The organism is Maritimibacter dapengensis, from assembly GCF_019218265.1.
Classification (GTDB): Bacteria; Pseudomonadota; Alphaproteobacteria; order Rhodobacterales; family Rhodobacteraceae; genus Maritimibacter; species Maritimibacter dapengensis.
Genome location: NZ_JAHUZE010000004.1, coordinates 40,001 through 96,301 on the forward strand (window position 1 = coordinate 40,001; position 56,301 = coordinate 96,301).

General features: G+C 61.6%; 51 protein-coding genes, 1 tRNA gene and 2 rRNA genes (2 of these 54 only partly in view). 26 read left to right on the forward strand and 28 right to left on the reverse strand.

What is annotated here, in order from left to right:
- Positions 1 to 1,895, forward strand: a 23S ribosomal RNA gene (locus KJP28_RS15365); it begins 937 nt to the left of the window's first position.
- A gap of 87 nt (positions 1,896 to 1,982) precedes the next feature.
- Positions 1,983 to 2,097, forward strand: a 5S ribosomal RNA gene (gene rrf, locus KJP28_RS15370).
- A 151-nt stretch (positions 2,098 to 2,248) separates the two neighbouring features.
- Here the strand turns inward: rrf and KJP28_RS15375 are convergent.
- On the reverse strand, positions 2,249 to 3,475 hold the full coding sequence (locus KJP28_RS15375; RefSeq protein WP_218393517.1) for a glycosyltransferase family 2 protein: 1,227 nt from the start codon (positions 3,473 to 3,475) through the stop codon (positions 2,249 to 2,251).
- A 42-nt stretch (positions 3,476 to 3,517) separates the two neighbouring features.
- Between KJP28_RS15375 and KJP28_RS15380 the strand changes: the two genes are divergently transcribed.
- Complete coding sequence (locus KJP28_RS15380; RefSeq protein WP_218393518.1) at positions 3,518 to 4,087, forward strand: dTDP-4-dehydrorhamnose 3,5-epimerase family protein; 570 nt, start codon at positions 3,518 to 3,520, stop codon at positions 4,085 to 4,087.
- A gap of 96 nt (positions 4,088 to 4,183) precedes the next feature.
- On the opposite strand, the gene KJP28_RS15385 is transcribed toward KJP28_RS15380, so the two are convergent.
- On the reverse strand, positions 4,184 to 5,347 hold the full coding sequence (locus tag KJP28_RS15385) for a WD40/YVTN/BNR-like repeat-containing protein (protein WP_218393519.1): 1,164 nt from the start codon (positions 5,345 to 5,347) through the stop codon (positions 4,184 to 4,186).
- Between the two features lie 163 nt (positions 5,348 to 5,510).
- Between KJP28_RS15385 and KJP28_RS15390 the strand changes: the two genes are divergently transcribed.
- Positions 5,511 to 5,587, forward strand: a tRNA-Met gene (locus KJP28_RS15390).
- Positions 5,588 to 5,666: 79 nt separating this feature from the next.
- On the opposite strand, the gene KJP28_RS15395 is transcribed toward KJP28_RS15390, so the two are convergent.
- From KJP28_RS15395 to KJP28_RS15415, 5 genes are all read right to left on the reverse strand, one after another.
- A complete protein-coding gene (locus KJP28_RS15395) occupies positions 5,667 to 6,281 on the reverse strand; it encodes a TetR/AcrR family transcriptional regulator (protein WP_218393520.1) in 615 nt (204 codons plus the stop codon).
- An 18-nt stretch (positions 6,282 to 6,299) separates the two neighbouring features.
- Entirely contained in the window at positions 6,300 to 8,033 is a 1,734-nt protein-coding gene (locus KJP28_RS15400) for an aldehyde dehydrogenase family protein (protein ID WP_218393521.1), read from the reverse strand.
- 3 nt (positions 8,034 to 8,036) lie between these two features.
- On the reverse strand, positions 8,037 to 9,662 hold the full coding sequence (locus tag KJP28_RS15405) for a long-chain fatty acid--CoA ligase (protein ID WP_218393522.1): 1,626 nt from the start codon (positions 9,660 to 9,662) through the stop codon (positions 8,037 to 8,039).
- An 11-nt stretch (positions 9,663 to 9,673) separates the two neighbouring features.
- Positions 9,674 to 11,320, reverse strand: coding sequence for a GMC family oxidoreductase (locus KJP28_RS15410; protein ID WP_218393523.1), 1,647 nt, complete (start codon positions 11,318 to 11,320; stop codon positions 9,674 to 9,676).
- A 276-nt stretch (positions 11,321 to 11,596) separates the two neighbouring features.
- Positions 11,597 to 12,013: a MarR family winged helix-turn-helix transcriptional regulator gene (locus KJP28_RS15415; protein ID WP_218393524.1), complete on the reverse strand. Its 417-nt coding sequence runs from the start codon at positions 12,011 to 12,013 to the stop codon at positions 11,597 to 11,599.
- Between the two features lie 464 nt (positions 12,014 to 12,477).
- Between KJP28_RS15415 and KJP28_RS15420 the strand changes: the two genes are divergently transcribed.
- The 7 genes from KJP28_RS15420 (at position 12,478) to KJP28_RS15450 (ending at position 20,446) form a co-directional block, all read left to right on the forward strand.
- A complete protein-coding gene (locus tag KJP28_RS15420) occupies positions 12,478 to 13,047 on the forward strand; it encodes a methylenetetrahydrofolate reductase C-terminal domain-containing protein (RefSeq protein ID WP_218393525.1) in 570 nt (189 codons plus the stop codon).
- Complete coding sequence (locus tag KJP28_RS15425; RefSeq protein ID WP_218393526.1) at positions 13,044 to 14,027, forward strand: methylenetetrahydrofolate reductase; 984 nt, start codon at positions 13,044 to 13,046, stop codon at positions 14,025 to 14,027. Before KJP28_RS15420 ends, KJP28_RS15425 begins: the two co-directional genes overlap by 4 nt.
- A gap of 1 nt (position 14,028) precedes the next feature.
- A complete protein-coding gene (locus KJP28_RS15430; protein ID WP_218393527.1) occupies positions 14,029 to 14,964 on the forward strand; it encodes a LysR family transcriptional regulator in 936 nt (311 codons plus the stop codon).
- An 86-nt stretch (positions 14,965 to 15,050) separates the two neighbouring features.
- Positions 15,051 to 16,715, forward strand: coding sequence for a sulfatase-like hydrolase/transferase (locus KJP28_RS15435; RefSeq protein ID WP_218393528.1), 1,665 nt, complete (start codon positions 15,051 to 15,053; stop codon positions 16,713 to 16,715).
- Positions 16,708 to 18,789, forward strand: coding sequence for a TRAP transporter permease (locus tag KJP28_RS15440; protein WP_218393529.1), 2,082 nt, complete (start codon positions 16,708 to 16,710; stop codon positions 18,787 to 18,789). The genes KJP28_RS15435 and KJP28_RS15440 overlap by 8 nt, the downstream gene beginning before the upstream one ends.
- 25 nt (positions 18,790 to 18,814) lie before the next feature.
- Positions 18,815 to 19,792: a TAXI family TRAP transporter solute-binding subunit gene (locus KJP28_RS15445; protein ID WP_218393530.1), complete on the forward strand. Its 978-nt coding sequence runs from the start codon at positions 18,815 to 18,817 to the stop codon at positions 19,790 to 19,792.
- 201 nt (positions 19,793 to 19,993) lie between these two features.
- A complete protein-coding gene (locus tag KJP28_RS15450) occupies positions 19,994 to 20,446 on the forward strand; it encodes a MarR family winged helix-turn-helix transcriptional regulator (RefSeq protein WP_218393531.1) in 453 nt (150 codons plus the stop codon).
- 58 nt (positions 20,447 to 20,504) lie between these two features.
- Here the strand turns inward: KJP28_RS15450 and KJP28_RS15455 are convergent, their stop codons facing one another.
- Positions 20,505 to 22,700 carry an NADP-dependent isocitrate dehydrogenase gene (locus KJP28_RS15455; RefSeq protein WP_218393532.1) on the reverse strand — a complete coding sequence of 732 codons (2,196 nt, stop codon included), beginning with the start codon at positions 22,698 to 22,700 and terminating at the stop codon, positions 20,505 to 20,507.
- Positions 22,701 to 23,024: 324 nt separating this feature from the next.
- Between KJP28_RS15455 and KJP28_RS15460 the strand changes: the two genes are divergently transcribed.
- The 6 genes from KJP28_RS15460 (at position 23,025) to KJP28_RS15485 (ending at position 29,249) form a co-directional block, all read left to right on the forward strand.
- A complete protein-coding gene (locus KJP28_RS15460) occupies positions 23,025 to 24,650 on the forward strand; it encodes a peptide ABC transporter substrate-binding protein (RefSeq protein ID WP_218393533.1) in 1,626 nt (541 codons plus the stop codon).
- Between the two features lie 69 nt (positions 24,651 to 24,719).
- A complete protein-coding gene (gene oppB, locus KJP28_RS15465) occupies positions 24,720 to 25,643 on the forward strand; it encodes an oligopeptide ABC transporter permease OppB (RefSeq protein WP_218393534.1) in 924 nt (307 codons plus the stop codon).
- A gap of 12 nt (positions 25,644 to 25,655) precedes the next feature.
- The gene (locus KJP28_RS15470) at positions 25,656 to 26,588 is read left to right on the forward strand and encodes an ABC transporter permease subunit (RefSeq protein ID WP_218393535.1); all 933 of its coding nucleotides are present in this window, start codon (positions 25,656 to 25,658) and stop codon (positions 26,586 to 26,588) included.
- 1 nt (position 26,589) lies between these two features.
- Complete coding sequence (locus KJP28_RS15475) at positions 26,590 to 28,428, forward strand: ABC transporter ATP-binding protein (protein ID WP_218393536.1); 1,839 nt, start codon at positions 26,590 to 26,592, stop codon at positions 28,426 to 28,428.
- A 60-nt stretch (positions 28,429 to 28,488) separates the two neighbouring features.
- Entirely contained in the window at positions 28,489 to 28,809 is a 321-nt protein-coding gene (locus KJP28_RS15480; RefSeq protein ID WP_218393537.1) for an ArsR/SmtB family transcription factor, read from the forward strand.
- Positions 28,806 to 29,249: an SRPBCC family protein gene (locus KJP28_RS15485; protein WP_218393538.1), complete on the forward strand. Its 444-nt coding sequence runs from the start codon at positions 28,806 to 28,808 to the stop codon at positions 29,247 to 29,249. Before KJP28_RS15480 ends, KJP28_RS15485 begins: the two co-directional genes overlap by 4 nt.
- 109 nt (positions 29,250 to 29,358) lie before the next feature.
- Here the strand turns inward: KJP28_RS15485 and KJP28_RS15490 are convergent, their stop codons facing one another.
- The 4 genes from KJP28_RS15490 to ectA are packed head-to-tail and all read right to left on the reverse strand — an operon-like array spanning position 29,359 to position 33,073.
- Positions 29,359 to 30,789 carry an aspartate kinase gene (locus tag KJP28_RS15490; RefSeq protein ID WP_218393539.1) on the reverse strand — a complete coding sequence of 477 codons (1,431 nt, stop codon included), beginning with the start codon at positions 30,787 to 30,789 and terminating at the stop codon, positions 29,359 to 29,361.
- Positions 30,790 to 30,791: 2 nt separating this feature from the next.
- Positions 30,792 to 31,184 carry an ectoine synthase gene (locus KJP28_RS15495; RefSeq protein ID WP_218393540.1) on the reverse strand — a complete coding sequence of 131 codons (393 nt, stop codon included), beginning with the start codon at positions 31,182 to 31,184 and terminating at the stop codon, positions 30,792 to 30,794.
- A 4-nt stretch (positions 31,185 to 31,188) separates the two neighbouring features.
- The gene (gene ectB, locus KJP28_RS15500; protein WP_218393542.1) at positions 31,189 to 32,490 is read right to left on the reverse strand and encodes a diaminobutyrate--2-oxoglutarate transaminase; all 1,302 of its coding nucleotides are present in this window, start codon (positions 32,488 to 32,490) and stop codon (positions 31,189 to 31,191) included.
- A 49-nt stretch (positions 32,491 to 32,539) separates the two neighbouring features.
- Positions 32,540 to 33,073, reverse strand: coding sequence for a diaminobutyrate acetyltransferase (gene ectA, locus KJP28_RS15505; RefSeq protein ID WP_418887938.1), 534 nt, complete (start codon positions 33,071 to 33,073; stop codon positions 32,540 to 32,542).
- Positions 33,074 to 33,323: 250 nt separating this feature from the next.
- Between ectA and KJP28_RS15510 the strand changes: the two genes are divergently transcribed.
- Entirely contained in the window at positions 33,324 to 33,797 is a 474-nt protein-coding gene (locus KJP28_RS15510) for a MarR family winged helix-turn-helix transcriptional regulator (protein WP_218393544.1), read from the forward strand.
- Positions 33,798 to 33,861: 64 nt separating this feature from the next.
- On the opposite strand, the gene KJP28_RS15515 is transcribed toward KJP28_RS15510, so the two are convergent.
- Together KJP28_RS15515 and KJP28_RS15520 are read right to left on the reverse strand one after the other, a co-directional pair.
- Positions 33,862 to 34,260 carry a phage holin family protein gene (locus tag KJP28_RS15515; RefSeq protein ID WP_218393545.1) on the reverse strand — a complete coding sequence of 133 codons (399 nt, stop codon included), beginning with the start codon at positions 34,258 to 34,260 and terminating at the stop codon, positions 33,862 to 33,864.
- 6 nt (positions 34,261 to 34,266) lie between these two features.
- The gene (locus tag KJP28_RS15520) at positions 34,267 to 34,623 is read right to left on the reverse strand and encodes an ElaB/YgaM/YqjD family protein (protein WP_218393546.1); all 357 of its coding nucleotides are present in this window, start codon (positions 34,621 to 34,623) and stop codon (positions 34,267 to 34,269) included.
- Between the two features lie 174 nt (positions 34,624 to 34,797).
- Here KJP28_RS15520 and KJP28_RS15525 point away from each other — a divergent pair, with 174 nt between their 5' ends.
- A complete protein-coding gene (locus tag KJP28_RS15525) occupies positions 34,798 to 34,968 on the forward strand; it encodes a DUF1328 domain-containing protein (protein ID WP_218393547.1) in 171 nt (56 codons plus the stop codon).
- Between the two features lie 70 nt (positions 34,969 to 35,038).
- Here KJP28_RS15525 and KJP28_RS15530 read toward each other — a convergent pair whose 3' ends face one another.
- From KJP28_RS15530 to KJP28_RS15540, 3 genes are all read right to left on the reverse strand, one after another.
- Positions 35,039 to 37,135 (reverse strand): SGNH/GDSL hydrolase family protein, encoded by a 2,097-nt coding sequence (locus KJP28_RS15530; RefSeq protein WP_218393548.1) that lies wholly within the window; start codon positions 37,133 to 37,135, stop codon positions 35,039 to 35,041.
- Between the two features lie 115 nt (positions 37,136 to 37,250).
- Positions 37,251 to 39,395, reverse strand: a complete 2,145-nt coding sequence (locus tag KJP28_RS15535) for a hypothetical protein (RefSeq protein ID WP_218393549.1) — start codon at positions 39,393 to 39,395, stop codon at positions 37,251 to 37,253.
- Between the two features lie 114 nt (positions 39,396 to 39,509).
- The gene (locus KJP28_RS15540) at positions 39,510 to 40,322 is read right to left on the reverse strand and encodes a response regulator (protein WP_218393550.1); all 813 of its coding nucleotides are present in this window, start codon (positions 40,320 to 40,322) and stop codon (positions 39,510 to 39,512) included.
- Between the two features lie 127 nt (positions 40,323 to 40,449).
- Here KJP28_RS15540 and KJP28_RS15545 point away from each other — a divergent pair, with 127 nt between their 5' ends.
- From KJP28_RS15545 to KJP28_RS15560, 4 genes are read left to right on the forward strand one after another with little or no spacing between them, the layout of a single operon-like run.
- On the forward strand, positions 40,450 to 40,611 hold the full coding sequence (locus KJP28_RS15545) for a NepR family anti-sigma factor (RefSeq protein ID WP_218393551.1): 162 nt from the start codon (positions 40,450 to 40,452) through the stop codon (positions 40,609 to 40,611).
- A complete protein-coding gene (locus KJP28_RS15550; protein WP_218393552.1) occupies positions 40,601 to 41,179 on the forward strand; it encodes an RNA polymerase sigma factor in 579 nt (192 codons plus the stop codon). The genes KJP28_RS15545 and KJP28_RS15550 overlap by 11 nt, the downstream gene beginning before the upstream one ends.
- Positions 41,179 to 42,966: a sensor histidine kinase gene (locus KJP28_RS15555; RefSeq protein WP_218393553.1), complete on the forward strand. Its 1,788-nt coding sequence runs from the start codon at positions 41,179 to 41,181 to the stop codon at positions 42,964 to 42,966. The genes KJP28_RS15550 and KJP28_RS15555 overlap by 1 nt, the downstream gene beginning before the upstream one ends.
- Positions 42,967 to 42,987: 21 nt before the next feature.
- Entirely contained in the window at positions 42,988 to 43,185 is a 198-nt protein-coding gene (locus KJP28_RS15560) for a CsbD family protein (RefSeq protein ID WP_218393554.1), read from the forward strand.
- A 51-nt stretch (positions 43,186 to 43,236) separates the two neighbouring features.
- Here KJP28_RS15560 and KJP28_RS15565 read toward each other — a convergent pair whose 3' ends face one another.
- From KJP28_RS15565 to KJP28_RS15595, 7 genes are all read right to left on the reverse strand, one after another.
- Positions 43,237 to 44,397 carry an amidohydrolase gene (locus KJP28_RS15565; RefSeq protein ID WP_336245353.1) on the reverse strand — a complete coding sequence of 387 codons (1,161 nt, stop codon included), beginning with the start codon at positions 44,395 to 44,397 and terminating at the stop codon, positions 43,237 to 43,239.
- 106 nt (positions 44,398 to 44,503) lie between these two features.
- A complete protein-coding gene (locus tag KJP28_RS15570) occupies positions 44,504 to 44,770 on the reverse strand; it encodes a glycine zipper domain-containing protein (protein WP_218393555.1) in 267 nt (88 codons plus the stop codon).
- 111 nt (positions 44,771 to 44,881) lie between these two features.
- Positions 44,882 to 45,817, reverse strand: a complete 936-nt coding sequence (locus tag KJP28_RS15575) for a sulfotransferase family 2 domain-containing protein (RefSeq protein WP_218393556.1) — start codon at positions 45,815 to 45,817, stop codon at positions 44,882 to 44,884.
- Between the two features lie 3 nt (positions 45,818 to 45,820).
- Positions 45,821 to 46,264 (reverse strand): VOC family protein, encoded by a 444-nt coding sequence (locus KJP28_RS15580; RefSeq protein ID WP_218393557.1) that lies wholly within the window; start codon positions 46,262 to 46,264, stop codon positions 45,821 to 45,823.
- 56 nt (positions 46,265 to 46,320) lie between these two features.
- Positions 46,321 to 47,418: a polysaccharide biosynthesis/export family protein gene (locus tag KJP28_RS15585; RefSeq protein WP_218393558.1), complete on the reverse strand. Its 1,098-nt coding sequence runs from the start codon at positions 47,416 to 47,418 to the stop codon at positions 46,321 to 46,323.
- A gap of 73 nt (positions 47,419 to 47,491) precedes the next feature.
- Positions 47,492 to 48,439, reverse strand: coding sequence for an oxygen-dependent tRNA uridine(34) hydroxylase TrhO (trhO, locus tag KJP28_RS15590; protein ID WP_218394017.1), 948 nt, complete (start codon positions 48,437 to 48,439; stop codon positions 47,492 to 47,494).
- A 180-nt stretch (positions 48,440 to 48,619) separates the two neighbouring features.
- Positions 48,620 to 49,069 (reverse strand): hypothetical protein, encoded by a 450-nt coding sequence (locus KJP28_RS15595; protein WP_218393559.1) that lies wholly within the window; start codon positions 49,067 to 49,069, stop codon positions 48,620 to 48,622.
- A 145-nt stretch (positions 49,070 to 49,214) separates the two neighbouring features.
- Between KJP28_RS15595 and KJP28_RS15600 the strand changes: the two genes are divergently transcribed.
- Both KJP28_RS15600 and pncA read left to right on the forward strand, forming a co-directional pair.
- The gene (locus KJP28_RS15600; RefSeq protein ID WP_218393560.1) at positions 49,215 to 50,591 is read left to right on the forward strand and encodes a trypsin-like peptidase domain-containing protein; all 1,377 of its coding nucleotides are present in this window, start codon (positions 49,215 to 49,217) and stop codon (positions 50,589 to 50,591) included.
- Between the two features lie 9 nt (positions 50,592 to 50,600).
- Positions 50,601 to 51,200, forward strand: coding sequence for a bifunctional nicotinamidase/pyrazinamidase (pncA, locus tag KJP28_RS15605; RefSeq protein ID WP_218393562.1), 600 nt, complete (start codon positions 50,601 to 50,603; stop codon positions 51,198 to 51,200).
- A 20-nt stretch (positions 51,201 to 51,220) separates the two neighbouring features.
- On the opposite strand, the gene KJP28_RS15610 is transcribed toward pncA, so the two are convergent.
- Together KJP28_RS15610 and KJP28_RS15615 are read right to left on the reverse strand one after the other, a co-directional pair.
- A complete protein-coding gene (locus tag KJP28_RS15610; RefSeq protein WP_218393563.1) occupies positions 51,221 to 52,264 on the reverse strand; it encodes a patatin-like phospholipase family protein in 1,044 nt (347 codons plus the stop codon).
- Positions 52,265 to 52,442: 178 nt separating this feature from the next.
- Complete coding sequence (locus KJP28_RS15615) at positions 52,443 to 53,351, reverse strand: NAD(P)-dependent alcohol dehydrogenase (RefSeq protein WP_218393564.1); 909 nt, start codon at positions 53,349 to 53,351, stop codon at positions 52,443 to 52,445.
- A 45-nt stretch (positions 53,352 to 53,396) separates the two neighbouring features.
- Here KJP28_RS15615 and pncB point away from each other — a divergent pair, with 45 nt between their 5' ends.
- Positions 53,397 to 54,683: a nicotinate phosphoribosyltransferase gene (gene pncB / locus KJP28_RS15620; RefSeq protein WP_218393566.1), complete on the forward strand. Its 1,287-nt coding sequence runs from the start codon at positions 53,397 to 53,399 to the stop codon at positions 54,681 to 54,683.
- Here the strand turns inward: pncB and KJP28_RS15625 are convergent.
- Both KJP28_RS15625 and KJP28_RS15630 read right to left on the reverse strand, forming a co-directional pair.
- The gene (locus tag KJP28_RS15625; RefSeq protein ID WP_218393567.1) at positions 54,680 to 55,195 is read right to left on the reverse strand and encodes a hypothetical protein; all 516 of its coding nucleotides are present in this window, start codon (positions 55,193 to 55,195) and stop codon (positions 54,680 to 54,682) included. The two genes, pncB and KJP28_RS15625, sit on opposite strands and share 4 nt — an antisense overlap.
- Positions 55,188 to 56,301 carry the 3' portion of an AAA family ATPase gene (locus KJP28_RS15630; protein WP_218393568.1) on the reverse strand. 131 nt of this gene lie beyond the right edge of the window, so the window shows 1,114 of its 1,245 coding nt (coding positions 132–1,245); its start codon lies off the right edge, out of view — the gene reads right to left on this strand; the stop codon is at positions 55,188 to 55,190. Before KJP28_RS15630 ends, KJP28_RS15625 begins: the two co-directional genes overlap by 8 nt.

The window sequence follows — 56,301 nt, forward strand, 5'->3', positions numbered from 1 at the left end:
CGAATACCCGGGAGTACTAGATGGCAGACACACGGCGGGTGCTAACGTCCGTCGTGGAGAGGGAAACAACCCTGACCTCCAGCTAAGGCCCCTAATTCATGGCTAAGTGGGAAAGCAGGTGGGACGACCAAAACAACCAGGAGGTTGGCTTAGAAGCAGCCATCCTTTAAAGATAGCGTAACAGCTCACTGGTCTAATTTAAGTTGTCCTGCGGCGAAGATGTAACGGGGCTCAAGCCATGAGCCGAAGCTGAGGATGCACGTAAGTGCGTGGTAGCGGAGCGTAGTGTGACATAGTTCCATGTGTCCTTACCTTCTTCGGAAGGATTGGACACAAGGAGCTTTCTGTGAAGCCGGCCTGTGAGGGATCCGGTGGAGAGATCACTAGCGAGAATGATGACATGAGTAGCGACAAACAGGGTGAGAGACCCTGTCGCCGAAAGTCCAAGGGTTCCTGCTTAAAGCTAATCTGAGCAGGGTAAGCCGACCCCTAAGGCGAGGCCGAAAGGCGTAGTCGATGGGAACCAGGTTAATATTCCTGGGCCATGTGGTGGTGACGGATTGCGGGTGTTGTCAGACCTTATCGGATTGGTCTGGCAGCTGAGCAGTCCCTGGAAATAGCCCCACTATTAGATCGTACCCTAAACCGACACAGGTGGACTGGTAGAGAATACCAAGGCGCTTGAGAGAACGATGTTGAAGGAACTCGGCAAAATACCTCCGTAAGTTCGCGAGAAGGAGGCCCAGTTTCAACGCAAGTTTTGGCTGGGGGCACAAACCAGGGGGTGGCGACTGTTTACTAAAAACATAGGGCTCTGCGAAGTCGCAAGACGACGTATAGGGTCTGACGCCTGCCCGGTGCCTGAAGGTTAAATGGAGGGGTGCAAGCTCTGAAATGAAGCCCAGGTAAACGGCGGCCGTAACTATAACGGTCCTAAGGTAGCGAAATTCCTTGTCGGGTAAGTTCCGACCTGCACGAATGGCGTAACGACTTCCCCGCTGTCTCCAACATCGACTCAGCGAAATTGAATTGCCTGTCAAGATGCAGGCTTCCCGCGGTTAGACGGAAAGACCCCGTGCACCTTTACTACAGCTTCACACTGGCATCAGGCCAAGCATGTGCAGGATAGGTGGTGGGCTTTGAAACTGTGACGCCAGTCGCAGTGGAGCCTCCCTTGAGATACCACCCTTGCTTTGCTTGATGTCTAACCGCGGTCCGTTATCCGGATCCGGGACCCTGTGTGGTGGGTAGTTTGACTGGGGCGGTCGCCTCCCAAACAGTAACGGAGGCGCGCGAAGGTTGGCTCAGAGCGGTCGGAAATCGCTCGTTGAGTGCAATGGCAGAAGCCAGCCTGACTGCGAGACTGACAAGTCGAGCAGAGTCGAAAGACGGCCATAGTGATCCGGTGGTCCCGAGTGGAAGGGCCATCGCTCAACGGATAAAAGGTACGCCGGGGATAACAGGCTGATGGTGCCCAAGAGTCCATATCGACGGCACCGTTTGGCACCTCGATGTCGGCTCATCTCATCCTGGGGCTGGAGCAGGTCCCAAGGGTACGGCTGTTCGCCGTTTAAAGAGGTACGTGAGCTGGGTTTAGAACGTCGTGAGACAGTTCGGTCCCTATCTGCCGTGGGTGTAGGATACTTGAGAGGAGTTGCCCCTAGTACGAGAGGACCGGGGTGAACGATCCACTGGTGGACCAGTTGTCATGCCAATGGCAGTGCTGGGTAGCTATGATCGGAAAGGATAACCGCTGAAGGCATCTAAGCGGGAAGCCCCCCTCAAAACAAGGTATCCCTGAGAGCCGTGGAAGACCACCACGTCGATAGGCCGGAGATGTAAGTGCAGCAATGCATTCAGTTGACCGGTACTAATTGCTCGATAGGCTTGATTTGATCCAGTAGAAGCGAGGTTTCGCTTCGAACGACAAACAAAAGCATACACAACCCGTGTGGTTGACTTGGAATTTGGTTCTTTCTTGGTGTGGTGGTCATAGCGCGAGCAAAACACCTGGTCCCATCCCGAACCCAGCCGTTAAGTGCCGTAGCGCCGATGGTACTGCGTCTTAAGACGTGGGAGAGTAGGTCACTGCCTCACCTAGTAAGAACCAAATACGTCGGATGCGTCCGGCGGTTTCTCTCATACGATGACATCATCCCATCAGCTCTAAGCTCGAACGTAGGACACGCGCCTGCGTTTTTTTTTGCGTCTGGTCACGACCCTCCGCGACAGCTTTGACCCGCCGATGCTACCTCGCGAGGATCGCATTGATCCAGGCGCGAGCGCCCAGGTCCCGTCGGGCCTCCCGCGCCATGGCCCGCGCCTCTTCAGCCTCCCCTCGTTCGAACGCAGCCAGGATGACCGCGCGATGTCCGAGGTCGCGAAAGCCCAACTCCGAAGCCAGACGATTGCCTAGGTCCTTTGCCAATTCCGGCCGTTTGTGCGCCATCTGGCAGAAAACCCGTCTGACGATGCGCTTAGGCGGGTCCAACGCGTGCACGCGCGCGATTTGCTCGGATGGATCTTCGACGCCAAATAGCTGAATAAGCTGCACCGTGGTTTGAGCAGCCAGCTTCTGCGCATGCGACAGGCTGATCCCCATCACTTCCCCGTCCAATGCGACGTCCGGTGTGTCGGAGGACATGGAGAAACCAGCAGCCGACAGGGCGTCTTCCAACGAAGTGGTGAATTCGGCATCGGCCTGTACCAAAGCGCGGGTGAAATTCAGAGCGAACACGGCCCCCTGTTTCTGTTCCGCGATAAAGCCGGGTTCATCCAGCCGCTCGGCCCACGGCGCGATCTCCGCGACGCGTTCTGCCGGGGTCCATGTCTTCCGCGTCCCGGACCCCATGAATTTCAGGTGGCTTGGAGACGCTGATGACGCGACGCGAACGCGTGGATCGGCATAGAACTTGTGCCACATGTAAATGTCCGACCCCCGCCATTCCGGCGGTGCCGGCGCCCAACCCTCGACAAGACCGAGGTAGGCATCGCGACGATAGGATACGTTGTTGATCCCCCCCAAAAGCAGCGGCACCGGCGCCCACGGCGGGGTCGGGGGCCGAAGGTAGGCATGATTGGCGAAGTCCCACGCGACGCGTCCGCTTTCTTCGACATAGAGCGATCCCGCCATACCGAAATCCGCATCCCGAAGCAGCGACGTGACCTGCGCGAGATGGTCAGGCGCCCAGAGATCATCGTCACCAAGATGACAGACGAACTCCGCTTCACTCTCGCGGATGACCGGATCGCGGTGCGCTTCGCCAAGACGCGCCCCTTTGTCACGTTCGACATACGCGATACGCGGATCCTGCTGCGATATGGCCGCCACGAGTTCGCGGGTGCGCATGGGCGCACCGTCCCCGATGACGACCAGCTTCCAATTCCCGAGATTTTGCTTTCGCACACTATTAAGGGATGCAACGATAGTGTCCGCATGATCGTGCGTCGGACAGATGATGAGCGTGCGTGACATGTGCCGGTTGAAGGTCCGTAATTGGTTCGAAGGAATTTAATCGTGTCGTCTATTCTCGATCTACCCCGAACAGGGTTGAGCGTGCGGCCGGGCAAGCTTTCAGGAAGCTGGATCTTCGAGCCGAAGGCGATCGAGGATGAGCGCGGTTTTTTTGCGGAAACGCAACGCGCCGACATGATCGAAGAGGTGCTGGGGCGCCCCTACCGCTACGCTCAAACCAACCACGTGCATTCGAAGGCGGGAACCTTGCGGGGATTTCGGGCCGAACCCTGGGACAAGTTCCTGTATGTCGTGCGGGGCACCGCATTGATCGTCCTGGTGGATCCGCGCCGCGACAGCCCGACCTTCCGTCAACACGAAACGTTCCTGATGGGCGACGCTCCCGGCCAGCGATCCCGGCTGATCGTGGAGCGCGGCCTTGCCAACGCGGTCTATTTTTACACGGACGCAGATTACCTCAACGACGTGTCGGCACCCTACGACGGCAAGATGCGAAACGGGTTCCGCTGGAACGACCCCAGCCTTGGGATCGACTGGCCGATCGGCCAGCCGACCATTTCACCCAGCGACGCTCAACTGGATGATTTCGATACATTTCTTGAAACATACTGAGGCCATTGACCGTCCCGGCCAATGGACGACGCTTGCCTCTAAAAGCCTCGAAGGGCGCCAGGCCTCCCGCTGAATAATCAGCTCCTCGCACAGGCGTCAGCCTTGGGTTTCCAGCACTTCGACGCCGAGCACCGTGGGCAGATGACGCGCAATCTCGGTCCAGCTTTCCCCTTCATCGGTCGACGCAAATATCGACCCGGAGTTCGTGCCGAAATAAAGCCCTGCACGATCCTGCGTGTCCCCGGCCATCGCCTGCCGAAGCACGGTGAAGAAACACTTCTCCTGAGGCAGCCCCTCGCGCATCGCTTTCCAGCTTTCACCACCGTCGGTGGTTTTCCAGACCGCCGCTGACGCATCCGGAGGGAACCGACCTTCCATGTCACCGTTGAGAGGGATCGTCCAGGCGGTCATGGGGTCCCGAGGATGGACGCGGATTGGAAACCCGAAGGTCGACGGCAGGCCGCCGGTGATGTCGCGCCAACTGCGCCCCCCATCGTTCGACCGATAGACGCCGTGATGGTTCTGTTGATAAAGGATGTCGCCGTCGCCGCCGGGCGCGCGCACCATGTTGTGCACGCAATGGCCCGTCTCGTTGCCGTCGCCGGCAGCCGGGTGATCGGACTGACCATGCGAATGCGTATTGTCCCGCCGATTTAACCGCGACCAGGAGCTTCCGCCGTCTTCTGTCCCAAAGACACCGGCCGCAGAAATCGCGATCCACATATGATCCGGATTACCCGGATGAGGCACGATCGTGTGGAGGTTCAGCCCCGCCGCACCGGGACTCCAGCTCTCACGCTCGGGGAAATTGGCGAGTCCCTCGGTCATCTCCCAGGTCGCTCCACCGTCGCTCGAGACGAAAAGCTGCGCAGGCTTGGAGCCGGCATAAAGCTTGTCTTCGACCGGGCAAAGCGACCAGATCGCATCAATCTGGCCGGTAAAGGGCGCATCGGGCGGAACGCCTCCGATCATTTCCGCGAACCCCGGATCGTTCGCCGCCCATTCCGCCATCGAGCCGTTCGACATCTGCGACAGCTCCCAGTTCTCGCCGCCATCGGTCGAACGCCAGACCCCGGCACCAGACCATTCGCCCCCGCCCCCGGCCCACAGCGTTCCGGTCGCGGGATCACCGACGACATGGTTGATGGGCCATAGGTCGCAATGCGGCCCGGTCAACGCCCATTCCTGCCGCGACTCGTCCGATGTGAGGATGAACGCGCCTTTCGTAGTGCCCACCAGCACCCGCACCTGTTCGCTCATGTCTTTCTCCCAAAAAAGATAGATCGAGCGTATCACGATTCGTGGTGTCGGCCGTATTTTCTGTTTGGACTTAGCGTGTTGGGCGTATCGGCCGTTATGAAGATTTATGCGCCGACCCCCTTGCAGTCCTCCTGCCTTTGAAATACATCACCCGAACGATTGGCGCGGGGTGGAGCAGCCCGGTAGCTCGTCAGGCTCATAACCTGAAGGTCGTAGGTTCAAATCCTACCCCCGCAACCAATCTAGGCACCAAATGGCATGGCGCATTTCCCCAAAAATCAGAATTGACCAAGCGTCTAAAGACTCAGAGTCGATGTCGTCAGCCCAATCGTTTCAACAGCGCCGATACTTCGGCTTCGAACTGTGCCGGCGCATCCCTGTCACCCTTGAGAAACGCCTGAAGGTGGAAGCGGAAAAAGCTGTCCAGCATCAGGTAAGTCGGACGCGCCTGATCCTGTGATACGCCGGTTCTGGACAGAAACGTCGCGACAAGGTTGATAAGACCATCTTCGATGTCCGCCACGACCTCTTCGAATGCCGGGTCGAACATGGCTTGCGTCCGTATGTCATACCAGAGCCGATGAGTTTCGGCGTCACGTCGGATCGAGAGCGCGAGGCCCTTGATGAACCGGTCGGCCAGTTGTTCAGGTTCGACATCGGCTTCGAGGATCGACCCCATGTCCGCGACGAACCCCACCTTGTAGCGACGCACGCAATAGGTGATCAGATCGACCTTGTCTTCGAAATAATAGTGCAGCGTTCCGACCGCGACACCCGACATCTCGGCAATGTCACGCAGGCTGGTGCGCGCATAGCCAAGTTGTTTGAGCGCGGTGATCGCGTGATCGGCGAGCTCATCCTTCTTGCGAGCCCGCTTCGCGGATTTGGCTTCGGCCTTTTCCGCAAGGCGGGCGATTTTGTCGAGTTTGGTCACGAGCGACGGGCCTTTGTCTTATCCACGCAAGGCATTGGCGAATATGCGTGGCAATTTCAACCAGCTTGGCTTGTGCTGGAACGCAGTCAATAACCGCCCGACGACATGCTGTCGCCGGTTTGTTACGAACCACGGCGGGCGCGGCAGAAGCGTGAACTGTCCCGACAGAACACCACGCGGAAACGGCCGCCAGGGTGCGGTGACGACCACCCGCTCGGGCTTGTCGAACATGAAGGTGTTGTGCGCAAAGCCGATCCCGCTCCCCACATCGTCCAGAGTATGACCCGGGAATGCGCCCCAAGGACAGGCGGTGGCGAGAAAGGCAAGGCCCGTCCACGCGTTCACCGCGATGGTGCCATAACGAAGGTCCGCTATGATGTCCTCGAACCGCGCGCGCCCGATCTGGCGAATGGTGCGGGGGTGGATCACGATATTCGCGCCCAGCGTGCCGTGCAGCGTGTCGTTGGCATAACGGATCGCTTCGATCAGATAGGCCTCCGGGTCGGCCGCGTGAATCTCATAGGTCGAAAGCGCCGGTGCGAACACTTCGTTCTCCGTGAACCAGCTTGTCCCCTCACCGACGGAGGTCACGACCAAGTCGGGTGCTTCACCACGGTCGAAAGTGGTGGCCTTTGCAGAATGATCCGCAAACCCCGCCATGCGGTCGGCGGCGCCCGGATAATACGCCTGCCGCGCGTCCATCTCGCGCATGACCTTTTGCAGGGCCTGCATCAGATCGTCTTTCTGGTCCCAGCTCCGGGGCAGAACCAGCATCTGACAGGCAACGCAGTTGAAGCCGGAGTTATGCAGTTTCTGGGTCGCCAGATGTTCCGCCTGAAACCTGATGTCCGCTCGCGACCAGTTCCCCGGCACCACGATGGTCGGGCAGACCGCGCCAAGCTCGGACGTGATCGGTTTTGTCAGCTTGGGCGTGCCAGCGGCCTTGTTCTTGGCACCTTCCTCGCCCGGACCCCAAACGATCACGTCATGCGATGCGGCGGCGCCGGTGATGTGGATTTCATCCACGAGATCATGGGTGCACAGGTATCCGCCCACCTCGGCCCCGCCCCTCACGATCCGAAGCGCGTCGCGGTCGATGAGAGGCTTCAGTGCGGCTTCGAGGAAAGGCGTCAGGTAATCGTTCACCGGGTTCATTTTCAAAATGACCACCTTGTGCTCGCCAAACGCTTTCTGGAACACGTCCAGCGGCGCGATGGAGGCGATGTTGCCCGCGCCCAGCACCAGCGCAACGCCTCCCTCGCGCGCGTCTGGCGCGGTGTCATAGGCGGACGCGGTTTGCGCGGGCAACGCGGCCTCGTCCACCCCCGGCTCCATCCAGACATCGGCGCTGACCCCGGACAACAACAGGCGGTCCCAGATCGAATGGGGCAGGACGCGCACGGCCAATTGCCCGTTCGCGGTGGTCCGTTTGGGCAGGTGATCCAGAAACGCCTTACCGTCCATGCCCGCCAAGGTCTGCATCAACCCGTTGCAGGCCGACATCACGGCATAGGGCCCTGAAATCCATTCCTCACCCGCCAACGGCGACCCCGCTGGTATGAGTTTGCGGCGCGCAGCCATTTCCGCCCAGCCCTCGGATACCTCCAGAAGCCGATCCTTGATGTCCGCCAGAACCGCGATGCGCTCGGCGTTCGAGGTCCGCGCCCAGCCAACTGCGCCGGCGGTCAGCGTGGCGAGGTCGCGGTCCAGAGCGGAGAAATCCGGGGCGATGTCGGCAGTGATCTTGTTCATGGCTTACGTCTCCTCCAAAAGCACGTCGCCGTAAGATTCGCGCAACTTGTTCTTGAGCACTTTGCCGGTTGCCCCAAGCGGCAAGTCGTCGACGAAAATCACCCGATCCGGCACCTGCCAATGGGCGACCTTGCCCTCGAAGCTCGCCAGCACATCGGCCTCGTCGGGTGTTTCGCCTTCGGCAGCGACCGCGACGATCACCGGGCGCTCGTCCCATTTCGGATGACGCGCGGCGATGGCGGCGGCATTGGACACCTTTGGATGCGCGATGGCGATGTTCTCAAGCTCCACGGTCGAAATCCACTCGCCACCAGACTTGATGATGTCCTTCGACCTGTCGCGGATCACCATGTAGCCATCGGCATCCAGCGTGGCGACATCGCCCGTGTCGAACCAACCGTCATTTGTCAGGGCGCTGCCATCTTGCCCGAAATAGCTTTCGACGACCCAATGACCGCGAATTTGCAGCTCACCTTGCGTCTCGCCGTCACGCGGCAATTCGGCCCCATTCTCGTCCACGATCCGAAGCTCGACACCCCAGGGCGGACGCCCCTGGCCTTCGCGTAGTTTGGCCTGCGTGTCCTCACTCAGCCCGTCGTGCTTTTGCAGGAGTTGGTTCAGCGTCCCCAAAGGCGAGGTTTCGGTCATACCCCAGGCATGGATCAGTTCCACGCCATAGCCGTCGCGGAAGTCGCGGATCATCGACGGGGGCAGGGCGGACCCACCGACGACTGTGCGCTTCATCGACGACGGCTTGATGCCCGTCGATTTGAGCGCGGCCAGAAGCCCCATCCAGATCGTCGGCACGCCCAAAGACAGCGTGACCTGCTCCGCGTCGATCAGCTTGGCAAGGCTCTCGCCGTCGAGGTTCGGCCCCGGCATCACCAGCTTGGACCCGACCGAGGCGGCGATATAGGGCACGCCCCACGCGTTCACGTGGAACATCGGCACGACCGGCATCACCGTATCCCGCGCCGCGATGTTCAGACCGTCGGGTTGGTTTCCGCCAATCGAATGCAGCACCAGTGACCTGTGCGAATATTGCACACCCTTCGGGTTCCCCGTGGTGCCCGATGTGTAGCACAAAGCTGCAGGCGCGTTCTCGTCGAGTTCGGGCCAGCCATCTGACGGGTCAGCCTCGGCAACGAGCTCGTCGTAGAACAAAAGCCCTTCGACCTGACCGGCGGCTTCATCGTCGCGCGGCCCCATGAACACGTAATGCTTCACCGTCTTCAGGTGCTCGCCCAGCTTGGCTGCGACCGGAAGGAAAGTGCGATCGAGAAACAGCACTTCGTCCTCGGCGTGGTTGAGGATGTAGATCATCTGTTCGGGTGTCAGACGCGGGTTAATCGTGTGTGTCACGCGGCCCCCCGCGCCAATGCCGAAATAGAGTTCCAGATGTCGTCGGTTGTTCCACGCGATGGTCGCGCAGCGCGCGCCGTCGGAAACGCCGAGCGTATCCAGCGCGGCCTTGATCCGTCGCGCATTCTCGCCGACGGCACCCCATGTGGTGCGGGCCTTGGTCCCGTCCGTTTCGACCGAAACGATCTCGGTTCCCGCATGGTATTTCTCGGCATGCGCGATCAGGGACCCGGTGGTCAGCGCTTTCGTCATCATCGTGCCGGACATGATGTCCTCCTTCATTCTGCTGCGATTGCGGCGGGCTTGATGCCCCGGATCATGTCGGCGGCACGTTCCGCGATCATGATCGTTGGCGCATTGGTGTTGCCGCCTATGAGCGTCGGCATGACCGAGGCGTCTATGACACGCAGCCCTTCCATGCCGTGGACTTTCAACTCGGGGTCGACCACCGCCATGTCGTCGACACCCATCTTGCAGGTCCCGACCGGGTGATAGATTGTATCGGCCCGCGCCCGGATGTGGCTTTCCCACTCCGCGTCGCTCATGCCGTCTTTCACGCCGAACAATTCCTTGTGGCGATACTGCTTCATCGCGGGCGCCTGCAATATCTCGCGCGTCATCTTCGCGCCCCTGATCGTGGTTTCCAGATCGCGAGGATCGGTCAGGAATTGCGGATCGATCCCCGGCGCCGCCATCGGGTCGCCGCTTTCGAGGAACACCTCGCCGCGGCTGTGGGGCCTCAATGCGCAGACATGGCAGGAGAACCCGTACCCCATGTGCAGTTTTCGGGCGTGGTCGTCGACGATGGAGATCACGAAATGAAGCTGGATGTCCGGCCGGTCGAGCGCGGGGTCAGTCTTCAGGAATCCGGCCCCCTCGGCAAAGGGCGTCGCGATCATCGAATTGCCGTGCTTCCGCCACTTCAGAATGTGCTTGGTCAACCCGATGGTGCCTGCCAGCCCGATTCCGAAATTGTCGGTGTCCTTGGACGTGTAGGCGAGGATGAAATCGAGGTGATCCTGCAGGTTCTTGCCGACCCCCGGCAACTCATGGACCACATTTATCCCGTGACGCTGAATGTCTTCGGCCACGCCGATGCCGGACAGTTGAAGGAGTTGCGGTGAGTTGAAGGCCCCTCCGCACAGCAGCACCTCTCTGTGTGCCTTCACCTGATGATCCGTCCGACCTTTGCGATATGCGACGCCCGTTGCTCGCTTGCCCTCGGTCAGGATTTTCGTCGCATGTGCGCCCGTGATGATGGTCAGGTTCTTGCGGCTCTTCTGGATCGGGTGCAGGTATGCCGCCGCCGCCGAGCACCGCTCGCCATTGCGCGCCTCGTCGTGGAATTGCGTGACCTGGTACAGCCCGACGCCTTCGTTGTCGCCGGTATTGAAATCCTCGATCTCACGATGCTGGCACTCGGTCGCCGCCTTAACGAAAGCGCGGCTCATCGGGCGTGGCGCCTTCTGGTTCGAGACATGCAGCGGTCCGGATGCGCCGTGGAAATCCCCGGCACCGTCCACGTTGTTCTCGGCGCGTTTGAAATAGGGAAGGCACTCGTTCCACGACCACCCATCGCAGCCCAGGTCGGCCCAACCGTCATAGTCGGTCTTGTGGCCGCGGACATAAAGCATGGCGTTGATCGCGCTCGATCCGCCCAGGGCCTTGCCGCGCGGTTGGTATCCCCGGCGACCGTTCAGCCCGGGCTGGGGCACGGTTTCGTAGGCCCAGTTCGAAATCTTGCCATAACCCGGCAAAATCGCGACGGTCCCCGCCGGGGCGCGTATCAGGATGTGGTCCCCGTTCCCGCCCGCTTCCAACAGGCACACGGACACCGAAGGGTCCTCGGTTAGCCGAGCTGCAAGCGTCGAACCGGCCGAACCGCCTCCGACGATCACGTAATCAAACGCCGTCTTGTCGGGCATTTCAAATCCTCCCTGAACAGAGCCTCCTCGCTCTGGCCTTATGCGAACATATTTTTTGAACAATTGTCCAGAAAATTTGTCCAGTAAAATAGATCGGTCGGAAAATATAGCATTGCGAATGAGTTATAGAAGTTCATAGCCCGGGCACGACCTTCACTTCCTCCGCATGAACGCGCGATCCAGGTCAGCCGGGTTGATTCTCCGGGACGGGTTTGAAGCCGACCAGGCGCGCACATACGGGTTCGTCCAGATCCGGGTCCGGTGCCCCGCGCGTCGTCAGGAAGCGTTCAGCGAAACACGGGATGCCAGCGAAGCGTGCACCTTCTCGAGCACACGAAAGAACACATCGCGCTCTTCGGGAGGGATCCCGTCCATGATCTGATCGTTCATCGGTACCGAAATCGCACGAATATTCGCGACCATCTGGTGTCCTTCCGACGTCAGGGTGATCGCATTCATGCGTCGGTCGCCCGGCACCCGCTGGCGTTCGATGAACCCCTGCGCCTCGAGTGACTTGGTCAACTTCGCGATGGCCGATTTCTTCATCGCAAGGTTCTCGGCGAGGTCGTTCTGCGAGATGCCGGGATTCACCCAGATAAGGCACAGGATGCCGATACTCCCGCTTTCCAGTTCAAGAGGCCCGCGTATCGAAACCCCGAACGACCGCAGCATCGCGTTGAGATTCCGGATCATGAACGGGAGGTCGCAGGTTAATGGGCCGAGTATGACCTTCTGTTTTTGGGTGTCATCGCTGTCCGCCACATGAAATCCTTTCCTGTGCCGTCAGGTTTCAAAAATCCCCTGCCGAATGCAAGTGCCTTGATGCCCGTTAAGTTCATTTCGTTAACGAATAATGCAGGTCGCACTCAGCGCTTTCCAATCTGTCGAACAGGAACCCGGCACCGGCGACCGCGGGCCTCGCGTAAATCCCACAAGGGGTTGCAAGAGACGCAGCAGGCGCACGACCCACTTGGCCGGGCTCGGGTGCGTTAGTTCACCCGTGAACATATCCTGAGTTGTCGGACGGATAATAGTGCCTCGCTCAAAACCGTCTGGCCACCGGGCAATCGGCTGCTTTCTTCGTGGAAAACCCAAAAGTCGGTTTGGGGTTCGTCGCTCATTGCGTCTATCATCAGCCTGTTAACGGGGAGGCTGCCATGTATGCGTTGCGCAGATTCGCGGTGCGACGGTCGCGCCAGTTCGAATGGATCTACCAGCGGCTCGAATCCGTTCTGGTCGCGCTCGACCCGCTGTTGTCCCGCATAGGCTATGGCCGGCTGGAACGCCCCGCCGCGTTCGTTGAGCGCCTCGCGAAAGGTCTCATGTTCGATTGCCGGATGTGTGGCCAATGCGTTCTTTCCTCAACCGGTATGTCCTGCCCGATGAATTGCCCGAAACAATTGCGCAATGGACCCTGCGGAGGCGTACGCCCCGGCGGTTATTGCGAGGTGAAACCTGACATGCGCTGCGTCTGGGTCGAAGCTTGGGACGGCGCGACCCGTATGAAACGTGGCGAGAAAATCTCGGTCGTCCTTCCCCCGGTCGACAGGCGTCTGGAAGGAAGCTCGTCCTGGCTTCGCGCAAGTCGCGAACGGGTGGCGAACCTCAAGGAATCGTCCGAAAGCAACCGAACCGCGCTCGCGCGGGCCTACCCCGAAGCCCGCCACAGCGCGCCGACCTCCGCGCCCCTGACCGACGAGACGCGCAAGGAAGGTGCCGCCAGATGAGCATGTTCTACTCGGATCCGAACGCGATCCGTCCCTATGAGTCCATTCCCGAGGGCCACAAGGCGGGCTCGGTGCTCGAACGCACGCTCAGGAACGGCGAATTTGCGGTCACGTCCGAGTTGAACCCGCCCGACAGCGCCGATCCCGAGGATGTGTTCGCCGCCGCGAAACCGCTTGCGGAAGTGACCGACGCGATCAACGCGACCGACGCGTCCGGCGCGAATTGTCATATGTCCTCGATCGGAATCTGCTCGCTCCTGACCCGGACCGGGCATGGTTCGGTCTATCAGATCTCCTGCCGCGACCGGAACCGCATCGCGATACAGGGCGACGTGCTCGGCGCGGCGGCGATGGGGGTGCGCAACGTGCTCTGTCTGACCGGCGACGACGTGGGCGCAGGAGACCAACCGGGCGCGAAACCCGTGTTCGATCTCGACTCCGTTTCGCTGATCCGATTGATCCGGACCATGCGCGACGAGGGCAGGTTCCTGTCCGGACGCCAGATCACGAAACCTCCTCGGCTGTTCATTGGCGCGGCGGAAAACCCCTGCGTTGACCCGATCGAGTTTCGCGCCGAGCGTCTTGCGAAAAAGGTCGAGGCGGGCGCTGACTTCATTCAGACCAATTATATTTTCGACATTCCCCGGTTCGAACGTTTCATGGCCCGTGTGCGCGACATGGGTCTGGACAAGCGGGTCTTCATCCTCGCGGGCGTCGGTCCGCTCGCCTCTGCAAAGGCCGCCCGCTGGATGCGCTCGAACGTGCCGGGCATCCACATCCCCGACCCGGTGATCGACCGACTCGAGAAAGCCGAGAAACCGGGCGACGAGGGCGCGCGCATCTGTGTCGAGTTGATCCAGCAGGTGAAAGAGATCGCCGGCGTCTCGGGCGTGCACATCATGGCCTATCGCCGCGAACACCTCGTCGCCGACATCTTGCGTGAGGCCGGCATCGCCCGGACGCGCAAGGAAACTGTCTGACGTGCGGCGGAACATTTCGGTGCGTCCGGCTCACATAGAAACCATCGTCGCGATTGCCGAAGCGGGTTCGCTCCGCGCGGCGGCCGAGATGCTGGGCAAGACGCAGCCGGCATTGACCAAGGTGCTCAAGATTGCCGAGGACGAGTTGGGCGCACGGATCTTCACCCGTGCCGCGCGCGGCGTCGAACCGACCGAGATCGGGCGCGTGATCATCGCTCGTGCGCGCATCATTCAGGCCGAGATGCGCAACCTCGACGAAGAGGTGCAGCAAATTCAGGGCGCGCGGATCGGGACCCTGCACGTCACCGTGTCGCCACTCGCGGCCGTCAGGATCGTGCCGCAGGTGATGGACCGTTTCCGCCGCAAGTTTCCGGATGTCCGCGTGCAGGTTGCGGGCGGACATCCTCCGTCGACGATGGCAACGCTGCGCTCGGGCGACACCGATATCGTAATCGGCCCCGAACCTCCGGCAGACGGGCGGTCGGGTCTGAATGTCCGCTCGCTCTTCAGTTCGCCCTTGTCGGTCATAACCGGCGTCAACTCTCGCTTTCTGCACGCTACGAAACTGTCGGACCTCACCGATGCCGAGTGGGTGATGATCGGCCCACGCGACCGGGTGTTCGGCATCGGGCAGGATTTTACGGCGAGGGGTCTCGCACCGCCAAAGCCGACGACCGCTTCGGATTCGATCACGACCCTGCTCGCCATGATCGAGGGCAGCGACCGCCTCTGCTCCTTCCCGGCCCTTCTCCTGGACGAGGTCGAGCCGCGCTGGCGCATCGCACGCCTTCCTCTCGAAGATCGGCTGAATCCCGTCGAGATCGGCTTGATGACGCGTGCGGACCGCCCCCTCACGCCAGCCGGTCGCAGTTTCGCCGAAGCCGTGTCAGCACAGGCCGCGACCATCGGGAGCGGCGATAACGATAACCAAAAGTAATATCTATGAAGATAAATTTCTTCTGAGTTATCCCTTCGGATGCTACGCTCATCGGACCGGGTGAAAATCCGGTCTGGGAGGAAAAATTGAATATCCTGTTCATCATGTATGATCAGCTCAGGTTCGATTACCTGAGCTGTGCGGGGCATCCGCATCTCGAAACGCCGAACTTCGACCGCGTCGCGGCGATGGGCGTGCGCTTCACCGAGGCCTATGTGCAATCGCCGGTCTGCGGTGCCTCCCGCATGTCCACCTACACCGGTCGGTATGCCTCGTCCCACGGCGCGCAATGGAACGGGTTTCCTCTGCGCGTGGGCGAGGTGACGCTCGGAGACCATCTGCGCAAGCTCGGTATGAACGCCTACCTGCTCGGCAAGACGCATATGAAAGTGGACGCGGAAGGTATGACGCGCCTCGGTCTCGCGCCGGACAGCGTGATCGGCGCGCGACAGGCCGAATGCGGCTTCGACGCCTGGGTGCGCGACGACGGGCTCTGGGGGCAGGGGCCGGACGGGTTCTATGACCAGAAACGCTCGCCCTATAACGAATACCTCAAATCCAAGGGCTACGACGGTGAAAACCCCTGGGCCGACTACGCCAACGCGGGCGTGGACGAGGACGGGAACATCGCCTCTGGCTGGATGTTCGCCAACGCCGACAAACCCGCCAACATCCGTGAGGAAGACAGCGAGACCCCGTGGCTGACCTCCGAGACGATGCGCTTTGTCGATGAGGCAAAAGGGCCGTGGCTTGCCCATGTCAGCTTCATCAAACCGCACTGGCCCTACATCGTCCCGGCCCCCTATCATGACATGTTCGGGCCGAACCACGTGCCGGCCCCGAAACGTCACCCGACCGAGCAACGCGATCCGCACCCCGTCTACGGCGCGTTCATGGCGAACAAGATCGCGCAAGCGTTCCAGCAGGACGACGTGCGCCGCAAGGTGATCCCCGCCTACATGGGGCTTATCAAGCAATGTGATGACCAGCTTGGGCGGCTTCTCGGCCATCTGGAAACGACCGGGAAACTGGACGACACGATGATCGTGCTCACGTCGGATCACGGCGACTACCTGGGCGATCACTGGCTCGGCGAAAAGGATCTGTTCCATGAGCCGTCGGTCAAAGTCCCGATGATCGTCTACGATCCCCGGCCCGAAGCCGATGCCACCCGCGGCACGACCTGCGACGCCCTTGTCGAACAGATCGACCTGACCGCGACATTCATCGAAGCGGCGGGCGGCGAGGTGCCGACCCATATCGTCGAGGGGCGCTCGCTCATGCCGTTCCTGCGGGGCGAGACGCCGGAGACCTGGCGCGACTTCGTCATCAGCGAATACGACTATTCCGTCACACCGATGCGCGCCGCGCTGGGCGTGTCCAACGACGATGCCCGGCTCTTCATGGTTTATGACGGTCGCTACAAGCTCATCCATGCCGAGGGCGGCTTCCGCCCGATGCTGTTCGATACCCAAAACGATCCGGACGAATTCCACGATCTCGGCGCGGACACGGCGCAGGCCGAGATCATCGACCGCATGTATGGCCATCTCGCCCAATGGGGTCGACGCAATGCGCAGCGCGTCACCCGCTCCGACGCCGATCTCGCCGCAATGCGCGGTGCGTCAGCCCGCAAAGGCATCCTTCCCTTCCTCGTCGACGGGACCGAAGTCCCCAACGAATGGACCGAGAAATACCGCGGCCGCGCGCGGCAGATCTGGACGAAACAGGAGGCCGGTCAGGATGGCTGATCTCACGATACACCCCGTCGACCGCAAGGTGTCCAACATGGTCGCGGTCGCCCTCTCGCTCGTCGCCGTGATCTACGCCGCCTCGGGCCCGCTCAATGATTTCGTGACGTGGTTCATCCAGAACACCACCGAAGGCTGGGAAGAACTCTCACGTCGGGATCAGCGCTTCGCGATGCGCGAACATTGGATGGGCATGGCGCTGGGCAGCTTCGAACAGAACTTCCTGCGCCCCACCGGGCTCATAATCGGCATTCCGATCATCCTCTCGTTTGTTGTCTCGGCCCTGAAGATCCATCAATCCCCCGCCCTGCGCTGGCTCAACTGGCTCATGGCGCTGGCCGCGACCGCGGCCTTCACGATCTGGATCGTGAAGATTTTCGCCAGCGACGCGGGCGCGATCCCCCGGATCGACCGGATCGACTACATCGCTTTCCCGGTCGCCGCCGCGATCACGCTCTACATGACCTACCGCATGTTCGGCGGGTTCATCGTCGGGTTCTGCCTGTTCTGGGTCGCCTATTTCTTCCTGCGCGGCCTCCTGCCCGACTGGACAGGCATCCTCGCCGGGTCCGAGGCCACCTTCGCTCAGAACCTGCGTCAGATGCTCTTGAACTTCTGGGCGCAGACCGGCGGCATGTTCGGCCAACCCGTGCAGGTCGTGACCGCGAACGTGCTCGTATTCATCGTCTTCGGCGCGATCCTCATGGCGTCGGGGGCAGGCGATCTCCTGATGAAAATCGCCAACCGGATCTCGGGCGGCCTGACGGGCGGCGCGGCCCATGCGGCCATCGCGTCCTCTGCCCTGTTCGGCACGCTGTCGGGCGCGGCGATCTCGAACGTCGTCTCCACCGGAACCATGACCATTCCCGTCATCAAACGCTCCGGCTTCCGCCCGGCCTTCGCGGGCGCCGTCGAGGCCGCAGCCTCCACGGGCGGGCAGATCATGCCGCCGGTCATGGGCGTCGTCGCCTTCTTCGTCGCGGGCCAGATCGGGCTCGAATACCGCTACATCGTGGTCGCCGCCATCGTGCCCGCGATATTCTACTACCTCGGCACCTTCCTCGCGGTCTATTTCGAAGCCCGCCGCCTCGGGATCGGTGGCCTGCCGCGCGCGGAACGCCCGGCTCTCACCCGCTCCGAATGGGTCAAATGCCTCGTCTTCGTGATCCCGCTCGGCACGCTGTCTTACTTCCTGTTCTCGCAGCCCTCCGTGCCCAAGGCCGGGTTCTACGGCATCATCGCCGCACTCGGCTCGTCTCTCGTGCTGTTCCCCGAGTTCCGTTCGTTCGGCAAGGTCTGGCGCGCGATGGCGGATGCAGGGCGCATGATCGCAGGCATGATCGTCGTCGTGACGGCCATCGGCCTGATCGTCGGGCTGATCCAGTCGTCCGGCTTCGCGGGCCGCCTGTCGCTTCTTCTCGCGCAGATCGCGACCGGCGCTTTGCCCATCGTGCTCCTCGTGGTCGCCTTTGGCGCGATCATCCTCGGCATGGGGCTGCCGCCCGGTGCGACCTACTTCATCATCGTCATCGCCCTGTCGTCGGGGATTGACACGGTCGGCCTCGCCCCCCTGACGCTGCACCTCTTCGTCGTGGTCTTCGCCATGATGTCAACGGTGACACCACCCGTGGCGCTCGCGGCCTTCGCAGCAGCGCCCATCGCGGGCGCGAACCCGATCCGCACCGGGTTCGAAGCGGCCAAGATCGCGCTGGCCGGATTCCTCATCCCCTTCGTTTTCGTCTACCACCCGGCGGTGCTCTACAAGCTCCAGTCGCTCTTCGTCATCCTTGGCGGGGAAGAGGTGGACAGCCGTGCGATGATCGACATCACCACCGTGAGCTGGGGCGATCTCGGCTGGATCGTTATGGCTTTCACGCTTGCAATGTGGCTGATCAGCTCCGGCCTCGCCGGGTTCGACCGCGCGCATCTCACGAAACTCGAGCGCATATTGCGGGTCGTCATCGGCTTCGCCGCGCTCGCTCCGAACATGCTCGTCGCGATACCCGCGGCGGGTCTGGGTGTCGCACTCATCCTGCGGGAATGGGTCGCGTCGCGAAACACGGTCCCGGCTTAACGGGACGCATATCAGGGAGGATTATATGAAACATCTCAAACACGCATCGCTCGCCGCGGCTCTGGCCATCGGGGCCGGCGCACAGGCACAGGCCCAGAACCTGACTATGGCGACGATCGAGCCGAGCCTCGGCCCGGCGATCACCATGTCGACCTTCGCCAACCTCGTGAACAACGAGCTGGACGATGTCGAAATCGAGGTCGCGGGCGGCGGTGCCGCGACGCTTCACATGGTCGAGGTCGCGCGCGGCAACCTGGATATGTCGATGACCTCGCCATCGATCTATCCGTTGATGCAGAAGGGTGCCGCGATGTATGCGAACGAGCCCGACGCCCCGGCCCTGTCGGAAAACCTGCGCCTCATCATGTGGTTCCCCTATGGTGCCTACCACTACACCGTGCGCCCCGACAGCGGGATCGAGATGCTCGACGACATCGAAGGCGCGACCGTGTTTCTCGGGCCAGCAGGCGGCGGAGCCTACGCCACCGCGCGCGGCTGGATCGAAGCGACCACGGGGCTCGTCGCGGGCGAGGATTACGAGGCCATTACCGCGAACTGGGCCACCGGCTTCCAGTCGTTCCTCGACGGCAAGATCGACCTCTACGTGAACGGTTGCATGGACCCGTGCCAGCAGTTCCTCCAGATCACCGAGACCGAAGACGTGCGATTTATCGGCCCCGAAAGCCATGAAGGCGAAGCCGTCGAGAAATTCCTCGGCTCCTACCGCACGCTGGAAGAAATCGCACCGGGCGCGTACGGCCGGCAGGTGAACGAAGAAGCCGTGACGAGCCACAACACCTCGGTCGGAATCACCGTGCGCGCGGATCTGGACGAAGAGACCGTTTACCGGATCACCAAGGCCTTCTGGGAAAACCTCGACTCGATCACGTCTGACGCACCCTGGGCCAAGGCAATCTCGCTCGAAGAAGCCGTGAAATACGAAGGCAACATGCCGCTGCACGACGGTGCCCGCCGCTACTACGAAGAAGTCGGCGCGCTCTGAGCACCCAGACAACGCCAAAACCTCAGCGCCCGGCTCAGGTCGGGCGCTTACGCGTTCCCGCGCGTCCGTCTCTGATAGATCGAACGGGCAGGAGGGGGAACGCGCACCGCTTTGCCAAGCCCCCGGTGGTGGGCTAAAGCTTTCTCATGGATGGGGAATCGACCGATTAAGCGTATCACATCAGATGGCAAGAAGATCGACATGGGCCAGCTTGCCCACGATCTTCCATTCAGACTACGCACCCTTCAGGCATTGCTTCGCCCCGACGGGCAGGCGCTGATCGACGCGCTCGGGATCGAGATGGGCGAAGTCGGTGTGCTGTCGGTCATCGGGCAGAACCCCGGCATTTCGCAAAACGATGTCGCGACTGCGGTGGTGCTGAAGAAATCGGCCGTAACCAAGATCGTGTCCGGGCTGGAGGAACGCGGCCTCGTCGCCCGACAGAGGGTGTCTCAGGATCGCCGCGTGAACGCGCTGACCCTGACGACCGATGGCGCGGCCCTGCTGGATCGCATCCGCGCGGCAACACGCGACCTGAACGACCACCTGTTCGAAGGAATTCCAGACGAGAAACGCCTGGCCTTCTTCGACATCATCGACAAGGTGTCGGACCGCCTGTCGCGTGGCAATGGCACAAGGGGAAACGCCGCCTGACCCGCAAACGAAAACGGGCGGACCGAAGCCCGCCCGCCGGTAATCATGCTCGTGTCGATCAGTCGACGATCGCGTTCAGCGTCGCAGAAGGGCGCATGACCGCATAGGTCTTTTCCTCGTCGCCGTGGTAGTAGCCACCAAGATCGACGGCCTTGCCCTGATCCGCCATCAACTCTTCGATGATCTGCGCTTCCTTCTCGGCCATGGCCGCTGCAACCGGCTTGAAGTGCTCGGCCAGTTTGGCGTCGTCCGATTGCGCGGCCAGCGCCTCGGCCCAATAGCGTGCGAACCAGTAATGGCTGGTGCGGTTGTCGTTCTGGCCGACCTTGCGCTCCGGGCTGTTGCCGTTCTCCAGCACCTTCTGTGTCGCCGCTTCCACGGCTTCGCCGAGCACCTGAGCGCTCGCCTTGCTCTGCGCATCCGCGAGGAACTTGAAGCTTTCACCAAGCGCGCAGAATTCGCCAAGGCTGTCCCAGCGCAGGTGGTTTTCTTCCATCAACTGCTGGACATGCTTGGGGGCCGAGCCGCCCGCGCCGGTCTCGAACAGCCCGCCGCCGTTCATCAGCTTCACGATCGACAGCATCTTGGCCGACGTGCCCAGTTCCAGGATCGGGAACAGGTCGGTGAGGTAGTCACGCAGCACGTTGCCGGTGATCGTGACGCAATCCTCGCCGTCGCGCATGGTTTCAAGCGTGAAACGCGTGGCTTCGCGCGGGGCCATGATCGGAATGTCGATGCCCTGTTCCGCCAGCACCGGCTTCACATAAGCGATCAGTTCGGCGTCATGCGCGCGGTTCTCATCGAGCCAGAACGCAGCCTTGCCGGTCGCCTTGGTGCGGTCGATGCCAAGCTGAATCCAGTCGAGGATCGGCGCTTTCTTCGCCGTGGCCGAGCGCCAGATGTCGCCTGCATCCACGTTATGGCTATGCAGCACGCCACCGTTGTCCAGAACGATCTCGACCTTGCCCTTGGCGGGAATCTCGAACGTCGTCGGGTGCGAGCCGTATTCCTCGGCCTTCTGAGCCATCAGGCCCACGTTCGACACGGCACCACAGGTGGTCACGTCGAGCTTCCCGGTCTGTTTGAAATACTCGATGGTCTCGTCATAGACCGGCGCATAGCAATTGTCCGGAATGCAGCACTTGGTCGGCGCAGGCTCCCCATCCGGTCCCCAGCCGATGCCGCCGGCCTTGATGACCGCGGGCATGGAGGCGTCGATGATGACGTCCGAGGACACGTGCAGGTTCGAGATGCCCTTGTCCGAGTCGACCATGTACATCGGCGGCTGCGCATCCATCACGGATTTGTAGTCGGCCTCGAGCGTCGCATCGCCCTTGATCCGGTTTTCCAGGTCGCCAAGACCCGAGTTCGGGTTCCAGCCAAGCTCTTTGAGCTTGTCGCCATGCTTGGAGATGAAGTCTTCCAGGTAGACCGCCACGAAATGGCCGAAGATGATCGGATCCGAGACCTTCATCATCGTCGCCTTCAGGTGGACCGAGAACAGAACGCCCGGCTCCATGCTGTCGATCTCTTTCCTGATGAAGTCGCGCAAGGTCGCAGCGGACATGTAGGTCGCGTCGACAACGGTGCCTTCGTCATAGGACAGCCCATCCTTCAGCACCGTTTCGGTGCCATCTTCGGCGGTGAAGACGATCTTTGCGCCCCCGGTCTGATCCGCGCTGATCGTCGCCGATGTCTCATTGGCGTAGAAATCGTCGCCCGGCATGGACGCGACATGCGTCTTCGAATCCGACGACCAGTCGCCCATGCGGTGCGGGTTGGCCATCGCGTAGTTCTTCACGGCTTTCGCGGCGCGGCGGTCCGAGTTGCCTTCGCGCAGAACCGGGTTCACCGCCGAGCCTTTGACCGTATCGTAACGGGCGCGCACGTCCTTTTCCTCGTCCGTGGACGGCTCGTAGGGATAGTCCGGCAGGGCGTATCCCTGACCCTGCAATTCCTTGATCGTCGCGACGAGCTGCGGGACCGAGGCCGAGATGTTCGGCAGTTTGATGACGTTCGCGCCCGGCTTCTTCACGATTTCACCCAGCCATGCCAGATCGTCCGACACCTTCTGGTCGTCCGTAAGGTAGTCCGGGAACTGGCTCAGCACACGGCCCGCGAGCGAGATGTTGCGCAACTCGACGTCGATATCGGCGGCCTTGGCGAAAGACGAGATGATCGGGAGGAGCGAATGGCTTGCCAGCTCCGGGGCTTCGTCAACCTTCGTATAGATGATGTCGGGGGTATCGCTCATGTTCGGGTCTCCGTCAGGTCCGGGGTGATGTCCGGGATTGGGGCGGGGACTCGCACCCTGCCTTGCTTGCGTGTCGGGTAAATGACGCCGCGACACAAGTCAATGTGTGCCATTGTATACCGTCAAAATCTTTCGGCAAACCTGCCTTTTGGCGATGTACGGAACGGTACAAGCTGGAATTTGAGCAAATTCACGCAAGCTTGCGCGGGGTCAACATTGCAATTGGTTGCGACACCGTGGTTGCCCGTTACAGTTGTCCAATCGAAAAAGGCCCGAGCGCAGAATCGCCGCTCGAACGGCAACCAGACACGGGGAGAAAAAAATATGACCAAATTTACGAAAATCTCGGTGGCGGCGCTCCTGTCGTCCACCATGATCACAAGCGCGGCCTTCGCCGCACCCAACGTGCCCGAAGGCACGGAGCTCGCCGATGACCAGACGTTCACCTATCGCGTGCTCGACGAACATTCCTCCGTCGACCCGCAGGTGGTCGAGGATGTGACCGGCTCCGAAATCGTCCGCGACCTTTTCGAAGGGCTGATGAATCAGGACGCCGACGGCAACCTCATCCCGGGCGTGGCCACGGGCTACGAGGCTTCGGAGGACAAGCAAACCTACACCTTCACGCTCCGCGAAGACGCCAAGTGGTCCAACGGCGACCCGGTGACGGCCAACGATTTCGTCTATGCGTGGAAGCGCGCCGTCGATCCCGCGCTCGCCTCGCCCTACCAGTGGTTCATGGAGCTCATGTCGATCGAAAACGCCGCCGCGATCATCGCGGGTGAGATGGAGCCGTCCGAACTGGGCGTGACTGCCGTCGACGACTATACGTTCGAGGTGAAGTTGTCCGCGCCGCTGCCCTATTTCCCGCAGATGACCACGCACGCCACCACCTTCCCGGCGCCACAAGCGGTCATCGAGGAACATGGCGATGACTGGACCAAACCGGAAAACATCGTCTCGAACGGCGCCTACGTGCTGACCGAACACCTTCCGAACGAACGGTCCACCCGTGAGCGGAACGAGATGTACTGGGACAACGAGAACACGATCATCGAAAAGACCGTGGCGCTCGTCATCAACGACGAAAACGTGGCACTGACCCGTTATCTCGCCGGTGAACTCGACCGCACCGAGATTCCGGCCGGCCAGTATCCGCAACTGTCCGAGGAATACCCGGACCAGGCGACGAGCTTCCCGCGCCTGTGTAACTACTACTACACCTTCAACGTATCCGACTCTGGCCCCGAGGCCTTCAAGGACGTGAACGTGCGCAAGGCGCTGGCGATGGCTGTGGACCGTGACATCATCGTCGAGAAGGTCATGCAGGGTGGCCAGCCGCCGGCCTACACCTTCACTCCCGCCGCGGTCGCGGGCTTCGAACCCCCGGCGCTGGAATGGGCCGGGATGGATCAGGCCGAGCGTGACCAGATGGCCAAGGACCTTCTGGCCGAAGCAGGCTACGGCCCGGACAATCCGCTCGAATTCGAAATGGTCTACAACACGTCGGACGACCACGAGAAAGTCGCGGTGGCCCTGAGCCAGATGTGGAAATCCAAGCTCGGCGTTCAGGCGACGCTCGCGAACATGGAATGGAAAGTGTTCCTCGAAGAGCGCGGCAACCAGAACTTCGAAATGGCCCGCGGCGCATGGTGCGGCGACTACAACGAAGCCTCGACCTTCCTCGACCTGCTCGACAGCGACTCGGGCTACAACGACGGCAAGTATTCCAACGCCCGCGTGGACGAGCTTCTGGCCGAAGCCAAGACCTCGGACGATACCTCGCCGCTCTACACCGAAGTCGAGGAAATCCTCAACGAAGAGATGCCGGTGATCCCGGTCTATCACTACGCTGGTGTCTACATGCTCGACACCGATCTCGGCGGTTGGCCCGTCGATAACGTCGAGCAGAACTGGTATTCCAAGGATCTCTACAAGATCGCGGAATGAACCCGTTCCAATCCTGACCGCTCCCGCGCTCCCGGTTCCCCGGGGGCGCGGCCCTTTGGTTGAGGCCCCATGCTCGTCTATATCGCCAAGCGCATCCTGATCGCGATTCCCACGATCCTGATCCTGATCGTCGCGTCCTTCTTCCTGATCCATTTTGCGCCGGGTGGCCCGTTCACCTCTGAACGCCCCCTGCCACCCGCCGTCCTAGCCAATATCGAGGCGCGCTACGGGCTGGATCAGCCGCTGTGGAAGCAGCTCTGGGATTACCTCGTCAACATCGTCCTGCACTTCGATTTCGGCCCGTCCTTCAAGTTCAAGGACCGCGACGTGAACGACATCATCGCGCAGGGCTTCCCGATTTCGCTGACCTACGGCTCTCTGGCCTTCCTCGCCGCGACCATCGTCGGCGTCAGCCTGGGCGTCTGGGCAGCGATCAAGCACAACACATGGATCGACTATTTCGCCGTCACCCTGGGCATCGCGGCGCAGGCACTGCCGAACTTCATCATGGGCCCGATCCTCATCCTGACCTTCACGCTCTGGCTGGGCCTGCTGCCCGGCGGCGGCTGGAACGGCGGGCAATGGGAATACCTCATCATGCCGGTGATCGCGCTGTCCACGTCCTACATGGGCAACATCGCACGCCTGACGCGGTCCTCCATGCTCGAGGTCATGAACTCAAATTTCATCCGCACCGCCAGGGCCAAGGGCCTTCCCACGCGCACCGTGATCTGGCGCCACGCGATGAAACCCACGCTCCTCCCGGTGGTCAGCTATCTCGGCCCCGTCTTCGTCTACGTGCTGACCGGCTCGGTCTTCGTGGACCTTTACTTCTCCACCGGCGGGCTGGGGCAGGCCTATGTCGGCTCCGCGCTCACCCGCGACTACGCCGTGCTTCTGGGGGTCACGATCCTCTATGGCGGGCTCACCGTGCTGGTGAACCTTCTCACCGACCTCGCCTACGCGTGGTTCGACCCGAAAATCCGGTATTGAGGGAGGCATCAGATGGTCTTTGGAAGCTCGCAGAAAGCCGCCCAACTCGCAGACGACGTCACCGACGTGATCCCGGTCAAAGGGCGCTCGCTGCTCCACGACGCCTATATCCGCTTCACGCACAACAAGGCGGCGATGGCCTCGGTCGTCGTGCTCGGACTCATCATCCTCTTCGTCCTGATCGGGCCGCTGTTCGCACAATGGTCGAACGAAGAGATCGACTGGGATCGCATGGGCAACATCGCCACCGAAGGGATGCCCTCGATCGCCAACGGTCACTTCTTCGGTCTCGACGAGTTGGGGCGCGACCTCTACTCCCGCGTGATCCAGGCGACCCGCACCTCCCTCATGGTCGGCCTCATCGGTGCCGCCACCGCGCTTATCATTGGCACGACCTACGGACTGGTGGCGGGCTATGTCGGCGGCCGCGTCGACAGCGCCATGATGCGCTTCGTCGACATCCTTCTGGCGATCCCGCTGACACTGGTCATCATCCTGTTCCTCGTCATCGCCGGGCGCTCGTTCTTCATGCTGTTCGTATCCCTCGGCGCTGTCGGCTGGCTGACCATGAGCCGTATCGTCCGCGCCCAGACCCTCAGCCTCAAGACCCGCGAATTCATCGAGGCTGCCCGCGCCGCCGGCGTGTCCGAGGTGACCATCATGATCCGCCACATCCTTCCCAACCTGATCGGCGTGGTAATCGTCTATGCCTCCTTGCTCGTGCCCGAGATGATCCTGACCGAAAGCTTCATCTCGTTCTTGGGCCTCGGCATTTCCGAGCCATATACCTCACTGGGCAAGCTCATCGCCGAAGGCGCAGGCACCATGGCCTACGGCACGACATGGCAGCTTCTCTATCCGCTCTTTTTCTACGTCGCGATCATCATCACCATGTTCTTCATCGGTGACGGACTACGCGACGCGCTCGACCCGAAGGACCGCTGACATGAGTGTTCTGTCCGCCCGCGACCTGACCGTGACATTCCAAACGAACGACGGCCCCGTCGAAGCCGTCCGGGGCGTGTCATTCGATATTGCCGAGGGCGAATGTCTCGGAATCGTCGGGGAATCCGGCTCCGGCAAATCGCAGAGCTTCATGGCCGCGATGGGCCTCCTGCCGCCCAACGGCAAGGCGACCGGATCGGTGACATTTCAGGGCAACGAGATTCTGAACCTGCCGGTGTCGAAAATGAACAAGCTACGCGGCGCGGATGTCGGCATGATCTTTCAGGACCCTCTGACAGCGCTCACGCCGCATCTGAAAGTGGGCGACCAGATGGCCGAGGTGCTCAAGGTCCACAAGGGCATGTCCGGCACCGCGGCCCGCCGGCATTGCCTCGACTGGCTGAACCGCGTGCAGATCCCCGAAGCCGAGCGCCGCCTCACGCAATACCCGCATGAGCTATCCGGCGGTATGCGCCAGCGCGTGATGATCGCGCAGGCGATGCTCTGCGAACCCAAACTCCTCATCGCGGATGAGCCGACAACGGCCCTCGACGTGACGGTGCAGGCCGAAATCCTCGACCTGATGCATGAATTGCAGCTTCAGCAACGAACCGCCATCGCGCTCATCACGCACGACATGGGGGTGGTTGCCCGCATGTGCGACCGGATCGAGGTGATGAAGCTGGGCGAATACGTCGAATCCGGCGAGGTGGGGCAGGTCTTCACCGCACCGAAACACGACTATACGCGCAAACTCCTCGATGCGATGCCGCGCATCGACGACGAAGGCGCACCGGAAGGCACCGAAGACGACGCCGAGCCGCTTCTCTCGGCCGACGACATCAAGGTGCATTTCCCGATCCGCGTGAAGGGCGGCTTCTTCGGGCGCACCATTCCGCTCAAGGCCGTGAACGGCGTGACCTTCGACCTTGCGAAAGGTGAAACGCTTGGCGTGGTGGGGGAGTCGGGCTGCGGCAAGTCCACTCTGGCCCGCGCCGTCCTGCGCCTGATCGAACCGACGGGGGGCGACGTGACCTGGCTCGGATCGTCCTTCACGCGCCTCGACAAGTCCAGCCTCACCAAGTCGCGCAAGGACATGCAGATCGTCTTTCAGGACCCGCTCGCCTCGCTCGACCCGCGGATGACCATTTCCGACAGTATCGCAGAACCGCTCAAGACGTTCCAACCGGGGCTGACCAAGGCCGAGCGCAAGGAAAAGGTGCTGGAGATGATGGAGCGGGTCGGGCTGGAAACCGCTTTCTTCAACCGCTACCCGCATGAGCTTTCCGGCGGCCAGAATCAGCGCGTCGGTATCGCCCGCGCCATGATCAACCGGCCCAAACTCATCATCTGCGACGAAGCCGTCTCGGCGCTCGACGTGTCGATCCAGGCGCAGATCGTCCAGCTCCTGAAGGATCTTCAGGCTGAGTTCGGCATGTCGATGATCTTCATCTCGCACGACCTCTCCGTGGTGCGCGCCATCTCGAACCGGATTATGGTGCTTTACCTCGGCCGGATCGTCGAACTGGCCGATGCCGGCACGATCGTGGAAGACCCAGTCCACCCCTACACCAAGGCGCTGATCTCCGCGGTCCCGATCCCCGATCCCGAGCTCGAACGCACCCGCGAACGCATCCGCATCCCCGGCGAATTGCCCTCGCCCCTCGACCCGAAGGCGTCTCTCAGATTCCTGCCGTCGAAGCTGAAGTCAGGCGACGAAGATTACACCCCGCGCCTCGAACAGATCGCGCCGGGGCATTGGGTGGCCGAACATGATCCGCTTGACGTGATCTTGGCCGCGCACCCCATGACGCATGAAATAGCCGTCGAACCTCTTTAGTAATAGATTTCCTTGTGGTTATATTTCCGATAGGATATATATCTCCGCAGGAGGTATCCAATGTCACTCGTTCAAACGTTCGCGGCACTCGCCGACCCAACCCGGCTTGCCCTTGTCTCACAACTTGCCGGCGGCCCGGCCAACGTCTCGGAATTGTCCGAGGCGCATAGCCTGAGCCAGCCGGCCATTTCAAAACACCTCAAGGTTCTCGAAAAAGCGGGACTCATAGAGACGACCGTCCAAGGCCAGACCAGGCCGCGGAAACTGGTGGCGAACAACCTTCAGCAAGTCGATCTCTGGCTCAATGCGTTCCGCAGCCTTTGGGACGCACGTCTTGATAGATTGGGGGACTTTCTGGATGACGGGGAGGATTTACAATGACCCACGCAGATTACGCCACCATTGCCAATGACCTTCGCTACGTTTTTCAGCGCAAGATGAATGCTTCGCCTGATCGCGTTTTCAACGCATGGACTGATCCGGCGAAAATATCGAAGTGGTGGGACCCGTCCGGCAGACCGCTCGCCCGATGCGAGATCGACCTGCACATCGGCGGCGCGTTTCGCTTCGTTCACCAGAACGAGGAACATGAATTCCGAGGGGTGTATACAGGAATTGATCGCCCGACCTTGCTGGGCTTTGACGCCATGGGGGCCAAGGGTCTGGTCAAGATCGCGCCGGATGGCCATGGCTCTGTCATGGACGTGTCGTTCACCTGCCAAACTCAACAGCAGTTCGAACATTTCGCAAAGATGGGGATTGCGGACGGAACCGTCCGAACGCTCGCCAATCTAACAGCGTTATTGGATCGCGAAGGATGAGCTAGACGGCACTTTTGAATGGCCCGCAGACTGCATTGAACGACAAAAGAACGGGCCCGCATTTCTGCGAGCCCGCCAGCATCAGCCTGACTGTGAAGAACTTGGAATATCAGGCTGCCTCCCTAAAACCGGCCTTTTCTTCTTTCTCGACGAAGGCCTTGTGCAGCACCGCGATGGCCTTGTCGGCTTCATCGCGTGGCATCAGGAATTGCACGTCCACATTGCGCGGCGTCGCGTGGGCGGCGATCACGTCCAGTCCGGCTTCGTCCAGCGCGGCAAGACCCCGGCCCAGAACGCTCTGCTTGCGCAGATCGCGTCCGATGGCCGAAACGATCGACTGCGTGCGCACTTCGATCTCGGCACCGGGGAATTGTTCGGCGATGTCACGCTCCACGCGGCGCACCGATTTCAGGCTGCCTTTGACGTAATGCGTGATGGTGTTCGCGTTCGACGTCTTCGACACGATCCAGACCTTGTGACGCTTCATCGCGTCGAGGATCGCGGTGTCGTAACCCTTCACGCCCACCATGTCCTGTTCGAACACCTCGACCGAGATGACATCCAGCGCGGTGATGATCTCGACGCCCGGCGTATCGCCCCGGCTGTCGTCTATCAGCGTGCCGGGATCGTCCGGCTCGAACGCGTTGGTCACGCGCAGCGGCACGTCCGCCTGTCGCAGCATCTTGGCCGCCGACGGGTGGATCGCCTCCATCCCGAGGTTCGACAACTGATCGGCCACGTCGTAGTTCGTGTGGCCCAGCTTGCGCGTATTCTCTTCTCCGACAAGGTTTGGGTCGGCGGAGGACAGGTGGAACTCCTTGTGAATGATCGCCTCCTTGGCGTGCGTCAGCGCCGCGATGCGGGCGAACGTCACCTCGGAATAGCCGCGATCGTATTCGTTCATCAGCCCTTCCTTGCACTGGGCATAGCCGGTGATGATGGGAAGCTCCTGGCTCACATCAATATCCGACAGCCCTTGCTTCACACGCTCGTCGAGCGAACAATCGCCCTCGTCGCGCCAACCGGACAGATCCACGAACCGGGCCGACACGCCTGCACGCTTAAGCATGAGCGCGGTGACGAAGGCGGAATGCGCCTCGCCGAGACCGGAGAGAAGCTCACGCACCATCGACATGTGCTCGTTCAGCCGGAAGTGGCCGTAGGAACAGAGCCGACCAAGGTCGATCAGGAAACTCCGAGCCCCTTCGATCCGGTCGCGCACGAAATCCGTCGCGTCCGACACGTCGCCGGGGTGCTCCAGGATACCGGTGTGCGCCTCGATCATCGCGTCCTGCACGCGTTTGAGCGCGGCCATCCAGCTATGATCGTCCTCTTCGCTGTCGGCAAAGAGCGCATAGACACCCTGTTTCCCCGACTTCTTGTGTTCCAGCAGCAGGTTGGTGATGCCACCGAAGGCCGAGACGACGAACATCCGGTTATAGGGGTCGTCGCCTGCGATGAGCAGCGTATCGCGCAGCTCGTTCACCCGGCTCATCGACGTGCCGCCGATCTTTTCAACAGTATGATTTCCATGTGCCATGGTCAGGCATTCTCCTCCGCCGGCGCATAGGAGCCGTCTTCGCGGTGCACTTCGTTGCCGGTGATCGGCGGGTTGAAGCAGCACGCCATGACAAGCTCTTCTTCCGAGCGCAGCGTGTGGTGGTCGTGGTCGTTCAGCGCATACATCACGCCGGGCTTGATCTCATGCGTCTCGCCGGTTGCGAGATCGGTGATCGAGCCCTTGCCCGAGATGCAGTAGACGCTCTCGAAATGGTGCTTGTAGTGGAACGTATGTTCCGACCCGGCCTCCAGCGTGGTGATGTGGAACGAGAACCCCATTCCGTCTTCGGCCAGAAGCATCCGCACCGAGTTCCAGCGAGCGTCAGACACGCTCTTGTCGGTGTTTTTCAGTTTGTTGAAGTCACGTACGATCATGATGTCACTCCGCAGCAAGCGTTTGGTTGTCGGCGAGGGCGTCGCGGGTCGCATCGAGCAGGATGTCGAGTCCACGCTCCAGCACCTCGTTCGGAATGGTAAGCGCGGCAAGCACCTTGACCACTTCGTCATCGGCCCCCGAGGTCTCGATGATAAGACCTTTCTCGAAAGCGCGCGCACAAATATCTTCGGCAAGGTCGCCGGTGCCCACATTGACACCGCGCATGAAACCGCGACCCTTGAGGTAAGCGCCATCCACGAGATCCGCGATCTTGGTCAGGCCCGCCTCCAGGATGTCGGCTTTCTCCGCGATCGCTTTCTCGAACGCGGCATTGTCGGCCCAGAACTTATCCAGCGCGACACGCGCGGTTACGAAGGCATGGGTGTTGCCTCGGAACGTGCCGTTGTGCTCGGCCGGCTTCCACACGTCATGCTCTTGCTTGATGAGCAGCGCGGCGAAGGGCAGGCCGAAGCCCGACAGCGATTTCGCCTGCGTGATCATGTCCGGCTCGATATCCATGGCTTCGGTCGAGAAATACGTCCCGGTCCGGCCAATACCCGCCTGAATGTCGTCGACGATCAGCATGGCGCCATGCTCTTTCGCGAGGCGTGCAATACCCTCGACCCATTCCTTGGACGCGGCATTCAGCCCGCCTTCACCCTGCACCGGCTCAAAAATGAACGCGGCAGGCGCGTCGATGCCCGAAGACGAATTGTTCAGCATGGCTTCGATCAGCGCGAGCGTATCCACGTCACCCAGGCTGCCTTCATAGGGCAGGTGGGTCACGTCACCCAGGTTGCCGCCACCGGCACCGCCACGCTTGCCGGCATTACCGGTCAGCGACAGCGAGCCCATGGTCATGCCATGGAAACCGTTGGTGAACGAGATGATGTTGCGGCGGCCCGTAATCTTGCGGGCGAGCTTCATCGCCGCTTCGACGGCGTTGGTGCCGGTCGGGCCGGTCATCATCACCTTGTAGTTCTCCATGCCACGCGGCTTGAGCACGATCTTCTCGAAGGCTTCGAGGAAGCGCGCCTTTTCATCGGTGTACATGTCGAGCCCGTGAGCGATGCCGTCGGCGGTGATGTGTTCCACCAGCGCCTCTTTCATGTCCGGGTCGTTATGGCCGTAGTTCAGCGAAGAACAGCCAGCCAGAAAGTCGATGTAATCCACCCCGTTGTCGCCGGTCATGATGGATCCCTGCGCCTTCGTGAAGGTGGTGGGGAACCCACGGCAGTAGGAGCGGGCTTCGGATTCGCGGCGAGCAAAAATTGGGTTGATCGCCGAAGTGTGTTCGGTCGTCATAACGTATTCCTTTGGGATTCGTGTGTATCGAGGGGCGTCTGGCCGCGGATCACGCGGCCGATGCCATGTCCTCTTCTTCCGGCAGGTCGATTGTCACCATATGCTCGGTGTCGTGACGGCCGCCGAAGTGGTCTTCCTCGGTGTAATGGGCTTCATCGGTCAGCTCGCCACCCTGACGGCGGGCAAAGCTTTTGAACAGCCCCCACGAGGCGTCGTTGTCCTCGGTGATGGTGGTTTTCAGCGCACTCACATCGCCGCATTCTTCGCGTTCGATGAGATGGTCGAGCATTTTGCCGCCCAGACCAAGACCCCGCGCGCGGGCGCTTACGGCAACCTGCCACACGAAGAGAGCTTCTTCGTTCGGCACGATGTAGCCGGAAATCCACCCGACGATCTCGCCGTCGAGTTCCGCCACCACGGAGGTGTCGCTGAAATGGTCGCACTGCAACAGGTTGCAATACATGGAGTTCTCGTCGAGCGGCTTGCACTCGCGGATCAGCTCCCAGATGGCAGCCCCATCCTCGGAAATGGGTTTCCGCAGATGGAGCCCCTTAGTTCGGGGGCGTTCTTGTTCTTTACTCATGTCTTTCGGCATAGGTTTTCTCCAAGTTCCTTCGAGAACCTAACTAATGGGGCAAGGAATTTGTTTCAAGTCCCAAAGGAAAATATCGCCAGGATTCGCGATTTTCTGCGGTTTTTGGCGTAATGTACCCAATAATCCTTTGAAAAATGGCGCCTTTGGTCCTTTACTTACCAAATGGTTTGCCTATCTAAGTAACATGATTGCGTCAAACCTCATCAGCATGGCAAAACAGGGGTCGGAAGGAGATCTCTTGAGTCGCATCGACGATAGCCTCATCGCGCTCCGCAGGATCATGCGCGCGACCGAGCTTTACGGCAAAGAGCTCGCCCAGGCCGCCGGCCTGACGGCGGCTCAGTTCCGTGCGCTTCAGATCGTCGGTGAGAAGGGATGGGAAACGCCCACGGCCATAGCAAGCCGCATGGGCGTGAGCCAGGCGACGATCACCACCCTGACCGATAAGCTGGTCAAGGCCGGGCTCGTGTCACGCGAACGCTCAGAACGGGATCGCCGCCAGACCAACGTAACCCTTACCGAAGCAGGGCGCGCCGCGCTCGACAGCGCCCCGGATGCGCTGCAACAGGTTTACGCGCGACGGTTCGAAAACCTCGACGACTGGGAACAGGCCCAGATCATCGCGACGCTCGAACGGGTCGCCGCGATGCTGGACGCAGGCGATATCGACGCCTCGCCTGTCCTGACCACAGGCGACATCAAACGTCACTGACAGCGTAACCCGGACATGAAAAAGGCCCGCGATATCGCGGGCCTCTGCGGTTATCGGAAAGGGATTAATGGTGCGTGTGTTCGTCGGAATCATGGCCATTGATCGGCCGACCCCGTCCCGCCGCCATCCCGGCGGTGATGCCCTGCACGAAAGCGGCGCTCAGACCACCGACAGCAGCCATGCCCGCGGCAGGCGCAGCGGTCGAAGCCGGCGCATTCACGCTTGGTGCCATCGTGATCTTGGCCCGCTGCGTCCGGGTCATCGCCAGGCAGATCAGCCCGAGCCCGATGAAGACCCCTGCAAAGACCAACGCAACATGAAGGGTTTCCATGAATTCGGAAAGCACGATCCAGCCTGCGACGGCCAGAAATGCGATGCCGACGAACAACAGGAGGCCGCTCACCACACCGAACATGGTGCGGCGAACGGCCAATCTTGCGCGGTATTCAAGTGCTGCAAGCATCTGATGTCAGTGCCGGCGTGCGAGGAACAGTCCGACAACGAAACCGACGCCGGCAGCGATACCGACCGAAGCGGCAGGATTCTGGCGAACCGTGTCTTCGGCGGAAGAATAGGCCGCAGCGGCATTGTCACCGGCGCGCCGCGCCTGCGCTGCGCCTCGTGCTTTCAGTTCACTCGCGGTCGCGCGTGCGCGGTTGTTGAGGTCGGATACGCCCGACCGGCCAAGGTCCCGGATCGTACTTGTGATTTCCGAGATGTCCGAGCGAAGAACGGCAAGTTCCGTTTCGAGGTCCTTCATCGACTTTTCGGTCGCGGCGGACGTGCTCGAGCCGTTGGACGTGGATTTCTGTGCGGCGGTAGCCATTGAAAAACTCCTGTTTGACGTCTGTCCATTCAGGAATTCCAACGTGTGACCCATCCGCCGGTTCCATCCGCCAAACGATTCTTTTGGCGGAACTTTTCTCACTCACCGGCGGTTTTCATCTCAATGGAAGCGTCACAGTGGCGCATGTTTGAAACCGGAAAAGGAGGTTGACCCATGCTTGGTTGGGCACTCACATTCCTCGTCATCGCGATCGTCGCGGCCGTTTTCGGCTTCGGCGGTATCGCATCTGCTTCGGCCGGGATCGCTCAGATCCTGTTCTTCATCTTCCTCGCACTGTTCGTGATCGGACTGATCGTGCACTTCGTGCGTGGCCGCAGCGTCTGACGAGACGAAGATACAGAAAAAGAGAAAGGGGCGCCAACGTACCTCGCGGCGCCCCTTTTTCATGGCCGCGTCACTGGCGTATCGCGTCCCCGATACCTTCCAGAAAATTCCCGATGCGATCCGCGTTGAACGCCTTGCGCTCCCGCAATTCGGCATCGACGCGCGCCGCAAGCCGTTCCGCAAGCATCCTGTGACCCGTGAGGTTCGGATGGACCGCCCCCGTGATCGCGCTGTGCGGGTCGGGCTGTGTCATCGCACTGTCGTTGCCGGTGCGGATCGCGCGGTCGCCGGGATCATAGGCATAGGGCGCCCACAGATCGGCATCCCATTGCTTTTCGGGCGGGCCGGCGTTGGGCAAATTGGTGTGCAGACCCTGCCACCAGCCATGCCCCACGAAGGCATCCCGCGTCTCGCAGACAACGGAAATTCCGTTCCGCTTGGCCGCTTTTGCCAACTCCACCCGCAGCATGTCGAACACCGCCAGCGTGCGATAGCCTTCCTCCGGCGTGAAATCGAACGACCAGTTACGCGCGATATTCAGCGGCGCACCGATCTTGAGACCTTCCCAGGCCGACGCCGGATCTTCGCCCGCCGGCGTCCCGAACACAACGGCGCGGTCCACGTCGATCGGCCCGCAAGCGTCCTCGCGTGTCGGCACGACCCGAAGCGGGTCCGGGTATTGCGTTTGCACGATATCTTCCGGGGACAACTCCAGCCGGTATTGCAGAACATTGTACAGCAGCGTCAGCCGCTCTCCGATCCCCCCGCCACCATTGCGACCATAGATCAGGTCGGCGGCATGTGGCCGGTCGTTCATGTCATGACGCAGGCAATGCTGCGCCACCGTCGGGAACAATCCCGGATCGGCTCGGTATTCGGCAGGCGGGCATACCGACGGCAGCGTGAAGAACGCGATCAGCGATGAATCGTATTCCCCCGGCAAAAGCGCGTATTTCACGAGGTCCGCAAACCCGATGTCGTTGCCACCGATCGACAGCATGAGGAGATCCGGCTTGCGCAAACTCCCTTCCGGGCATGACATCATGCCGACGCTCGGCTCATCGGTTCCGTTTTCGCCCCGGAACTGGCGCATGTAGCGATCGAGCGCGTCGTTCTTGACGAGCTCCGTGGGGAACCGGTTCTCCGCGGCCGGGTAGGGGCGCCGCTCGAACGCGGTGATGTCGATCCCGCCCAACTCGGTCGCGGTGATGTCGGCATACTGCCCGCGCGGCAGGTCGCTCCGACGTTCGACGCCCGTGCGGCACAGCTCACGCACGGCCGCGTTGACCTGGCTCAACGGCACGAAGGGCGCGTCGGGAAACCCGGAATTTTGCGGCGCGAGAAGCCCGTCGAACACCTCGGCCCCCGAACAGGCGTAATGCAGGAACGTCACGAAGCGATGCGGATCCTTCGATGCGACCTCTAGCGCGGCGAGGCTCTGGAACGAGAAAAAACTGCGATGACACCTGTCATCGACCCATTTGCGCGCCGGAAGCGGCTGGCGGAACGAGGCGCTTGAAAGCCATTCGTGGCTGCCCAGCGTGATCCCTTTCCACTGCGCCGGCACATCCGGGTTGCCCTCGCCGGACCCGTAGCTATCGCCCATTCCCACGATCACCACGTGCTCGGGTTCCATGCTGGCCTTCACCACCTCGTCCCCGACGATGACCGCGACTTCGGTGCTTCCGGTCAGCGGGATCTGAACCGCGACCGGCAGATCGCAGGGCGTCGGACCGTTGCGGAAGCTCCACCAGCACTCCTTGCCGGCAAGCTTCGACGGATCGTCCGCCGCGACGCCCAGTTTCACGCGCACAGTCTGCGCATCCTCGTCGCGGACGTATTTCAGGAGCGCATCGGTATGTTGTGCCCGGCTCGGGTCCCAATGCAGCCGATCACCGCGTTCGAGCCACGGCGCATAAGGAGACGTCATGCCGCCGACGATCGTCCTGTCGAGACGCGCGTGCCAGCCCTCGAGTCCCCCGTCCTGCGGGCGGACCCGGTATTGATCGAATAATTGATCCGCCGTCACCGCATCGCCGAGGGCCTCGAAAGGCGCGAAACGATTGGTGATTTCCCATCGTATTTCGATGCCCTGCGCATGAAGCGCCGAGCCGGATATGAGGGTGGCGAACAAGGCGGCCACGAAAGTGGCGACACGGACCTGCATGGGATGAACCTCGGTAGAGAAGGGTGCCTGTTCTTTGGCCGGACGCTAGCCCTTTCCCTCGTCCCACTCAATATCCCGCGACAGGCAGGCAGGCGAATTGGCACGCACATTTGCGTTAGTTGGGCGGCCCGTCCGATGCGCTCAGATGGTCGAAGACGATATCGGCAATCAGCCCATGCCCTGTCAGGTTCGGATGCACCGGCGCGGTCAACGCCGTTTTGTGGTGCGGCTGGACCATCACGCTGTCATTCGCCGTGCGGATCGCGCGACCCTGTCCCGGTCCGATATGTGGAAACGGGTCCCAGTCCCGCGCGTTCCACCATTCCGGCGCGCCCTTCAAGACCGCATTGGGGAAGTTCAGGTGCTCTCCCTGCCACCAACCGTATCCGACGAACGCATCGCGCGTATCGCACACCATATCGACCCCGCGCGCGGTCGCGGTTTCGGCCAGAACGGCCCGCAAGTCGTCGAATTGCCCCAGCACGTTCTGCGCTTCTTCCTGTGTCAGGTTGAGCGGCCAGTTCCGCCCGATGAGAGACGGGATCGCCGTGCGCACACCTTCCCACGGGCTGAGGGCGTCCACCACATCCGCAGGCGCACCGAACACCGCCGCGCGCTCGACCTCGGTCAACGGGTCGCAGGCATCGCTGGTCGGGGCTTCGGTGCGCAAAGGGTCCGGGTATTGCGTCATCACGATCTGCCCCGGCGCGACACGCAACCGCCTTTGGAGCACGTTGAAGAAAAGCGTGTACCGCTGGTCCATCCCCCCGACAAACGGTGTGGCGCCGCCGACGTAACGCCCCTGAATGAGGTCGGACGCATTGGGCCAGATACCACCGGCCGAACGCAGGCAATGCCGCCGGATCGAGCTGTATTCGTCCGAATTCTGATAGGGCACGCCGGGGCAGACGTCGGGATAGGCGAGCGTGGCCTCGAGGTCCGACAGCCCGTCTGCCGGAAGCAGGAAGTACCGCACGATATCCGCAAACCCGATGTCGTTCCCGCCCGCCGAAAGGAACAGGTAATCCGGCACCCGAAGCCGCGCCAGCGGGCAATCCATCAGCCCGGACCAGGGATAGGCATTGCCGTAATAGCCGCGTACGCCGCGCAACACGTTCCGGTCAAAAGGATCGTCCGGGCGCAAGCGTGTGTCGCGATAAAGCGTCGTCTTCGCCTGCGGGCGGCGATGGAACTCGTAATAATTCGTGATGTTCCGCAACTCGGTCTGCGTGACGGGATGATACTCCCGGTTCGCGAAGCCAGCCGAATTCGGTCGCAGACGAAGCGGCCCCGTGCACAACTCCCGCACAGCCGCATTGACCTGCGCATAGGGGACATACCGACGCTCTTCTTCCTCCCAACTCTGGTATTGCGGCGCGATCATCCCGTCGAAGATCTCCGCACCCGTGCAGGCATAATGGAGGAAGGTGACGAACCGGTGCGGATCGTCCGAGGCGAGTTTCAACGCCGTCAGGCTCTGATGCGAGAAGAAGCTGCGGTGACACCGGTCGTCGATCCACCGCCGGTCGGGCAGGGTGTGATAATTCCAAAACCGCGTGAACCATTTCACGCCCTGATCCGCCGCTGATTGCGTGTCCGACGTCTTCCACCGCGCCGGAACGTCCGGGTTTCCCTCGCCAGTCGCATAGCTGTCGCCGATCCCCACGATGACAAGGTGTTCGGGCTCGAGGTAGTCCACCGCTTCCGTCGCCCCGCGCGTGACACGCAGTGTCGCGCCCCGCAGCTGCATCTTGATCGGCACCTCCTCGGCGCAGGGCCAAGGCGCAAAGGTGACGTTCCAGTCGCACTGCCCGGTGGTCAGCCGCTCGCCGTCCTCGTCCACCGCCCAGACCCGCGCATAGATATAGGTGTCGTCGCCGTCTTCTTCTTTGACGAACTTCAAAAGCTCCGCGCGGTGCTCGGCCTTGTCCGGGTCCCAATGCAATTCGCCCAGGGGCGCGCGCAGGAACGCCTCATAAGGCGACGTCATGCGGCCATGATCCGCGATGAACCGCGCGTGCCACTCCCCCACGGTCTCTCCGTCTGCCATCCCGTAGGTCTCGAACAGCCCGACCGCCATCCCCCTGTCGCCCACGTTCCCCCCGTCGCGGGTCGTGCTCAGCGCCTGAAACGGGGCGAACCGATTGACGATTTCCCATTCGATTCCAATGCCTTGCGCACGAAGCGGACTGGCGAAAAGAGGCAATAGACACAGGGCGACGAGCATCGGTCGAAACGGCATACGCAGCTCCAATTTCATCGAGGGTCCGCCGTCAGCCTACCCGCAAACGCAATTTCGTCAAAACCCACAAGAAAAAACGCGGCCCCCGGGCACCGGGAACCGCGTTTCGCACCTAAAGATGTTTTGCCCGAATCAGGCGTTCAACGTCTCCGTCGATGAGAAGAACATGGCCTGCGACACCGCAGAGCGCACCTGTTCTTCCGAATAGGGTTTGGTGATGACGAAGGCCGGTTCCGGGCGCTCGCCGGTCAGGAGCCGTTCAGGGAAAGCGGTGATGAAAATCACCGGAATGTCGCCCGAAGCCTTCAGAATTGCGTTCACCGCGTCGATCCCGCTCGAATTGTCGGCGAGTTGGATGTCCGACAGGATCAGGTCGGGCTTTTCCTTGCCCGCAAGATCGATCGCTCCGCGCTCGGTGCGCGCGACCCCGGTGATCGCATGGCCCATGTCGGCCACGATATCCTGAAGATCCATCGCGATGATCGCTTCGTCTTCGATGACGAGGATACGGCCCTTCACGCTGTCCTCCATTTCCTTGCGCGCCACCCGCACGAGATGCTCGATCTCGCTGGTGTCGGTCTCCATGATTTCCGAGATTTCGTCGACCGAGAACTCCTCGACCGTGTGCAGAAGCAACGCTTCGCGGGTGTTCGTGGTCAGCCTTGCGAGGTGGCGCTGGGCACGGGCATGAATGCCGTCCTCGTCCAACTCGACAGGGGCGCCCGAACTCGCCCAGATCTGGTGAAATGCGCGAAACAGCGCCACTTTGTCCGAGGAAAGTCCCATCTCGAAAACCGATCGGTCCTCGAGCAATGCCTCTAGCGTTGCTGCGGCATATGTGTCGCCCGATGTTTGACTGCCTGTGAGCGCCCTCGCGTAACGCCGCAAGTAAGGCAGCATTGAAGCTATCTTTACCGAAAGATACTCGGTGTTCGTGTCGTTCATCCCAATTTTCCCACTGCGTCCGATATTTTTTGCGTTTTCCTTGGAACCGAACCCGCCAATCGGGGTTATGTTCCCGGTGAGGGAAAAAAAGTTTGAGAAATTCGAGGCGAAACGGGACCGAGCCGGCATGAATGACGACAAAGACAAAGGTCGACTGGAACAACAGATCGACGATAACCTGCGTAAGGTTTATCAGCGCCACCTTGAAGAGGAGGTGCCCGATAGATTCACGGACCTACTGGCGAAGCTGAAAGAAGCGGACGAAAAGGGGTCGGCATATGGCAAATGATGCCAGCGCTCGCGACCCGCGCGAAGAGGTCGTGGAGCATCTCCCGGCGATGCGCGCATTTGCTGCGTCTTTGACCCGGAACTCGGCCGCAGCCGACGACCTTGTTCAGGATACGATCGTCAAGGCTTGGAAGAATTTCGACAAGTTTCAGGAAGGAACGAACCTCCGCGCCTGGCTCTTCACCATTCTCCGCAACACGTTCTATTCCGACCTTCGCAAGAAAAAGCGCGAAGTCGAAGACGTCGATGGCGTCATGGCCGAAACGCTGTCGGAAAAGCCGCACCATGACGGGCGTCTCGCGATGGCGGACTTCGAAAAGGTCTTCGTGGAACTCCCTGTCGAGCAACGCGAAGCGCTGATTCTGGTCGGGGCCTCCGGCATGTCCTACGAAGAAGCGGCAGAAACCTGCGGCGTTGCCATCGGTACGATCAAGAGCCGCATCAACCGGGGCCGCGCACGCCTCGCTGAACTTCTCGATCTGAACGACAACGAGAATATCGAACTGACGGACCAGGCCACGATGGCGGTCGTGTCGGGCGGTATGCCGGTGAGGAAAAACACGGGTTGATGGCGCGACTGAAGGAATTGCGTCGGTCGCTGACGTTTCGGATTGCAGGTCTTCTCGCACTGGCACTGCTGCCTGTCGGCCTCATATCCGTGGTGACGACCTACCAGCTTTTGAACAAGGCTGACCGCGAGTTGCGCGATGGTCTTCTTGCACTCACCTCCGAGGCAGCGGCCGAGCAGGAAGCCGCGGTTCGATCGGCCACGGGCGTGGCGAAGGCCTTTGTCGGGATGATCCCCGTGCTGCGGTCAACCGGGTTCGAATGCGAAGAGCCGCTGCAGAACATCCTGCGCGACAGCCCTGAGCTTTCGTTTCTCGGCTATGTCGCAAACGACGGAACGCTTCTGTGTGCGTCGGCAGACCAAGGCTCCGACCTGTCGGATCGACCGCTGCACAAGGAATTCGTCGAGAACCCAGGCCCGCGCGTGAAGTTCAACGCGATGGGGGCGATTTCCAAAACGGCGGTCGTGATCGTGTCGCTCCCCGTCATTTCCGACGGGGCGTACGACGGCTATGTCACGGCCTCGCTCCCGCATCGGCAGCTCAACCGCCCGACGCCGGGCACTGTCGGGCGGGAACGCCCGCTCGAGCTGATCACGTTCAATGCGGAAGGCGAGGTTCTTACGTCCACTGCGAATGGCGACAGGGAGGAACGGTTCCTGCCGTCGAACCGCTCGCTGTCTGCGCTCGTGTCGGGCGAAGAGGCGACATTCGTTGCGCGCGTGGCCTCGGGTGAGGAGCGCCTGTTCGCGCTCAGCCCGATCGTGCCCGGTCAGGTCTTCGCACTCGGATCTTGGGAATACAGGCGCGGGCCCATGTTCGGCGGTCTCGGGATCGGCTCGTCGCTCCTGTTCCCGCTTCTCATGTGGGTCGTCAGCCTTCTGGTCGCCTTTTTCGCGGTGCAGCGCATGGTCATCAAGCCGACCCGCAATCTGCGCGCCCGGATGCTGCAGTTCATGCGGTCCCGGCGACTTGTCGAGCCGAACAACGATCCCTCGATCCCGACGGAAATCCGGGACATGGAAGAGACCTGGATGCGCCTGGCCGAGAACATCCTTCACGACGAAGCCGAGCTCTACGACACGATCCACCAGCGCACGGTGTTGTTGAAGGAAGTGCACCACAGGGTCAAAAACAACCTTCAGCTCATCGTGTCGCTCGTCGGCATGAAGATGCGCAAAGCAAAGTCGCCGGCGGTCAAACTGGCGCTTTCCAATGTGCAGCAGCGCGTCATGTCCATCGCTCGCGTGCACCAGAACCTCTATGAGACCTCCACCGCCGAACGGGTGCGCGCAGGCGAACTCCTCGATGCGATCACCGGCCAGATCGTGGCGGCGGCGTCTCAGGGCGAAGAGGAGCTGGACCTCGAAACCCGCTTCGACGATTGCGAGGTTTACCCCGATCAGGCCGTTCCCCTGTCGCTCGCCGTGTCCGAGTTGATAACCAATGCGCTCAAGCATATCGGCCCGCTCGAAGGAGAGAAAAAAGCCCGCCTCGAAGTGTCGTTGAATTGCGAAGAAGGCTCGGGGCATGGACAGGTCAAGGTCTGCAACACCCTTCCGCCGGAACCCGTGCCGCAGGTCGAAGACAGCACTGGGCTCGGTGAGCAACTGGTCCGCGCATTCTCGAGCCAGATGGAGGCGGCAGTCCACCGCGAAGAGACCGACACACATTACACAGTCATCATTGATTTCCCGATCCAGGGCTTCGACGACAATATCGTGCCGTCCGACCACGTAATTCCCGTTTCCTCGGGAACGCCGAGACGGGATCGAGCGTTATCATCGTGAACCTTGAAAGGAGGTATCACGATGAACTGGGATCAAATTCAAGGCCAATGGAAGCAAGTCAAAGGCGAAGCTCAGTCCCGCTGGGGCGAGCTGACGAACGATGACCTCGACGAAGTGAACGGCGAGCGTGAAAAGCTCGAAGGCAAGATCCAGGAACGCTACGGCAAGTCGCGTGAAGAAGCGAAACGCGCCGTAGACGACTGGCTAGCAGAAGCCTGATCCGACATGACCCGCGCCTGTCCGGAGCAATCCGGGCAGGCATTACTTTTGCTAACCCAGGATCGACTTGATCGCTCGGAAAAAGACCCGTGATCCCAGCGGGATCAGATCATCGGGAAAATCGTAATACCCATCGTGAAGCGGCGGGCAGTCCTCGCCCGACCCCAGCAGGAACATCGCCGACCTGGCGACGTCGCCGAACAAGCCGAAATCTTCCGACCACCGCATCGGCAATGGGATATCGGCCTGCACAAGCCCTTCCGTTTCGATCGCACGGGCCAGAATGCGGGTCGCATCCGCGTCATTGGTGGAATGGCGGAATACGTCGTGATGCGTGATCTCGACGGCAAGGCCATCGGCACACCCGCGAATGACCTCCTCGACCTCCGCGACAAGCGCCTGCATCCGCTCATCGCGCTGGGTGCGCAGGGTGATCCAGACCTCGCCATGTCCCGGCGCGATGCCGAAAGCCGGCTCCCCCGCGCGCACATGCGTCACCGTGACCCGCGCGAAATCCCGCGCCTGCGGCCAGTCGCCCGCGCCCATCCCCGCCAATCCGTCGATCAGCCGCGCAATTGCGGGCACCGGCGAATGCCCGGTCTCCGGCTGCGAGGCATGGGCCGTCCGGCCACCCAGCACGATTCGCAACCCGCGCGACGCACAGGCCATCGGACCTTCCGCCACCGCCGCCGCACCAAGCGCGAGCCCAGGCAAATTGTGCAGTGCGAACGCATAGTCCGGGCGCAAAGCCGCGAACTGCGGATCCGCCAGAACCCGCGCGGCCCCCGAACCATCCTCTTCAGCCGGCTGGAACAGAAGCACGACGCGCCCGCTCGCCGGCCGCTCCCGCGCCAAGAGCCGTGCGACGCCAGCGCAGATCGCCATATGTCCGTCGTGGCCACAAAGATGCCCGCGCCCCTCCACCGTCGAGCGATGCGCGACCTCGGCCTTGTCCTCGATCGGCAGACCGTCCAGCTCGCAGCGGATCATCACCTTGGGTCCATCCCCCGCGCCCTCGAACACCGCCGCGACGCCATGCCCCCCCAGCCCGCCGATGATCTGGTCCGGCCCTGCCGCGCCCAGCATCGAGACCACGCGACGCGCCGTTTCGGCCTCGTCGCCCGAAAGGTTTGGCGCGGCATGCAAAACGCGGCGCCACTCGGTCAGGTCCGCAATGTCCCGGTTCGTCAGCTTCGGCGTATCGATCTTCACTCTCCCATGTGCCTGCGCCAACAATACCGCTTTGACGACATGATGCGAGCAGCTAACAAAAAAGCCCCGCCAAATGTGGCGGGGCCTTCAATGGGTTCGTTGCCTTTTACGGGCAAGCTGCGCGGTAGCGCGTGCCGTTCGGACGCTGGTAGATGCACTGACCTTGCGCATCCGCCGCACGACCGATCAGGTTGCCGGCCGCAGCGCCCGTTGCGCCGCCGATCACGGCACCGCCAAGCGATCCGGTCGTCAGCCCGCCGATCGCGGCGCCCGTAGCGGCACCGACCGCCGTGGCCTGAGTCTGGTTCTGGGTTTCGCAACCGGCCAGCGCCAGCACTGCAGCGGCGGCAAGAGCAAGAATAGGGGTCTTCATGTCTGTCTCCTCGAATCAATTCACATCCCGAGGGTAACGCGGCTGCGAGCGAAATGGTTCCTAAAAATCAGAATCTTGGCGGAAGGTCGCCTGCCCACGCATTTGCCGCGTTCACGTATCGCGGACGCGCGCCAGCCGTGCGCGATGCCGCGCCATCGCGGGCTCGAGCAGCGTATAGAGAATCCAGTCGCCCATATGCCGCTCACAGATCGCCGTGCGCATCTCAGGTGTCAGGCTCGCACCCCGCTTCGCCGTTTTTCCGACATTCGCGACGTACTCCGTGACCTCGGGGAACCCGTGGCTCACCGCGAGATGGTCGAGCGAGGCCGAGAAATGCTCGGTCACACCGACGAACCGATACCGCTTCGCCAGTCGTTCGAGTTGCCGTTCGATACCGCCCGTGCGCCCGACGAGTTGATTGAGCTGACTGTTCGGCGGAACCGAGTCCAGAAAGGCCTCGAAGGTCGGAAATTCCCTTCGAAAGTTTTGGTGCTTGGGATGGGCTTCGGAAGAATTATACGCGTATTGCGACACCAGCCGATCCGCAGGGTTGCGGATGACGGTGATGAGCATCGGACGCCCCGCGCCACGCATGAGATGCTTGAACTGGTTCCAGTTGGCGTGACCGATCAGCACTTGGCGCAACGGCGTGTCGCTTTGCGCCTGAGCCGCTTTCGCCTCCTCCCAGGCTATATCCAGATCCTGCTTCACCTGACCGTACCTAAGGCTCCGCGTCAGGTCATAGGCCCCGTTAAGCGTGTGAAAAATCGCGCTTCCGGCTGTCTTCGGAATATGCACGAAGATCGTGATCTCGGCGTCCTGCTTCCACCGACCCGGCTTCACGCGCTCAGGATCGAACCGCGTGAGAATTGATGTCACCAACGTTTCGGGAAGCGCGTTCATCGCGGCGTCCGTCGCCAGCCGAAGCGCTTCGGGCTGGTTCTCCACCAGCGCGTCCGGCTTGGGCTGCGGTGTCCTTTCACCCGGACGCACCGGTCGGACGTCCCGCTTGCCAAGACGTTTCAGAATTCGGTCAAGTCGCGACACGCCTTACCAGTCTCCGGTGCTTTCCATCGACGCCCAGGGTTCCTGAACCGGAAGCGCGTCGCCCTCCTGGATCAACTCGACCGAGATGTTGTCGGGGCTCTTGAAAAACGCCATGCGCCCATCGCGCGGGGGGCGGTTGATGGTGATCCCGGCATCCATGAGCTTCTGGCAGAAGACATAAATGTCATCGACGCGGTAGGCGAGGTGGCCCCAGCTTCTCCCGGTCCGATAGTCCTCGTCGCTGTCCCAGTTGTAGGTCAGCTCAAGTTCTGGCGACATCGTCTCACGCGAGGTGGCCTCGTCCTTCGGGGCCGCGAGGAAGACGAGCGTGAACTTGCCCTCTGGCACGTCCCGGCGGCGAATTTCGACCATCCCGACCTTGTTCACCCAGAAGTCGATGCTTTCATCGAGATCGGTGACGCGGATCATCGTGTGGACATAGCGCATTTCGGTCTCCTGTCTGACTGCGGCGTCATGCGTTACGCGCGCCATTCATCCCAAGATCAAAGTCGGTTCTGCAAGAGAGCCGCGCCATTCGCGATCCCGAGAAGGGTCTGAAGCGCAATGGCGGGGCTTTCCGTCGCCATGACGGTGTCGCCGGGCTGAACCTTGAAACTCCGAGCCGCGAACAATCCGTCCGCCGTCGTGATGTCCATGATGAAGATCACCTGGCTGTCGGTCGGCCCATGTTTTCCGTCGCGGGTGACGGCCGAGGCCGGATAATCCCGCAGGATCAGAATGCCGGTCGGGTCGGCGCGCTGGTCGATCAGCCCGCGCAGCCGCGCGACGGCTTCGATGGCCGTGAGCGTCTCACGCTCGAAATAGACCGGCGCTTCCACGCCCGTCGCGCCGAGCGCCGTGAAGAAACGCTTGTCCTCTTCCACGAAAATCTTGTCCCCGCCGCGCAGCACGATGTTATAGGCGGCGTTGGAGAAAAGCTCGTCGGCATTGATCGCATAGGTCTGGCCACCCCGGATCACGCGAACCAGCGGGTTGCGCAGGTTCGGCGCGACGCCGCCCCCCTGTGCCAGCGCGGTCAGGATCGTGACATTGCGGCCCGACAGCGTAAGCGGGCCGGGGTTGCGCATCCCACTGACCAGGTCGACCGCGTTGTTCGCCCCCGGCTGAAAGCTGAGCTGCACCTGCGCGTTGGGTGAAATGCGCTCGATCTCCTGCTGAATCTCTTCGCGCGCCTGGTCGGGCGTCTGGCCGTTGATGACGACATTGCCGACATAAGGCACGAACACCTCGCCCGCCGAGCTGACGGTGATGTTCTGCATCTGCGCGACCTTCTGGTTCGGCGCGGTCAGAAGCGAATTCGGGTCACTGTCCCAGATATCGAGCGAGACCTGATCGCCCGGACGGATCACCGCCGATTGCGGACCGCCCGTCGCTTGTAGCCAGCGGTAACCTTTCGACGGCCCGGTGGCCGGCCAGCGCGAGATGGTCGGCATGTTGGCGCGGGTGATCTCGACGACCTGGATGCCGGCATTCTTCTCGGCGTTTGTGGTGACGATTTCCGAGCGCAGGGGGGCGCCGCGCGGCAGGCTGCAAGCCCCGAGGGCGGCACAGGCCATGAGTGCAATCGCGATGCGGCGCAAGTCGTTGATCCCCCGTGTGGCAGTCTGGTTGGTTTCGCCGATTCAGGGGGGCTGTGCAAGCGCAGGGAAGCGATTATTCGCCGTGCTCGTTTTTCACTGTGGTTTTCGGGCCATCCCCGCGCGGCCCCAGATGCCGCTCCCCCCGCGCTTTGGACAGGGCAATCTGACGCTGCCGCTCGCGAAACCGCTCGCGCCGCGCGGCGTCGTATTCGGTGATGCAGTGGTGACAGGACACGCCTTCCTCGAACTCAGAGCGGTCGCGGTCCTCCGGCAGGATCGGACGGCGGCAGGCATGGCACAGGTCGTGCGGTCCTTCGCGCAACCCGTGGCCGACACTCACCCGCCCGTCGAACACGAAGCATTCGCCCGACCACAGGCTCTCCGCTTCGGGCACCTCCTCGAGGTATTTCAGGATCCCGCCCTTGAGGTGATAAACCTCGTCGATCCCCTGCTGGAGCAGGAAATTCGTCGATTTCTCACAGCGGATTCCGCCGGTGCAGAACATGGCGATCCGCTTGTTGTGAAACCGCTCCTTGTTCGCCGCCCACCAATCCGGAAACTCACGAAAACTGGTGGTTTCCGGGTCCACCGCACCTTCGAACGTGCCGATGGCGACCTCGTAATCGTTGCGCGTGTCGATCACCGCGACATCCGGCGCACTGATAAGCGCATTCCAATCCTTGGGCGCGACGTAATGTCCGGTGCCCGCGCGCGGGTCCACGTCAGGCTGCCCCATTGTGACGATCTCGCGCTTGAGCCGCACCTTCATCCGCCCGAACGGCTGTTCGCGTGCCTCCGACAGCTTGTAATCGAAGCCCTTGCAGCCCGGCAAAGCGTCGATATGGGCGATGAGCACCCGGATCGCTTCGCGTCGCCCCGCCACCGTCCCGTTGATCCCTTCCTGCGCCAAGAGCAGTGAGCCGGTGATCCCCTCGCGCAAACACAGGTCGAGCAGCGGACCACGGATCGCGGCGGGGTCATCGAAACGCGTGAAGTGATAGAGGGCGCAGACAGTGAACATGGCGGGCATTTACGCGCCGACGGATAAGCGATCAAGAGCGGGTTATCGGCGCCGGACGGGCCGCAAAGATTACTGGACCGTGAAGGTTGCACCGAACCTGCCTGTAACCATAAGGAAAATATCATAAAAATGATTCCGGGATTCTAGAATTCTAGAATCCCGGTAGGAAAACACCGTGCCTCAGTAACGATACCCGCGATGCAGCCCGACCCGGCGTTCGAGCGACGCCCAAAGTCGGTCGAAATCCGTGTCGTTTACGAGCGTCGACGCGGAAATGCGGATCGTCCCGTCCATGTGCCTGATCACAAGGTGACGGTCCCCGTCGCGCCGGGAGGCTTCGATATCCGAAATCCCCTTGTAGCTGAGCCTCAACGCCTCGCGGCCGGTCGGCACGACAATCCCCTGCAGGTCGAGCCGTATTTCGCCGTGCCCTCGCGCAATCCCAAAGTGCCCGCGACGCCCCAGATACCATCCGGCAGCAGCCAGCGCCCCAAGCAGCCCGGCCCCGATGACGCCGACCGCCCCGGCCAACGCCGCGACCCCTGCACCAAAGGCAATTGCCTCGCCCGAACCGCGCAAGCGCGAGGGTCGCGCCGCAGGGCGCGTGTAGCCATACGTTTCGGTTTTCATGTCTGTGTCCTGATATCGCGGGTCGGCAGGCCCGCCGGGATACCCGGAACCTCGGCTGCAAACGCGGCGGCATTTTGGCTGCACCGGATCAATTGCTTGATTTCGTGAAGGCGGTTGCCACAACTATTAACGACTGGAGGTTTCGATGATCAAAGTGCTCGCCCTCGCCATACTGACTTTGACCGCCGCACCCCTCGCGGCCCAGGTCCCCGACAGCGCCGCGCAGATGCAGCTTTCCTTCGCGCCGGTCGCGAAACGCGCGGCCCCGGCCGTCGTGAACATCTATGCCACCCGCGTGGTCGAGCGCCGGCTCCCCTTCGCGGACGATCCGTTCTTCTCGCAGTTCTTCGGGGACTTCGACCTGCCGCCTTCGGTGCAGAACTCGCTTGGATCGGGTGTGATCGTCGGTGACGGCATGGTGGTGTCCAACTATCACGTTGTCGGCAATGCGACCGACATTCGCGTCGTGCTCGCGGACAGGCGCGAATACGCGGCCACGCTGGTCCTGGCGGATGAACCTGCCGATCTCGCCGTGCTGCGGCTCGAAAACGCCCCGCCGCTTCCGGCCCTCGATCTGGCAGACAGCGACGCGATCGAGGTCGGCGACCTCGTTCTGGCCATCGGCAACCCCTTTGGCGTGGGGCAGACGGTCTCTTCCGGCATCGTTTCGGGGCTGGCGCGCACCGGGCAGGGGGGTGCCGCGCTGATGGGCGGCGGGCGCTATTTCATCCAGACCGACGCGCCGATCAATCCGGGCAACTCCGGCGGGGCGCTGGTGGATATGTCCGGCAAGCTCCTTGGCATCAACACGCAGATCGTCACGCGATCGGGCGGCTCCAACGGCATCGGCTTCGCCATTCCCGCGAACCTCGTGAAACAGGTCGTCGCGCAGGCCGCCGCCGGGAATGATCGTTTCGAGCGCCCATGGTCCGGCCTCGAAGTGCAGCAGGTCGACGCGACGATGGCAGAAGCGCTGGGCCTCGACCGCCCGATGGGCGTCATCATCCGCCGGCTGCACGAGAACAGCCCCTTCGCCGCCGCCGGGCTGACGACCGGTGACGTGCTGGTAGCGATCGAGGATCAACCCGTCAACGCCGCCGCCGAACTGGATTTCCGCCTCGCGACCTTCCCGATGGGCGAAACCGTCTCGGTCCGGTACCTCTCGGCGGACGGTTGGGGTGGGGCGCGTGTCTCTATCGTCCCGCAACCCGAAGGTCTGGAGCCCGATCTGGACACGATCACCATCGACGGCCCGTTTCAGGGGATGACCGTGACAGCACTTACCCCGGAAATCGCCAATTCCCTGCGCGCGCCCGCCGACCTGCGCGGTGTCGTCATCGTCGACGCGCAGGGCCGCGCCGCCAATGCAGGGTTCCAGCGCGGCGATATCCTGCTTTCCGTCAATCGAATCTCTGTCACGACGCCCGACGATCTCGAAAACGTGGTGCGCGGTCAGTCCGGCTGGTGGCGTGTCGACTTCATGCGCGGCAATCGCCGGGTCACAGCCCGTTTCAACGGATAGGCGAACAGTATGGACGCTCTGATCGTCATCGACGTGCAAAACGATTTCTGCCCCGGCGGGGCGCTCGCCGTCGAGGGCGGGGACGAGATCGTGCCGGGAATCAACCGGCTCCTGCGCGACGTTCCGATCCGGGTCTTCACACAAGACTGGCACCCGGCCGGACACAGCTCCTTCGCATCGACCCAGCCCGGACACGAACCCTTTGAAATGGTCGAAATGGATTACGGCCCACAAGTCCTGTGGCCTGACCATTGCATTCAGGGCAGCGACGGGGCGGCGTTTCACGAGGACCTGCACACCGAACCCGCCGATTTGATCCTGCGCAAAGGCTTTCGGCCCGAAATCGACAGCTATTCGGCGTTTTTCGAAAATGACCACGAAACACCGACCGGGCTCGAAGGCTACCTGCGCGCACGCGGCGCGACCCGGCTCACCCTCGTGGGCCTGGCGACCGATTACTGCGTCGCATGGTCCGCCCTGGATGCCGTCCGCCTGGGGTTCGAAACCGCCGTTCGTGCCGATCTCTGCCGCGCCATCGACCTCGACGGCACGCTCGCAACGGCGCTTGCGGACATGCGTGCAGAAGGCATCGCGGTGATCGGCACCTGAACCGACGCGCGCACCATGCGTTACAGGTAGCGATCCTCGAAATCGGCGGTTCCCGTCACCCCGACATTCGGCCGATGACGTCGCATCCAATGTTTGGCCGTCTCGGTCCCCAACTCGTGCAGGTCGCTCAGAAGCTCCCACGACGGGAACATCTTGGATTTGGACGAGAAACTGCGCATCGCATCCTCGTTCTGGATTTCATGTAGCCGCAGGTTGGAAATCGCCTCGATGAACGGAACGCCGCAGACCGGCGGGCGGCCGTCGAGTTCGGCCTTGAGCAACGCAATCGAGCGCATGTCTTTCACGAGCGTCTGGTTGAACGCCATTTCCGAAAGCCTGTCTGGAATACGCGCCGGGCTTTCCGGCACCTTCTCACGCTGGATCGGGTTGACGGTGACGAGCACGACGTCGTCATGCCCGGCCTCCAGTACGAGGGGCACGATGGGCGGGTTCGCCGAATAGCCCCCGTCCCAATATTCCTCGCCGTCGATGATGACCGCGGGAAACGCCATCGGCAGACAGGCCGAGGCAACGATCGCTTCGATCGACAGATCCTCGTTGGTGAAAATCCGCGCCTGCCCGGTGCGCACCTGCGTGGCCGAGATGAACAAGCGTGGTGCGTTTGGTGAGCGCAGCGCTCGCAGGTCTACATGTTCCTCCACCACGCCTTCGAGCAGCACCTGCGCAGGCCGCCCATTGGCCGGGTGCGGCGTGATCGAGACGTGGCCAAGCTGAAACAGGTTCATCCAGGCGGTGGTGGCGGCGGTGAAATTCGGTGTCTCGTCCATCAGCGAGATATAGGGGGCAAGCCGCTTGGCCTCGCGATTGACCGCGCGCCAGAACGCCGCCAGCGCCGCGCGCGCGCCTTCCGGCCCGCCCTCGACGAGCCCGGTCGCCGCGACCGCCGCGTTCATCGCCCCGGCGCTCGCGCCCGAAAGCGCGGTGATCGACAGTGTGTGGTCCGACAAAAGCTCGTCCAGCACGCCCCATGTGAACGCCCCATGCGCACCGCCGCCCTGAAGCGCGACGCCGATGGCCGTTTTCGTCTGTGTCGCTCCGTCCATGATCCACCCATAACCAGTTACGCTGCACCGCAGCATACGACGATTCTAATGGCGTGGAGGCATCAAAAGTTCCGAAAAGGCGCGCGCAGGAGCGCGCACATGTTTCGCGCTGACGCGCAGATGGGGGGGCAGCCCCCCGCGGTGACCCGTAAACGGGTCACCGATCCCCCCGAAGTATTTACGAAACGGTGAAAACGAGCTTTCCCGGGATTTGACCGGCACCCATCCGGGCCAGGGCTTCGGGGCCTCGAACCAGTGGCACGACTTCGCCGATATGCGGCGCCCATGTGCCGTCCTGGACCAGCGCGACCGCCCGCGCGGTAAGGGCCGGCCCCTGTTTCACCATGAGGATCTGGCCGCGCAGCCCGTGGCGGATGATGAGCCCCGTCGATCCGCCCACCATTCTGTACAGGCATCCCTTGGGCAGGCAACGCTTGAGCGTACGCGGGGATCGGGTCGACCACAGGTCCAGCACGTAGTCGAGCGGCAAGTCCAGCGTGGTGAAGTCGGTTCCTGTGTAGTCGACGACGTGATCCGCCCCGGCCTCCCGCATGACGTCCTGCTTCAGCGCATTGTCCACCGCCCAGACCTCGCCCCCGCGCGCCTTGGCGAGTTGGATCGCAAATGGCCCGGACCCGCCGCCGCCTCCGTTGACAAGCACCTTCGCCCCGGGGGCGAGATCGTCGAACGCGGTGAGGGCGATGGCGGCGCTCTGGGGCAGGGCGGCCGCTTCCACGAACCCGATCTCGTCAGGAAGCTTCACCCAACGCTCCGCCTTCGCCACGCAGACCTCTGCAAAGCCGCCGAAGCTTTCGAACACGTCTCCGACCACCCGGTCGCCCACTGCGACCCCGCGCACGCCTTCGCCCACCGCCTCGACCACGCCCGCCACGTCCGACCCCGGCACGCGCACCCGCATCATCACCCGCGCGATCCGCCCATAAAGCGGCCGCCCGGTGATGAACTCCCAGTCGCTCGCATTGGCACCGCAGGCCTTCACCCGCACCGCCACCTCGCCACGCCCCGGCACCGGCGCGTCCCGCTCCACCAGCCGCACCGTACGGCCCACCATCTCCAACGCTTGCATCCCGGCCCGCTCCCCGCTCCAATGACCGCAACCAATGGAGGCAGCATGGACATCGCCACCCGCGTCTACAACCACCAATGGAAGATCGACCCGATCGTCCGCTCGCTCATCGACACGGACTTCTACAAGCTCCTGATGTGCCAGTCCGTGCTGCGCAACCACCCGACCACCCAGGTCACCTTCTCGCTCATCAACCGCACCACCGAGGTCCCCCTCGCGCGCCTGATCGACGAGGGCGAGTTGCGCGAACAGCTCGACCATGTGCGCACGCTGTCCCTCACACGGGGCGAGAGCACCTGGATGCGCGGCAATACCTTCTACGGCAAACGGCAGATGTTCACGCCCAGCTTCATGGAGTGGTTCGAGAATCTGCGCCTGCCGCCCTACCACCTCGACCGCGTCGGCGACCAATACGAACTCACCTTCGAAGGCGCCTGGCCCGAGGTCATGCTGTGGGAAATCCCCGCCCTCGCCGTGCTGATGGAACTCCGCTCCCGCGCCACCTTGCGCGACATGGGCCGGTTCGAGCTCGAAGTCCTCTATGCCCGCGCCATGACCCGCGTGTGGGACAAGGCGCTCGCCCTGCGCGACCTCCCCGGCCTGAAACTCGCCGACTTCGGCACGCGGCGGCGGCACAGCTTCCTGTGGCAGGATTGGTGCGTGCAGGCGATGGTGGAGGGGCTGGGCGAGGCCTTCGTCGGCACCTCCAACTGCCTCATCGCTAAGAACCGCGACCTGGAGGCCATCGGCACCAACGCGCATGAGCTTCCCATGGTCTACGCGGCGCTCGCCAAGGATGACGACGCACTGGCAGCGGCCCCCTATCAGGTGCTCGCGGATTGGCAGGAGGAGCATTCGGGCAACCTCCGCATCATCCTCCCCGATACATACGGCACCGAAGGGTTTCTGGCGAATGCCCCCGATTGGCTCGCTGGCTGGACCGGGATCAGGGTGGATTCAGGCGACCTGGTGGAAGGCGCGGAAACCGCGATCCGCTGGTGGCAGGAGCGGGGCGAAGACCCGCGCGAGAAAATGGTGATCTTCAGCGACGGTCTGGACGTGGACGAAATAACCCGGCTCCACGGGTTGTTCGCGGATCGGGTGAGGGTGAGCTTCGGCTGGGGCACGCTGCTGACAAACGACTTCCGAGGGCTGGCGGGGGATGACCTCGCGCCGTTCTCGCTGGTCTGTAAGGCCGTCGCGGCGGAGGGAAAGTCGACGGTGAAGCTGTCGGACAACCCCGCGAAAGCGATGGGGCCGGAGGACGAAGTGAAGCGGTATAAGCGGGTGTTTGGGGTTGGGGATCAGAGGGTGCGGGAGGTTGTGGTTTAACCACGTCTTCGCCGAGGTTGTTGAGATGGCTCAAGCGCCTGCACTAATTCATGCAATTTCCGTTCCGTCGTTAGTACTCTTGGAAAGCATCCCAAGTCTGCGTAAAACTTTGCGATCCAGAGTAAGGAATAGTCGGTCAGACTTATTTTTTGCTCCGCGAGCATTGGCCACTCATCGCGCGTTTCTTGGTACCAATTTTTTGTCCAAAGCCTGTCAGACTCATTAAATTTTTTCCAGGGGGACATCGCGCCGTGTGCGCCTATCGTTCGATCCAACAACTGTTCGGCCTTAAGCTTGTTGGAGTGAGTGCACTGAGAGATGAATCTCGCGGTTTCAATCACGACTGAGTTCGGAAGAATGATGGTGCCACCGTCGTCAATCACTGACTGGATTGCAATATTTGCCTTAGCGTTATCCCAGCGATTGTCTCCCGAATTAGCGGTTTCTTTCCCCGGAACCTCAAGCCAGCAACAGAAAACACCCGTGTCCAATATACCAACCAATTCAGCCATTGGGCAACATCCGAATCGTTTGTTCTATCCTTCCCTCCTTTGCTAGCTTTCCAACTTCACCTTCAGCAATCATTCTGGCGAGCAAAGGTATGTCATCAAGTGAAGTGATTATACTCGCGCCTTCGTCATCGGTTCGAGTTGCAACTGAGATAGATCTAACAAGGCGGGGTGGCAATGAGTCCAACAGCGCGACATTGTGAGTGGTAATCAGCAGGTCGATTTCCCGCTCCTTTGCCAGCTTGTTGATGGCATCGAGTAAAAGAAGAGAGCGAGACGGGTGAAGGCCATTGTCAATTTCTTCAACCACAATAAGCGACCGTCTAGGCCTTAACAATAAAGCGCCGATCACCGCAATGAACCTTAGCGTCCCATCGCTCATGCCGCGCGCATCAACTTCAAATTCTTCTCCAGGGGTCCAAGCTTCAGAACAATAGAGCATTGCATCAGCCTTGTGGCGGCCAACGTACTCGGCCCAGACTTTTGAAATGTCTTTCTCGGGAATTTTTGCAGCAAGCTTGGTTAGTCGATTCTGTATTTCGTTGCGATCTTCTGGTTTGAGAGCCATGAGTACTCCGGCAATGTTGGAGCCGTCTTTCTTTAGGTTCTCACTAAGTCGAGTGAAATCGCGCATTTCGTTCGGCTTCGGATCCAAAATAAATATTTGCCTAAGGTCTCTTGCGACAAATCTAATTCCTTCCACAATCTCACTGCGAATATCTGGATCGATCTCGAGCTGACTCAACGCTGACAAATTACGACGCAATGGTCGTTTCGTTCCCGATTTTGTATTATAAAGTCGAGCTATTATTCCCGGTGCGCCCGGCTCTGGTGGGTCAGTCCAAAACAGGCGCAGTGTTCGGGGATTGCTGCCTTGATACTTTATTCTACTAAGCTCTTCGCCGGAAAGCTCAGCGACGCCATCGTTGATTACAACAGTAATGGAATATTGGTAATCTGTCTTTTCATCATCGGTTCCAATCAGAACTGACAAAGAAAACGATTTTCCGTTTCGGTATGAAGCCCAATTGTCTTGACCTCTAATGCCCGCCAGCACGCCATCGCCAGCCAACGCGGTCATAATATCCGTAGAGTTTGCAATACGACTC

What these genes read in the sequence shown, in the direction of transcription:
- KJP28_RS15375 (WP_218393517.1), bottom strand. Translation starts at nt 3,475, where the DNA reads ATGTCACGCACGCTCATCATCTGTCCGACGCACGATCATGCGGACACT.
- KJP28_RS15385 (WP_218393519.1), bottom strand. Translation starts at nt 5,347, where the DNA reads ATGAGCGAACAGGTGCGGGTGCTGGTGGGCACTACGAAAGGCGCGTTC.
- KJP28_RS15400 (WP_218393521.1), bottom strand. Translation starts at nt 8,033, where the DNA reads ATGAACAAGATCACTGCCGACATCGCCCCGGATTTCTCCGCTCTGGAC.
- KJP28_RS15405 (WP_218393522.1), bottom strand. Translation starts at nt 9,662, where the DNA reads ATGTCCGGCACGATGATGACGAAAGCGCTGACCACCGGGTCCCTGATC.
- KJP28_RS15410 (WP_218393523.1), bottom strand. Translation starts at nt 11,320, where the DNA reads ATGCCCGACAAGACGGCGTTTGATTACGTGATCGTCGGAGGCGGTTCG.
- KJP28_RS15415 (WP_218393524.1), bottom strand. Translation starts at nt 12,013, where the DNA reads ATGATCCGGAATCTCAACGCGATGCTGCGGTCGTTCGGGGTTTCGATA.
- KJP28_RS15420 (WP_218393525.1), top strand. Translation starts at nt 12,478, where the DNA reads ATGTATGCGTTGCGCAGATTCGCGGTGCGACGGTCGCGCCAGTTCGAA.
- KJP28_RS15425 (WP_218393526.1), top strand. Translation starts at nt 13,044, where the DNA reads ATGAGCATGTTCTACTCGGATCCGAACGCGATCCGTCCCTATGAGTCC.
- KJP28_RS15440 (WP_218393529.1), top strand. Translation starts at nt 16,708, where the DNA reads ATGGCTGATCTCACGATACACCCCGTCGACCGCAAGGTGTCCAACATG.
- KJP28_RS15445 (WP_218393530.1), top strand. Translation starts at nt 18,815, where the DNA reads ATGAAACATCTCAAACACGCATCGCTCGCCGCGGCTCTGGCCATCGGG.
- KJP28_RS15450 (WP_218393531.1), top strand. Translation starts at nt 19,994, where the DNA reads ATGGGCCAGCTTGCCCACGATCTTCCATTCAGACTACGCACCCTTCAG.
- KJP28_RS15455 (WP_218393532.1), bottom strand. Translation starts at nt 22,700, where the DNA reads ATGAGCGATACCCCCGACATCATCTATACGAAGGTTGACGAAGCCCCG.
- KJP28_RS15460 (WP_218393533.1), top strand. Translation starts at nt 23,025, where the DNA reads ATGACCAAATTTACGAAAATCTCGGTGGCGGCGCTCCTGTCGTCCACC.
- oppB (WP_218393534.1), top strand. Translation starts at nt 24,720, where the DNA reads ATGCTCGTCTATATCGCCAAGCGCATCCTGATCGCGATTCCCACGATC.
- KJP28_RS15470 (WP_218393535.1), top strand. Translation starts at nt 25,656, where the DNA reads ATGGTCTTTGGAAGCTCGCAGAAAGCCGCCCAACTCGCAGACGACGTC.
- KJP28_RS15475 (WP_218393536.1), top strand. Translation starts at nt 26,590, where the DNA reads ATGAGTGTTCTGTCCGCCCGCGACCTGACCGTGACATTCCAAACGAAC.
- KJP28_RS15480 (WP_218393537.1), top strand. Translation starts at nt 28,489, where the DNA reads ATGTCACTCGTTCAAACGTTCGCGGCACTCGCCGACCCAACCCGGCTT.
- KJP28_RS15485 (WP_218393538.1), top strand. Translation starts at nt 28,806, where the DNA reads ATGACCCACGCAGATTACGCCACCATTGCCAATGACCTTCGCTACGTT.
- KJP28_RS15490 (WP_218393539.1), bottom strand. Translation starts at nt 30,789, where the DNA reads ATGGCACATGGAAATCATACTGTTGAAAAGATCGGCGGCACGTCGATG.
- KJP28_RS15495 (WP_218393540.1), bottom strand. Translation starts at nt 31,184, where the DNA reads ATGATCGTACGTGACTTCAACAAACTGAAAAACACCGACAAGAGCGTG.
- ectB (WP_218393542.1), bottom strand. Translation starts at nt 32,490, where the DNA reads ATGACGACCGAACACACTTCGGCGATCAACCCAATTTTTGCTCGCCGC.
- ectA (WP_418887938.1), bottom strand. Translation starts at nt 33,073, where the DNA reads ATGAGTAAAGAACAAGAACGCCCCCGAACTAAGGGGCTCCATCTGCGG.
- KJP28_RS15515 (WP_218393545.1), bottom strand. Translation starts at nt 34,260, where the DNA reads ATGCTTGCAGCACTTGAATACCGCGCAAGATTGGCCGTTCGCCGCACC.
- KJP28_RS15520 (WP_218393546.1), bottom strand. Translation starts at nt 34,623, where the DNA reads ATGGCTACCGCCGCACAGAAATCCACGTCCAACGGCTCGAGCACGTCC.
- KJP28_RS15525 (WP_218393547.1), top strand. Translation starts at nt 34,798, where the DNA reads ATGCTTGGTTGGGCACTCACATTCCTCGTCATCGCGATCGTCGCGGCC.
- KJP28_RS15530 (WP_218393548.1), bottom strand. Translation starts at nt 37,135, where the DNA reads ATGCAGGTCCGTGTCGCCACTTTCGTGGCCGCCTTGTTCGCCACCCTC.
- KJP28_RS15535 (WP_218393549.1), bottom strand. Translation starts at nt 39,395, where the DNA reads ATGAAATTGGAGCTGCGTATGCCGTTTCGACCGATGCTCGTCGCCCTG.
- KJP28_RS15540 (WP_218393550.1), bottom strand. Translation starts at nt 40,322, where the DNA reads ATGAACGACACGAACACCGAGTATCTTTCGGTAAAGATAGCTTCAATG.
- KJP28_RS15545 (WP_218393551.1), top strand. Translation starts at nt 40,450, where the DNA reads ATGAATGACGACAAAGACAAAGGTCGACTGGAACAACAGATCGACGAT.
- KJP28_RS15550 (WP_218393552.1), top strand. Translation starts at nt 40,601, where the DNA reads ATGGCAAATGATGCCAGCGCTCGCGACCCGCGCGAAGAGGTCGTGGAG.
- KJP28_RS15555 (WP_218393553.1), top strand. Translation starts at nt 41,179, where the DNA reads ATGGCGCGACTGAAGGAATTGCGTCGGTCGCTGACGTTTCGGATTGCA.
- KJP28_RS15560 (WP_218393554.1), top strand. Translation starts at nt 42,988, where the DNA reads ATGAACTGGGATCAAATTCAAGGCCAATGGAAGCAAGTCAAAGGCGAA.
- KJP28_RS15570 (WP_218393555.1), bottom strand. Translation starts at nt 44,770, where the DNA reads ATGAAGACCCCTATTCTTGCTCTTGCCGCCGCTGCAGTGCTGGCGCTG.
- KJP28_RS15580 (WP_218393557.1), bottom strand. Translation starts at nt 46,264, where the DNA reads ATGCGCTATGTCCACACGATGATCCGCGTCACCGATCTCGATGAAAGC.
- trhO (WP_218394017.1), bottom strand. Translation starts at nt 48,439, where the DNA reads ATGTTCACTGTCTGCGCCCTCTATCACTTCACGCGTTTCGATGACCCC.
- KJP28_RS15595 (WP_218393559.1), bottom strand. Translation starts at nt 49,069, where the DNA reads ATGAAAACCGAAACGTATGGCTACACGCGCCCTGCGGCGCGACCCTCG.
- KJP28_RS15600 (WP_218393560.1), top strand. Translation starts at nt 49,215, where the DNA reads ATGATCAAAGTGCTCGCCCTCGCCATACTGACTTTGACCGCCGCACCC.
- pncA (WP_218393562.1), top strand. Translation starts at nt 50,601, where the DNA reads ATGGACGCTCTGATCGTCATCGACGTGCAAAACGATTTCTGCCCCGGC.
- KJP28_RS15610 (WP_218393563.1), bottom strand. Translation starts at nt 52,264, where the DNA reads ATGGACGGAGCGACACAGACGAAAACGGCCATCGGCGTCGCGCTTCAG.
- KJP28_RS15615 (WP_218393564.1), bottom strand. Translation starts at nt 53,351, where the DNA reads ATGCAAGCGTTGGAGATGGTGGGCCGTACGGTGCGGCTGGTGGAGCGG.
- pncB (WP_218393566.1), top strand. Translation starts at nt 53,397, where the DNA reads ATGGACATCGCCACCCGCGTCTACAACCACCAATGGAAGATCGACCCG.
- KJP28_RS15625 (WP_218393567.1), bottom strand. Translation starts at nt 55,195, where the DNA reads ATGGCTGAATTGGTTGGTATATTGGACACGGGTGTTTTCTGTTGCTGG.